At 57.4% G+C, this 45,738-nt stretch carries 52 protein-coding genes, 1 tRNA gene and 1 riboswitch (1 of these 54 cut by a window edge); of the genes, 26 read left to right on the top strand and 27 right to left on the bottom strand.

The genetic code is table 11. From position 1 onward, the window contains the following. The coding region (locus AC5EFR_RS02475) for a mechanosensitive ion channel family protein (RefSeq protein ID WP_493574378.1) at nt 1-792 on the top strand (792 nt) is incomplete at its 5' end. Then, on the top strand, nt 789-1,970 hold the full coding sequence (locus AC5EFR_RS02470; RefSeq protein WP_493574377.1) for a TIGR03862 family flavoprotein: 1,182 nt from the start codon (nt 789-791) through the stop codon (nt 1,968-1,970). The genes AC5EFR_RS02475 and AC5EFR_RS02470, both read left to right, overlap by 4 nt. Here the strand turns inward: AC5EFR_RS02470 and AC5EFR_RS02465 are convergent. From AC5EFR_RS02465 to dgcN, 4 genes are all read right to left on the bottom strand, one after another. Further along, a complete protein-coding gene (locus tag AC5EFR_RS02465; RefSeq protein ID WP_493574376.1) occupies nt 1,967-4,090 on the bottom strand; it encodes a BON domain-containing protein in 2,124 nt (707 codons plus the stop codon). The genes AC5EFR_RS02470 and AC5EFR_RS02465 overlap by 4 nt on opposite strands. A 9-nt stretch (nt 4,091-4,099) precedes the next feature. Continuing rightward, nucleotides 4,100-4,963, bottom strand: a complete 864-nt coding sequence (locus AC5EFR_RS02460) for a D-amino-acid transaminase (RefSeq protein ID WP_493574375.1) — start codon at nt 4,961-4,963, stop codon at nt 4,100-4,102. Nucleotides 4,964-5,059: 96 nt separating this feature from the next. Further along, nucleotides 5,060-6,022 carry an N-acetyl-D-Glu racemase DgcA gene (gene dgcA, locus AC5EFR_RS02455; RefSeq protein ID WP_493574374.1) on the bottom strand — a complete coding sequence of 321 codons (963 nt, stop codon included), beginning with the start codon at nt 6,020-6,022 and terminating at the stop codon, nt 5,060-5,062. Nucleotides 6,023-6,119: 97 nt separating this feature from the next. Next, nucleotides 6,120-7,121 (bottom strand): N-acetyltransferase DgcN, encoded by a 1,002-nt coding sequence (dgcN, locus tag AC5EFR_RS02450; RefSeq protein WP_493574373.1) that lies wholly within the window; start codon nt 7,119-7,121, stop codon nt 6,120-6,122. Nucleotides 7,122-7,364: 243 nt separating this feature from the next. Between dgcN and AC5EFR_RS02445 the strand changes: the two genes are divergently transcribed. Beyond that, a complete protein-coding gene (locus AC5EFR_RS02445) occupies nt 7,365-8,324 on the top strand; it encodes an L-malyl-CoA/beta-methylmalyl-CoA lyase (RefSeq protein ID WP_299929626.1) in 960 nt (319 codons plus the stop codon). Between the two features lie 117 nt (nt 8,325-8,441). On the opposite strand, the gene AC5EFR_RS02440 is transcribed toward AC5EFR_RS02445, so the two are convergent. After that, entirely contained in the window at nt 8,442-8,894 is a 453-nt protein-coding gene (locus AC5EFR_RS02440) for an Lrp/AsnC family transcriptional regulator (protein ID WP_493574372.1), read from the bottom strand. Between the two features lie 72 nt (nt 8,895-8,966). Between AC5EFR_RS02440 and AC5EFR_RS02435 the strand changes: the two genes are divergently transcribed. Further along, nucleotides 8,967-9,560 carry a LysE family translocator gene (locus tag AC5EFR_RS02435; protein WP_493574371.1) on the top strand — a complete coding sequence of 198 codons (594 nt, stop codon included), beginning with the start codon at nt 8,967-8,969 and terminating at the stop codon, nt 9,558-9,560. Nucleotide 9,561: 1 nt separating this feature from the next. Here AC5EFR_RS02435 and AC5EFR_RS02430 read toward each other — a convergent pair whose 3' ends face one another. Then, the gene (locus AC5EFR_RS02430; protein ID WP_493574370.1) at nt 9,562-10,407 is read right to left on the bottom strand and encodes an AraC family transcriptional regulator; all 846 of its coding nucleotides are present in this window, start codon (nt 10,405-10,407) and stop codon (nt 9,562-9,564) included. A 116-nt stretch (nt 10,408-10,523) separates the two neighbouring features. On the opposite strand from AC5EFR_RS02430, the gene AC5EFR_RS02425 reads away from it, so the two are divergent. Continuing rightward, on the top strand, nt 10,524-11,486 hold the full coding sequence (locus AC5EFR_RS02425) for an acetyl-CoA carboxylase carboxyltransferase subunit alpha (RefSeq protein WP_493574369.1): 963 nt from the start codon (nt 10,524-10,526) through the stop codon (nt 11,484-11,486). A gap of 152 nt (nt 11,487-11,638) precedes the next feature. Here AC5EFR_RS02425 and ftrA read toward each other — a convergent pair whose 3' ends face one another. Beyond that, complete coding sequence (gene ftrA, locus AC5EFR_RS02420) at nt 11,639-12,634, bottom strand: transcriptional regulator FtrA (protein WP_493574368.1); 996 nt, start codon at nt 12,632-12,634, stop codon at nt 11,639-11,641. Nucleotides 12,635-12,701: 67 nt separating this feature from the next. Between ftrA and AC5EFR_RS02415 the strand changes: the two genes are divergently transcribed. Further along, nucleotides 12,702-13,100, top strand: a complete 399-nt coding sequence (locus tag AC5EFR_RS02415; protein ID WP_431376086.1) for a nuclear transport factor 2 family protein — start codon at nt 12,702-12,704, stop codon at nt 13,098-13,100. Nucleotides 13,101-13,203: 103 nt separating this feature from the next. Here AC5EFR_RS02415 and cysK read toward each other — a convergent pair whose 3' ends face one another. After that, a complete protein-coding gene (cysK, locus tag AC5EFR_RS02410; RefSeq protein ID WP_493574367.1) occupies nt 13,204-14,274 on the bottom strand; it encodes a cysteine synthase A in 1,071 nt (356 codons plus the stop codon). Nucleotides 14,275-14,437: 163 nt separating this feature from the next. Here cysK and AC5EFR_RS02405 point away from each other — a divergent pair, with 163 nt between their 5' ends. Both AC5EFR_RS02405 and AC5EFR_RS02400 read left to right on the top strand, forming a co-directional pair. Then, complete coding sequence (locus AC5EFR_RS02405) at nt 14,438-15,151, top strand: cytochrome c biogenesis CcdA family protein (protein ID WP_299929647.1); 714 nt, start codon at nt 14,438-14,440, stop codon at nt 15,149-15,151. Between the two features lie 14 nt (nt 15,152-15,165). Then, nucleotides 15,166-15,561: a thioredoxin family protein gene (locus AC5EFR_RS02400; protein WP_299929650.1), complete on the top strand. Its 396-nt coding sequence runs from the start codon at nt 15,166-15,168 to the stop codon at nt 15,559-15,561. Here AC5EFR_RS02400 and AC5EFR_RS02395 read toward each other — a convergent pair. The 5 genes from AC5EFR_RS02395 to AC5EFR_RS02375 all read right to left on the bottom strand — a co-directional run bounded on the left by AC5EFR_RS02395 (nt 15,558) and on the right by AC5EFR_RS02375 (nt 18,503). Beyond that, entirely contained in the window at nt 15,558-16,202 is a 645-nt protein-coding gene (locus tag AC5EFR_RS02395; protein ID WP_299929653.1) for a GntR family transcriptional regulator, read from the bottom strand. The genes AC5EFR_RS02400 and AC5EFR_RS02395 overlap by 4 nt on opposite strands. A 60-nt stretch (nt 16,203-16,262) precedes the next feature. Next, nucleotides 16,263-16,778, bottom strand: coding sequence for a hypothetical protein (locus AC5EFR_RS02390; protein WP_493574366.1), 516 nt, complete (start codon nt 16,776-16,778; stop codon nt 16,263-16,265). A gap of 192 nt (nt 16,779-16,970) precedes the next feature. Continuing rightward, a complete protein-coding gene (locus AC5EFR_RS02385) occupies nt 16,971-17,507 on the bottom strand; it encodes a hypothetical protein (RefSeq protein WP_493574365.1) in 537 nt (178 codons plus the stop codon). Between the two features lie 52 nt (nt 17,508-17,559). Next, entirely contained in the window at nt 17,560-17,808 is a 249-nt protein-coding gene (locus tag AC5EFR_RS02380) for a hypothetical protein (protein ID WP_493574364.1), read from the bottom strand. A gap of 5 nt (nt 17,809-17,813) precedes the next feature. Next, on the bottom strand, nt 17,814-18,503 hold the full coding sequence (locus AC5EFR_RS02375; protein ID WP_493574383.1) for a M48 family metallopeptidase: 690 nt from the start codon (nt 18,501-18,503) through the stop codon (nt 17,814-17,816). A 115-nt stretch (nt 18,504-18,618) separates the two neighbouring features. On the opposite strand from AC5EFR_RS02375, the gene AC5EFR_RS02370 reads away from it, so the two are divergent. Together AC5EFR_RS02370 and AC5EFR_RS02365 are read left to right on the top strand one after the other, a co-directional pair. Further along, a complete protein-coding gene (locus AC5EFR_RS02370; protein ID WP_493574363.1) occupies nt 18,619-18,939 on the top strand; it encodes a TIGR02300 family protein in 321 nt (106 codons plus the stop codon). Nucleotides 18,940-19,030: 91 nt separating this feature from the next. Then, nucleotides 19,031-19,106 (top strand) — tRNA-Ala (locus AC5EFR_RS02365). Nucleotides 19,107-19,466: 360 nt separating this feature from the next. Here the strand turns inward: AC5EFR_RS02365 and AC5EFR_RS02360 are convergent. The 3 genes from AC5EFR_RS02360 to AC5EFR_RS02350 all read right to left on the bottom strand — a co-directional run bounded on the left by AC5EFR_RS02360 (nt 19,467) and on the right by AC5EFR_RS02350 (nt 22,212). Beyond that, nucleotides 19,467-20,468, bottom strand: a complete 1,002-nt coding sequence (locus tag AC5EFR_RS02360) for a serine hydrolase domain-containing protein (RefSeq protein ID WP_493574362.1) — start codon at nt 20,466-20,468, stop codon at nt 19,467-19,469. A gap of 370 nt (nt 20,469-20,838) precedes the next feature. Beyond that, entirely contained in the window at nt 20,839-21,444 is a 606-nt protein-coding gene (locus AC5EFR_RS02355; protein ID WP_493574361.1) for a DJ-1/PfpI family protein, read from the bottom strand. A 30-nt stretch (nt 21,445-21,474) separates the two neighbouring features. Then, on the bottom strand, nt 21,475-22,212 hold the full coding sequence (locus AC5EFR_RS02350; RefSeq protein WP_493574360.1) for a GntR family transcriptional regulator: 738 nt from the start codon (nt 22,210-22,212) through the stop codon (nt 21,475-21,477). A 466-nt stretch (nt 22,213-22,678) separates the two neighbouring features. After that, nucleotides 22,679-22,798, top strand: a riboswitch (TPP riboswitch). Nucleotides 22,799-22,916: 118 nt separating this feature from the next. Here AC5EFR_RS02350 and thiC point away from each other — a divergent pair. The 7 genes from thiC (at nt 22,917) to AC5EFR_RS02315 (ending at nt 28,874) form a co-directional block, all read left to right on the top strand. After that, entirely contained in the window at nt 22,917-24,728 is a 1,812-nt protein-coding gene (thiC, locus tag AC5EFR_RS02345; protein ID WP_493574359.1) for a phosphomethylpyrimidine synthase ThiC, read from the top strand. Beyond that, nucleotides 24,725-25,729: an FAD-dependent oxidoreductase gene (locus AC5EFR_RS02340; RefSeq protein WP_493574358.1), complete on the top strand. Its 1,005-nt coding sequence runs from the start codon at nt 24,725-24,727 to the stop codon at nt 25,727-25,729. Before thiC ends, AC5EFR_RS02340 begins: the two co-directional genes overlap by 4 nt. After that, a complete protein-coding gene (thiS, locus tag AC5EFR_RS02335; protein WP_299925488.1) occupies nt 25,698-25,895 on the top strand; it encodes a sulfur carrier protein ThiS in 198 nt (65 codons plus the stop codon). The genes AC5EFR_RS02340 and thiS overlap by 32 nt, the downstream gene beginning before the upstream one ends. Nucleotides 25,896-25,898: 3 nt before the next feature. Further along, nucleotides 25,899-26,666 (top strand): thiazole synthase, encoded by a 768-nt coding sequence (locus tag AC5EFR_RS02330; protein ID WP_493574357.1) that lies wholly within the window; start codon nt 25,899-25,901, stop codon nt 26,664-26,666. Beyond that, nucleotides 26,666-27,259: a thiamine phosphate synthase gene (locus tag AC5EFR_RS02325; RefSeq protein WP_493574382.1), complete on the top strand. Its 594-nt coding sequence runs from the start codon at nt 26,666-26,668 to the stop codon at nt 27,257-27,259. Before AC5EFR_RS02330 ends, AC5EFR_RS02325 begins: the two co-directional genes overlap by 1 nt. After that, nucleotides 27,256-28,215, top strand: coding sequence for a ThiF family adenylyltransferase (locus AC5EFR_RS02320; RefSeq protein ID WP_493574356.1), 960 nt, complete (start codon nt 27,256-27,258; stop codon nt 28,213-28,215). The genes AC5EFR_RS02325 and AC5EFR_RS02320 overlap by 4 nt, the downstream gene beginning before the upstream one ends. 71 nt (nt 28,216-28,286) lie before the next feature. Continuing rightward, nucleotides 28,287-28,874, top strand: coding sequence for a hypothetical protein (locus AC5EFR_RS02315; RefSeq protein ID WP_493574355.1), 588 nt, complete (start codon nt 28,287-28,289; stop codon nt 28,872-28,874). 8 nt (nt 28,875-28,882) lie between these two features. Here AC5EFR_RS02315 and AC5EFR_RS02310 read toward each other — a convergent pair whose 3' ends face one another. After that, nucleotides 28,883-29,296: a universal stress protein gene (locus AC5EFR_RS02310; protein WP_493574354.1), complete on the bottom strand. Its 414-nt coding sequence runs from the start codon at nt 29,294-29,296 to the stop codon at nt 28,883-28,885. Between the two features lie 262 nt (nt 29,297-29,558). Between AC5EFR_RS02310 and AC5EFR_RS02305 the strand changes: the two genes are divergently transcribed. Continuing rightward, nucleotides 29,559-30,248: a winged helix-turn-helix domain-containing protein gene (locus AC5EFR_RS02305; RefSeq protein ID WP_493574353.1), complete on the top strand. Its 690-nt coding sequence runs from the start codon at nt 29,559-29,561 to the stop codon at nt 30,246-30,248. 9 nt (nt 30,249-30,257) lie between these two features. Here the strand turns inward: AC5EFR_RS02305 and AC5EFR_RS02300 are convergent, their stop codons facing one another. After that, nucleotides 30,258-30,575, bottom strand: a complete 318-nt coding sequence (locus AC5EFR_RS02300) for an antibiotic biosynthesis monooxygenase family protein (RefSeq protein WP_493574352.1) — start codon at nt 30,573-30,575, stop codon at nt 30,258-30,260. A 188-nt stretch (nt 30,576-30,763) separates the two neighbouring features. Between AC5EFR_RS02300 and AC5EFR_RS02295 the strand changes: the two genes are divergently transcribed. The 3 genes from AC5EFR_RS02295 (at nt 30,764) to AC5EFR_RS02285 (ending at nt 33,091) form a co-directional block, all read left to right on the top strand. Continuing rightward, complete coding sequence (locus AC5EFR_RS02295) at nt 30,764-31,471, top strand: DUF484 family protein (protein WP_299931750.1); 708 nt, start codon at nt 30,764-30,766, stop codon at nt 31,469-31,471. Further along, complete coding sequence (locus AC5EFR_RS02290) at nt 31,468-32,412, top strand: tyrosine recombinase XerC (RefSeq protein ID WP_493574351.1); 945 nt, start codon at nt 31,468-31,470, stop codon at nt 32,410-32,412. The genes AC5EFR_RS02295 and AC5EFR_RS02290 overlap by 4 nt, the downstream gene beginning before the upstream one ends. Before the next feature lie 73 nt (nt 32,413-32,485). Beyond that, nucleotides 32,486-33,091: a glutathione S-transferase gene (locus AC5EFR_RS02285; protein WP_493574350.1), complete on the top strand. Its 606-nt coding sequence runs from the start codon at nt 32,486-32,488 to the stop codon at nt 33,089-33,091. 72 nt (nt 33,092-33,163) lie between these two features. On the opposite strand, the gene AC5EFR_RS02280 is transcribed toward AC5EFR_RS02285, so the two are convergent. After that, nucleotides 33,164-33,907: an outer membrane protein gene (locus tag AC5EFR_RS02280; RefSeq protein ID WP_493574349.1), complete on the bottom strand. Its 744-nt coding sequence runs from the start codon at nt 33,905-33,907 to the stop codon at nt 33,164-33,166. Between the two features lie 218 nt (nt 33,908-34,125). Here AC5EFR_RS02280 and petA point away from each other — a divergent pair, with 218 nt between their 5' ends. Genes petA through AC5EFR_RS02265 form a run of 3 tightly spaced genes read left to right on the top strand, consistent with a single transcriptional unit; the run spans nt 34,126 to nt 36,866 of the window. Continuing rightward, the gene (gene petA / locus AC5EFR_RS02275; RefSeq protein WP_299925453.1) at nt 34,126-34,719 is read left to right on the top strand and encodes a ubiquinol-cytochrome c reductase iron-sulfur subunit; all 594 of its coding nucleotides are present in this window, start codon (nt 34,126-34,128) and stop codon (nt 34,717-34,719) included. Between the two features lie 12 nt (nt 34,720-34,731). Beyond that, nucleotides 34,732-36,057, top strand: coding sequence for a cytochrome b (petB, locus tag AC5EFR_RS02270; RefSeq protein ID WP_299925450.1), 1,326 nt, complete (start codon nt 34,732-34,734; stop codon nt 36,055-36,057). A gap of 14 nt (nt 36,058-36,071) precedes the next feature. Beyond that, the gene (locus tag AC5EFR_RS02265) at nt 36,072-36,866 is read left to right on the top strand and encodes a cytochrome c1 (RefSeq protein WP_493574348.1); all 795 of its coding nucleotides are present in this window, start codon (nt 36,072-36,074) and stop codon (nt 36,864-36,866) included. A 266-nt stretch (nt 36,867-37,132) separates the two neighbouring features. Here AC5EFR_RS02265 and msrA read toward each other — a convergent pair whose 3' ends face one another. From msrA to fzlA, 4 genes are all read right to left on the bottom strand, one after another. Then, nucleotides 37,133-37,630, bottom strand: coding sequence for a peptide-methionine (S)-S-oxide reductase MsrA (gene msrA / locus AC5EFR_RS02260; protein WP_493574347.1), 498 nt, complete (start codon nt 37,628-37,630; stop codon nt 37,133-37,135). After that, nucleotides 37,627-38,076, bottom strand: coding sequence for a peptide-methionine (R)-S-oxide reductase MsrB (gene msrB, locus AC5EFR_RS02255; RefSeq protein WP_493574346.1), 450 nt, complete (start codon nt 38,074-38,076; stop codon nt 37,627-37,629). Before msrB ends, msrA begins: the two co-directional genes overlap by 4 nt. A gap of 193 nt (nt 38,077-38,269) precedes the next feature. Continuing rightward, a complete protein-coding gene (queG, locus tag AC5EFR_RS02250) occupies nt 38,270-39,337 on the bottom strand; it encodes a tRNA epoxyqueuosine(34) reductase QueG (protein ID WP_493574345.1) in 1,068 nt (355 codons plus the stop codon). 80 nt (nt 39,338-39,417) lie between these two features. After that, the gene (gene fzlA / locus AC5EFR_RS02245) at nt 39,418-40,083 is read right to left on the bottom strand and encodes an FtsZ-binding protein FzlA (protein WP_493574344.1); all 666 of its coding nucleotides are present in this window, start codon (nt 40,081-40,083) and stop codon (nt 39,418-39,420) included. Nucleotides 40,084-40,252: 169 nt separating this feature from the next. On the opposite strand from fzlA, the gene tmpT reads away from it, so the two are divergent. Beyond that, nucleotides 40,253-40,891 (top strand): thiopurine S-methyltransferase, encoded by a 639-nt coding sequence (tmpT, locus tag AC5EFR_RS02240; RefSeq protein ID WP_493574343.1) that lies wholly within the window; start codon nt 40,253-40,255, stop codon nt 40,889-40,891. Nucleotides 40,892-40,988: 97 nt separating this feature from the next. Here tmpT and AC5EFR_RS02235 read toward each other — a convergent pair whose 3' ends face one another. Continuing rightward, nucleotides 40,989-41,321: a hypothetical protein gene (locus AC5EFR_RS02235; protein ID WP_493574342.1), complete on the bottom strand. Its 333-nt coding sequence runs from the start codon at nt 41,319-41,321 to the stop codon at nt 40,989-40,991. 70 nt (nt 41,322-41,391) lie between these two features. Here AC5EFR_RS02235 and AC5EFR_RS02230 point away from each other — a divergent pair, with 70 nt between their 5' ends. After that, the gene (locus AC5EFR_RS02230; RefSeq protein ID WP_493574341.1) at nt 41,392-42,123 is read left to right on the top strand and encodes a helix-turn-helix transcriptional regulator; all 732 of its coding nucleotides are present in this window, start codon (nt 41,392-41,394) and stop codon (nt 42,121-42,123) included. A 12-nt stretch (nt 42,124-42,135) separates the two neighbouring features. Here the strand turns inward: AC5EFR_RS02230 and AC5EFR_RS02225 are convergent, their stop codons facing one another. The 3 genes from AC5EFR_RS02225 to gltB form a co-directional block, all read right to left on the bottom strand. Then, complete coding sequence (locus AC5EFR_RS02225; protein ID WP_493574340.1) at nt 42,136-42,981, bottom strand: hypothetical protein; 846 nt, start codon at nt 42,979-42,981, stop codon at nt 42,136-42,138. Between the two features lie 15 nt (nt 42,982-42,996). Next, nucleotides 42,997-43,743, bottom strand: coding sequence for a monofunctional biosynthetic peptidoglycan transglycosylase (mtgA, locus tag AC5EFR_RS02220; RefSeq protein WP_493574339.1), 747 nt, complete (start codon nt 43,741-43,743; stop codon nt 42,997-42,999). Nucleotides 43,744-44,193: 450 nt separating this feature from the next. After that, nucleotides 44,194-45,738 carry the end of a glutamate synthase large subunit gene (gene gltB / locus AC5EFR_RS02215; protein ID WP_493574338.1) on the bottom strand. The gene runs 2,991 nt beyond the window's last position, so 1,545 of the gene's 4,536 nt are visible here — the last part of the coding sequence; the start codon falls outside the window, past its right edge — the gene reads right to left on this strand; it ends in the stop codon at nt 44,194-44,196.

The following is a 45,738-nucleotide window of genomic DNA, read 5'->3' as shown; positions in this document are numbered from 1 at the left end:
TTTACCGTTATGGCGGTCATTCGCGGCGTCATTGCTGGCTCAATCCTATTCTGGCTGGGACGCTGGTCCAACGACCAAACCGGCACCTATATCCAGACCCAAGAAGAGCTGCGCCCCGCCGCCCGGCAATTGGCCCGCAAAGCCGCCGAATTGATCATCTACGGCATCGCCTTTGTCCTGTTGATGAGCATCATTGGCATCCCGCTAACGTCGCTCGCGGTTCTATCCGGGGCCATTGGTGTTGGTCTTGGCTTCGGCCTTCAAAAAATCGCTTCGAACTATATTTCCGGCGTGATCCTGTTGCTCGAAGGGCAAGCCACCGTTGGCGATTACGTCGAGCTTGATAATGGCATGGCGGGCACTATCGTTCAAACAACCGCTCGCGCCATGATCTTAGAGAGCTATGACGGCCGTTGGATCGTGGTCCCCAACGAAGATTTCATCACCACCCGCGTGATCAACTTCTCCGACCAAGGCTCCTCCAACCGCTACGAAGTCCCCTTCTCCGTCAGCTACAAAACCGACATCAACAAAATCCCCGACATCATCGAAGCCGCCGTCGCCAAACACCCGCGCGTCCTTGACGACCCCTTTCCACCAGATTGCGAATTTCGCGCCTTTGGCGATAGCGGCGTTGAGTTCGCGGTAGAATTTTGGGTCAACGGCATTGACGACGGCAAAAACAAGTTCAGCTCGGATGTAGGGTTCTTGATCTGGAACGCCCTGCGCGACAATGACATCGAAATCCCTTACCCGCATCGCGTTGTCGAAATCCGCAACCCAGACACATGAAACAGGCCTTGATCATTGGCGGCGGGCCTGCCGGTCTGATGGCCGCCGAAGCCCTTTTGGACGCCGGTCATGCGGTCACTTTGGCCGAGGCCAAACCGTCTCTGGCACGCAAATTTTTGATGGCCGGGAAGTCAGGGTTGAACTTGACCAAGATGGAAACTGCCGATCGGTTTTTGACCAACTATGCCGGGGATGGCGAGGCGCTAAAACCAATACTGGACCAGTTCGGACCGTCGCAGGTCAAGGCCTGGGCCGACGCCTTGGGACAGGAGACCTTTACCGGCTCATCCGGGCGGTTGTTCCCAAAATCAATGAAGGCCTCACCGTTGCTGCGCGCCTGGTTGCGTCGCTTAACGGACAAAGGGTTGCAGGTTCAAACACGCTGGCGCTGGGTCGATTGGCAAGACGGGTGTTTGCGGTTTGAGACACCGGAGGGCGCGGTTGATCAGCACCCCGATGCCGTGGTCCTCGCCTTGGGTGGTGGTAGCTGGGCGCGCCTTGGGTCGGACGGATCATGGGGGGGGCAATTTGTACAAAACGGTCTGGATTTTGTCCCATTTGCCCCGTCGAACGCCGGGTTGGTCATCGACTGGTCCGACCATATGACCCGCCATTTCGGCAGCCCAATCAAGAACGCGATTTTCAAGGCCGGGCACCAAACGCAACGCGGCGAAGCGGTGATTTCTGCGCGTGGATTAGAGGGCGGTGGCATTTATCCCTTGTCGCCCGCGCTGCGCGAAAACTCCGAGCTGGAAATCGACCTCTTCCCGGATCAAAGCATCGAAGCTTTGACGCAAAAGCTCTCAAAGCCGCGCGGGAAGCAAAGCCAATCCAACTTCCTCCGCAAGACTTTACGCCTTGCCCCCCAAACCCTTGCTCTTGTGAGCGAAATGCAACGCCCGCTCCCCCAAGGTCCGGCGACGCTTGCCGGATTGCTCAAGGCCCTGCCGATCCGTCACCAAGGCCTCCGCCCCTTGGACGAGGCGATTTCGACTGTTGGTGGCGTGCCGCTCGACAGTCTGACCAAGAGTCTGATGTTAAAGGACAAAACCGGCATATTTTGCGCTGGAGAAATGATAGATTGGGACGCGCCGACGGGTGGCTATCTGCTCACCGCTTGTTTGGCGACCGGGCTTTGGGCCGGTCAACACGCCGCGCAGTTTTTGAACGAGGCCTAGCGCCAGCTTACCACAAGGCGATCCGGGCCAGTGGCCTCACTTGCTTGGACAGTGGATAGGTGATTTTCTGGCACCCCACGCGCGATCAAAGCCATGCGCATTGCTTCGGCCCGGCGACGGCTCAACTGCTTGTTTAAGATGGGTAATTCCGAACTGCCAACCTCTGCTGAAATCTCGGCCTGCAAATCCCCAAAACGCGCACAGATACGGGCAATTGCAGCATGATGCGCCAAGGGCCAATACGCCAGCACAGAAGGTTCAAACCGGCCCGTGTCGAAACCCACCTCTGGGGCCAAATCCATTTGCGCATTGCACGCCTCAGCAGATGGCGAAAATGACAGCGATGGCAACCAATACCCCGCCGAAAAAATCTGGGCCTGATCAAGGATCGAATGAGTGCGCCGCGTCCCCTCTAGGGGCGGTTTTGCGGTGACAATACTAAGGGCTGCGCCGGTGATGTCTTGCGTCATCAAGGCGGTAAGCGCCTCACTGTTTTGCCCCGGCAGAGCCTTGATAACAAGGCTGAGACCGGCTGTGTCATAGCTGAAAACGAACCCGTCCAGATGCGTCATCCAAGGTTGAACCTGCGCCAATAACGCCTCAACCGGTGCGGCGTCGCCCTCGGGAGATACCGGCGGGGTGCCACGAATAGCCTTGAGGCCAAGTGCCTCGGCCATGGCCGTCACCGATAGTCCGGCAGGCAGCTTGCCTTCGACCGTTGCACCGGTCGCCACATCAAAACTTAGCAAGAACTTCGGCGGGGCCCCGTCATCTTGCAACATCAAATCCAACTCGCCGCCGCCCGCTACGGCGCGATGGGCCAAACGCCGCGCCAGAGGATCGGCGGCTGTGCCGGTGATCTGCACCCCATTTTCGTCAAAAACCAACTGACCGTTTTGCAAATGCCGAAGCCCCGGCAAGGCCTGCCAAAATGGGTCTTCCCAGCCAGTCAAATCCGGAAAGGGCGAGCGAGTTAGGGCAACATCAGCTTTGTCGCCAAAATCCGCGCGCGCCAAAAGCGCCGGCGCCAAATCATCAGGCATTTCGCCCGGTGCCGTTTCCAAAAAACTGCTCGGCACATGCCCGGACAACGTCAGTGTTTGACCATCCCAATCGGCCACCAGCGACAAAGGTGTTGTATCCGCCTCGGGCGTCCAATCGAAGCTAAACGCATAGCCATCAGGAAGGCCTTGCAGGGCGGATTGTTCAATCTCGTCGGCGATGTCCATTGCAATTGGCCCGCCATCAATCGCAACACCACCGGGCGTGACCGATAGCGACCCTTGTGGCAGGGCCGTCAACAGGGTTAGGCCGGTTTCAACTGCCTTTTCAAACCCTTGAACACCATGATCCACGGGCGCGTTCTCAACAGAGCCGCGTACATAACCGCCTAGTTCTGACAAATCAGGCAGCTGGTAATTCGGCGGAATCTTCCCCTGAAAACGCGCCCCCATCAGTGGGTCTTTGGCCACCAACACCCGATAGGGTGTTCCGTCATCCAGCACAGTGATATTGGCGGTCACCTCATAGGCATCTGGCAAGTGCGACAAACGTTGATCAAGCGCCCGCTTGTCAGCGGGGAAGTTCACAGTGCCGCTCAGATTAGTCGTGTGATCAGAGACAAGAAGGTGACCCGCTTTCAGCGCGCTCAGTTCTTGGACCATGGCCCGCACAACGTCCGCCCAATCCCCATCGGGAACCCCGGCCGCAACGGTCAGATCGGCGTTATCAAGCTCTAAAATCTGAGCAATCTCTTGTTTTAACGTGGTATTTGGCACAAATCCGGCCACCGAATACCCGGCATCCGATTTGACCAAATCCAATGTGAAAGGCGCGGCATTGGGCAGGATTGTCCAATCCCCGACAACCTGTTCCACCCCCTCCAACGCGGCAAGGCGCGCCTCGATCTGGCGCGCCTCATCTTCGGTTTCCACGCGACCGGCGGCGGTGATTTCCCGCCCCTTAACCGTTATGCTGACCGGGTGTTTTTCCTGATAGACCGCGCCATCGGCGGCCGCCTTGATCCCGGCGGCCACAAGGGCGTTTTCATCTGGCACCCGAAAGACACCAAGGCCGATCACCGCCAAAACAATTGCGACTATGGCGAAAAAATCCCGCATCGGGCGCGGTTAAATCGCGGCCTTGCGGCTTTCGTCGAGATAGATTTCACGCAAACGCGCTGCGCGCGTGCCGGGCGTACCGTCACCGATGGCTTTGCCGTCGATCTCAACCACCGGCATCACAAAGGTCGAGGCACTAGTGACAAAGGCTTCGTCGGCTTGCTGTGCCTCTTCGATGGTGAAATTGCGCTCTTCCACTTCCATCTGGGCCTCGCGCGCGAACCTCAAAACGGCGGCGCGGGTGATGCCATGCAAGATGTCGTTAGACAACGCGCGGGTCACGATTTTGTTGCCCTTGATGTAATAGGCGTTGTTCGATGTGCCTTCGGTGACGAACCCATCTTCGACAAGCCAGGCATCATCGGCACCGGCCTTTTTCGCCATCATTTTACCCATCGACGGGTAAAGCAACTGGGTCGTTTTGATGTCGCGGCGGCCCCAACGGACATCTTCGATCGAGATGACTTTGATGCCTTTTTTCGCTGCTGGGCTGTCGGCCAAACCGGGCTTGTTCTGGGTGAACAACACAACGGTTGGCTTGACCTCATCGGGGTCCGGGAACACAAAATCACGATCCGCAGCCGCGCCGCGCGTGACCTGTAGATACACCATGCCTTCGTCGATCTCGTTGATCTCGACAAGTTTGCGGTGGATGTCGAGCAGCTCGTCAAAGGCTTCGGGCTTGGGCATGTCCAACTCGGTCAACGAACGTTCCAAACGTTTGGCGTGGCCGTCGAAATCGATCAGCTTGCCGCCAAGTACGCTTGTCACCTCATAAACACCATCCGCCATCAAAAAGGCCCGATCAAAAATCGAAACCTTGGCTTCATTTTCTGGCAAATACTCGCCATTCACGTAAACGGTGCGCGTCATGTCTTTTCTCCAAAACTGTGCAGGTGACGGGTTTGGGATGCACAATACCACCCCAAACGCCGTAAAAACATTTGCCGGATCAGGTCCGGAGCGTGGTTACCCCCAAAGCGCGGGCTCTGGCGGGTGCACCCCATCTGCGTCAAATCGCAAAGGGTTGTCACGGTCTTCGGCTAACAAAAGCGGCCCGTCAAGGTCTGTTACGGCCACACCCTGTGCGATCAAGGTCGCCGGTGCCATCGCAAGGCTTGATCCAACCATGCAGCCCACCATGACATCATAGCCCAGCGCCAGTGCCTCTTTCTTCAACTCAAGCGCCTCGGTCAAACCACCGGTTTTGTCGAGCTTGATGTTCACAACGTCATATTTGCCCTTGAGTTTGGGCAGGCTGGACCGATCATGGCAGCTTTCATCGGCACAAACCGGAACCGGCCGATCCATGCCAATCAAGGCATCATCGTCGCCCGCAGGCAGCGGTTGTTCGACCAAGGCCACCCCAAGACGCACCAAATGCGGGGCAAGATCGGCGTAGACCTCGGCGCTCCAGCCTTCGTTGGCGTCAATGATGATTTTCGCATCCGGAGCGCCACGACGCACAGCCTCAAGACGCGGCATATCATCGGGTGTGCCCAGTTTGATTTTCAATATCGGACGAAAGGCGTGGTCGCGTGCCGCTTGTTCCATGTTGTCAGGCGTGTCGAGCGATAGGGTATAAGCGGTGATTTCCGGGCCGGGCTTTGGGAGTTCGGCCAAGTCCCATGCGGGTTTACCCGCGGCTTTGGCCTCCAAATCCCACAAGGCGCAATCAACGGCATTGCGCGCGGCCCCGGCCGGCAACAGGCTTTGCAGCTGTGCGCGGGTCACATCGACAGGAAGGCTCTCGATCTCGGCCGTGACACTATCAAGCGTTTCGTCATAGCGCGCATAGGGCACACATTCACCGTAGCCGGTTACGCCGTCGCGGGTGATTGCAACGGTTAAAACCTTGGCCTCCGTGCGGGATCCGCGCGAAATGGTAAAGACTTGCGCCAAACGAAACACGTCGTGTGTCACAGTGATCATATTGAAATTCCACCCTGTCTATTTGCCACCCCGCGGGATGGTGGGTGGGGCGACGTGCTTGCACAAGCGTCACCCCACCATTGCTTTTATAGCAAACTTATACAGTCGCGAGCGCGTCGACCAGACGCCCGGCACCATGGCGGTACGGGTCAACCGTTGGCAGGCCCATACGCTCTTCGACTTCCGCCAAATATTTGACCGCGTCCTCTTCACTCAGGTGCTGGGTGTTCACCGAAATGCCGACAACCTGGCAGGCCGGGTTAGACTTGCGCGCCAAAGGCAGGGCCGTATCGCGCAACTCTTCCAAGCTTGGCAAAGAGAACCCCGGCAGGCCGCGCATATGTTCGCGGGTCGGTTCATGGCATAGGATCAACGCATCGGGTTGCCCGCCATGGACAAGTGCCATGGTCACACCCGAATAGGATACGTGGAAAAGCGATCCTTGCCCCTCGATCATATCCCAATGATCATCATCATTGCTCGGCGTGAGGTATTCCACAGACCCGGCCATAAAATCCGCTACAACCGCGTCCAAAGGCACACCGTGGCCGGTGATCAAGATCCCGGTCTGGCCCGTCGCCCGGAAGGTCGATTTCAGGCCGCGCTCTTGCATCACGGCATCCATCGCCAGCGCCGTATACATCTTGCCAACCGAACAATCGGTACCCACCGCCAAACAACGCTTGCCGGTCCGGTTCTCGCCATTGGCAATCGGATAGCCATCGGTCGGAACCCGCACGTCATGCAATGTGCCGCCATGCATTTGCGCCGCCGCGACCAAATCACCTTCGTCACGCAAGAGGTTATGCAGGCCCGACGCAATATCAAACCCCATCTCAAGCGCCTTGATCAGCACTTCTTTCCAAGACTGAGAGATCATGCCGCCGCGATTGGCCACACCAATCACCAGGGTTTTACACCCTGCCGCTTTGGCCTCGGCCAAGGTCATATCGGTTAGCCCAAGGTCGGCCCCGCAACCGGGTAGACGAATTTGCCCCAACGCATTGTCAGGACGCCAATCCCGGATGCCAATGGCAACCTTGGCGGCCAACATGTCCGGCGCATCGCCGAGGAAGAGAAGATATGGTGTTTCGATCATGGCGTGTCCCCTAATTCACAGCTTGTGAAGCTTGGACGTCATATTCCGGGAATTGCTTGCTAGATTGTCGGAGAATTCGACAATATTCGAAGAATCTTCGACATACGAAACGTTTCCGCGAAATTATTCGACACGCCGCAGCGCAGAACGTCGCGGGATATTCTTTTTGCTTGCGCAGCATTGCGCAATTTAATAACCCCTGAGGTAACAAAATCGAAACTTCCTTGCTGAAGGGATTCTGCTATGAGCTTCCGAATTCAACCCGCCGCCCCTGCCCGCCCCAACCGCTGTCAGCTGTTTGGCCCCGGCTCCAACACCAAGCTGTTCCCGAAAATGGCAGCCTCGGCCGCGGATGTGATCAACCTTGATCTCGAAGATTCGGTCGCCCCAAGCGACAAAGACAGCGCCCGCGCCAATATCATCGAAGCGCTCAACACCATTGATTGGGGCACCAAATACATGTCGGTGCGGATCAACGGGCTCGACACGCCTTATTGGTATCGCGACGTGGTCGACGTGTTGGAACAGGCCGGTGACCGTATTGATCAGATCATGATCCCCAAGGTCGGCTGTGCCGCGGATGTCTATGCGGTTGACGCGCTTGTTACCGCGATCGAGGCCGCCAAGGGCCGGACCAAGCCGATCAGCTTTGAGGTTATCATCGAATCCGCAGCTGGCATCGCCCATGTCGAAGAGATCGCCGCCTCTAGCCCACGCTTGCAAGCCATGAGCCTTGGCGCGGCTGACTTTGCTGCCTCGATGGGCATGCAGACAACCGGGATCGGTGGCACGCAGGAAAACTATTACATGCTGCACGGTGACACGCGTCACTTCTCTGACCCGTGGCATTGGGCACAGACCGCGATTGTTGCGGCCTGCCGGACCCATGGCGTTCTGCCGGTTGATGGTCCATTTGGCGATTTCTCGGATGACGAAGGCTATATCGCACAGGCGAAACGCTCGGCCACCTTGGGCATGGTTGGCAAATGGGCCATCCACCCCAAGCAGATCGCTTTGGCAAACACTGTCTTCACCCCATCCGAAGAGGCCGTGAACGAAGCCCGCGAGATTTTGGCGGCCATGGAACAGGCCAAAGCCAACGGCGAAGGGGCCACCGTTTACAAAGGCCGCTTGGTCGACATCGCGTCGATCAAACAGGCCGAGGTGATCGTGGCGCAATCCGAGCTGATTGCCGCGTCCTAAGCAGGGTTTATTCCGAAAAAAATGCGCCCGGTTCTGACAGGAGCCGGGCGTTTTGCTGTTGGAGCGAGGGGCCAACCCTTCGCGCTCCCCGGAGTTTATTTGGCAAGATAAAAGGGATCAGGCCCGTTCGTCTTTTGGTGAGCCCATGACAACAAGGGTTGTGATCGCATTCACTTGGGGTTGAGTGCCGAGCACTTCGTTGTGGAAGTGTTTATAGCTTGGCAGGTCCGCCACTTCGACCCGAAGCAGATATTCAACAATCCCGGTGGTGTTGTGGCATTCGCGCACCTGCGGCGCGGCCAGCATGGCGCGTTCAAAGGCTTGTTGCGCTTCTTTGGTATGTTTGCTCAGCCCAACCGTGACATAGGCAGTGAATCCGATTCCGGTTTTGGTGGGATTTAAAACGGCGCGATAGCCCGAGATCACACCGCGTTTTTCCAAAGACGCCACCCGGCGCAGGCAGGCCGATGGGGACAACCCAACACGATCGGCCAAAGCCAGGTTGCTTTGCCGGCCATCCGCCTGCAGGTGACGCAATATTCGGCGGTCAGTGTCATCTAGTTCGCTCATATATTGCAAATATAACATCAATTGGCGGCACTTTGCAATTTCATCCACCGCTGGACGCGCAATTATTGCGCCATGACTCCTGACGTACTCTTTGCCTTAGCGGCTTTTGCCTTTGCCACCGTGTTCACCCCCGGTCCCAATAACCTGATGCTGATGAGTTCGGGGGCCAATTTTGGCCTGCGCAGCTCAATGCCTCATCTCTCAGGTGTGGCCTTTGGTTTCCCTGTGATGATCCTGCTGGTCGGGCTTGGGGCCATGCGGATGTTTGACATTTGGCCACCAAGCTATACCGTTTTACGCGTGTTTTCCGTGGCCTACATCCTATGGCTGGCTTGGAAGATCGCCAATGCCGCACCGCTAAAAGATGCCGCGAGTGACGCAACCCCTTTGACGTTTTTTCAGGCGGCCGGATTTCAATGGGTCAATCCTAAGGCATGGTCCATGGCACTCGGGGCGATCACCCTTTATGCCACCAGCCGTGATTTCACCGCGATTGTTTGGGTCGCCGGGGCCTATGCGGTCATCGGCACCGGATCGGCGCTAACGTGGACGGTTTTGGGCACTGGGGTGCGCCGCCTTTTGGCCCGTCCAGAACGCCTACGCGTCTTTAACTGGGTGATGGCGGCGCTTTTGGTGGCCTCGATGGCTCCTGTACTGCTTGGCTGATTTACCGCGCCGGGGCCAAAGGCAAGTGGAGTTCGGTCACCAAATCCGCCGGAGCCGTGTCCATGGGGGAATTGAGATATTTTTCATAGCTAGGGGCGTCGGCAGGTTCTTCGCCCGCCTCCGCCAGCCACGGCCCATAGATATAGTCATAGGCGGCCTTTAGCCCAGAATAAGGCCCTTTGAACGTCAACACGGCGTGGCGTCCGGCGGACAATGTGACCTCACTCAGGGTGTCCGGCATGGCAAAATCCTCTCCGACCTCAACCCCGCAATCGGCGCGCAAGTCTGTTTCGGATGTATTGTCGGGATCGTCATAGTAAACGCCAACCATGCCACGCGCCTGAGGCCAAAGGTTGTTGGCCGAAAACGTTGCCGCGACTTGCTCATAGGCGCGCCCGCTTTCGAAATAGGCCCCATTGTGCCGGATTGCGGCCAGACGACGGGCGGGGGTTTCTTTGATTTCAACTGGAAACATTGGTGATTGTCCTTGTCTTACAATTAGGTCCGGGGCGGTGGCCAACCCGGCGGCGCGAAAGGCCGCCGGAGTCATGCCAAAGCGGGTCTTGAACGTCCGGGCAAAGCTTTGCGGGTTGTCATAACCTGCGCGCGCCGCGATTTGATCAATCGGCCAATCGCGCTGTACCAACCAACACGCCGCGCGATGGGCGCGAACACGACGCACCGCTTGGGCACAGGTTTCGCCGGTCACGGCATGAAACACGCGGTGCCAGTGAAACCGTGACATCGCCGCGACATCCGCCAATGCATCCAACGACAAATCTCCGGCGGGATTGTCAAAGATGTATTGGATAACGCGGCGCAGCCGGGCTTCGTAGTTGTGGCACATTGCTTTGCTCCTGTGTTGCCCCCTGATCATGCCGCAAAGCACATGGACAAATCTTGCTGAGTTGCATCCTGACCAAAGCCACGCCATATAGCAGCAGGACCCTTAGGGAGCGACGAATGGCACATTACCTCGACTTCGAAAAACCACTTGCTGAAATTGAAGGCAAAGCGGAGGAGCTACGCGCGATGGCGCGGGGCAATGACGATATGGACATCGAAGAAGAGGCCACGGCACTTGACCGCAAGGCCGATGACCTTCTCAAAGACCTCTATGCCAAGCTCACCCCTTGGCGCAAATGTCAGGTCGCGCGTCATCCTGAACGCCCCCATTGCAAGGATTACATCGACGCCTTGTTCACTGAATTCACGCCTTTGGCCGGGGATCGCAACTTTGCCGATGACCATGCGGTTATGGGCGGCTTGGCCCGTTTCAACGACATGCCGGTTATGGTGATTGGTCAGGAAAAGGGCGACGACACCCAAAGCCGGATCGCCCGTAACTTTGGCATGGCGCGCCCCGAAGGCTACCGCAAAGCGGTGCGTTTAATGGAGATGGCGGGCAAGTTTGGCCTGCCGGTGGTGACCTTGGTCGACACGCCCGGCGCATATCCCGGTCGCGGGGCCGAAGAGCGTGGCCAATCCGAAGCGATTGCCCGTTCAACCGAGAAATGCCTTGAGATCGGCGTGCCGCTGGTTTGCGTTGTGATTGGCGAAGGCGGCTCTGGTGGGGCTGTGGCCTTTGCGGCGGGGAACCGCGTCGCGATGCTTGAACATTCAGTCTATTCGGTGATTACCCCCGAGGGCTGTGCCTCGATCCTATGGAAAGACGCCGAGAAAATGCGCGACGCCGCCGAAGCGCTGCGTTTGACGGCGGCGGACCTCTATCAGCTTGGTGTTGCGGACCGTGTGATCCCCGAACCTCTGGGCGGTGCCCATCGTGACAAAGACGCGTCGATCAAAGCGGTTGGCAATGCAATTGCCGGGATGCTGGGCGAGCTCAAGGATTTGTCGAGCGAACAGCTTATCGCCGCGCGTCGCAAGAAGTTCCTAGAGATCGGGAGCCGTGGTTTGGCGGCGTGACATCGTCACCGACATCCTAGGTTATCATTCAGGCGCGCCTTGGTTTCCGGCGCGCCTTTTCTTTTTGGCCCGTTACTTTGGCCCGTTACTTTGGCCACCGCCGAGATGCGCCTGCGCTTGGTGCTTTGCCGTGTGAAAACAGCGCGCCGTCGCTATACTGCGCCCAAGCGTTCCCTGTATTTTACGGGTGGAACGCCCATCACTTTGCGAAATTCTCGGCGAAATGTTTCGGCAGAGCCAAAACCACACGCCTCCCAAACATCCGTCAGGGGCATGTTGTTATATTCCAGCAACTCCGCCGCGCGGGAGACACGCTCGGCCGTTAGCCACTGGATCGGGGTCGCTCCGGTTTCCTCGTGGAAACGCCGCGCCAGCGACCGCGCGCTTGTCCCTGCGGTTTTGGCCATGCGGGCAATGGGCCAGTTTTCGTCGATGGAAGCTCTTATGCAATCTTGAAGCGTGGCAAGATTCGAACCAATGCGTGCTTTCGGCTCTGGTCTGGGAACAAACTGCCGCTGTCCACCATCCCGTTGCGCAGGCAAAACAAGCCGTCGCGCCACACTTGCCGCCGCTTGCGCGCCAAAGTCTTGCCGGATGATATGAAGCCCGAGGTCCAAGCCCGCCGCCGACCCCGCCGAGGTGTAAATGCCCTGATTCTCGACAAAAAGGACATCCGGGTCGACCGTGATTTTGGGAAACCGCTCGGCCAACATATCCGTGTAGCGCCAATGGGTTGTCGCCGTTTTTCCATCAAGCAACCCGGCCGCAGCCAACACAAAGACACCGGAACAAATGGAGGCAATGCGCGCGCCGCGCGCATGGGCGTCTCGTAGCGCAGTACAAAGCTCGGCTGGCACAGGCATATCAGCCCCCCGCCAGCCCGAAATGACGATCAAACTCGCGTCTTGAAGCAACCCCAAATCGTCTGCGGCGTCGATTGTAATGCCCCCCGTGGCCCGAAGCGGACCGGGCTCAGCCTTCACCGCCGCAAAGCGATACCAATGCTCGAATTCTGGGCGTGGCAAGGCAAACAGCTCGATCGCAATGCCAAATTCAAACGTGCAAAGCCCGTCATAGGCGATGGCGCACACGAGGGGGCGGCGCGCCGTTTCAGGATCATTGGCAGTATTTGACCGATCATTGTCCATTTTGCCAGTATCGCAAATTTTCACGAGATGGCAAGTCTATCTCACTGATGCAAACGGAGACCCGACCATGACGACCCCAAACGACCTGATTGAAGCCGTGAACCTGTACCTTGACGGAATTCATGAATGCGATATCGACAAGCTGGGCATCGTGTTCCACCCGGCATCGAGCTTGTTTGACTCCGACGAGGGCAAGGTCTTTGTGGAACCGATTGAAAGCTTCCTGCAAGATGTCAGCACCCGCACCTCCCCCGCAAGCGTAGGGCAGGAAAAGGAGGCGGACATTCTGTTGATTGACTATTTGTCCCCGATCAACGCCACGGTCAAAATCCGCATTCGCGCCCATCGCAACGTCTTTGTTGACCATCTTGGCTTTGTCAAAGGAGAGGCCGGTTGGCAGATCGTTTCCAAAATCTGGCATCTTGAAAGCGTCGTCGAAGGTGTCGACGACCCGAACGCGTCCTAATCCCAGTCGAACCGGTCCTTTGCACCGGTACGAATGACCAAACGCATCTTGCGGATGGCCGACAATAGGGGGCCCTGGCGACCCCCTATTGGGCCCGTCTTGATCAGCCCACTTGCGCCGCAGGTGTGGATTGCGAGATGGCGATTTCGTCTTCGGACATATCCGCGTCGACGCCATCAAACAGCGGCGTGGACAGGTACCGCTCGCCGGTGTCGGGGAGCATAACGAGGATGTTGGCCCCGGCGGGGGCATCTTTGGCGATCTCCATGGCGGCGGCGAAACTGGCCCCTGCGGAGATGCCGGTAAAGATGCCCTCTTCGGCGGCAAGACGTTTGGACCAAGCAATCCCTTCCGCCCCCGGTGTTTTCACCAAAGTGTCATAGCCCTCATTGTCCAAGGCTTCTTGCAAAACGAAGGGAATGAAATCCGGGGTCCAGCCTTGGATCGGGTGCGGCTCAAAGCTCGGGTGACTTTCCGAAGGTTGATTGGCCTCATTGCGGGTATTCACATAGCCCGATGCAATCAACGCCGCATTCGCCGGTTCGGCCAGCACGATCTTGGTGTCCGGGCTTTCCTTGCGCAGCACACGCGACACGCCGGTCACCGTGCCACCGGTGCCAAAGCCCGTCACAAAATAATCAAGCTTTTCGCCTTTGAAATCCGCCAAAATCTCGCGCGCGGTGGTGTTTTCGTGAATATCGGCATTGTCGGCGGTCTCAAACTGCGAGGCAAGGAACCAGCCGTTCTTTTCGGCCAACTCGATGGCCTTGTTGACCATGCCAAACCCTTTGAGCGCTTTGGGGGTCACCACAACCTTGGCCCCGTAGAACCGCATCAATTGACGACGCTCGACCGAGAACGCCTCGGACATTGTGATCACAAGCGGATACCCTTTGGCGGCACAGACCATGGCAAGGCCAATCCCGGTGTTGCCCGAGGTCGCTTCAACCACGGTTTGACCGGGCTTGAGCCGACCATCCCGTTCGGCGGCTTCGATGATATTCAGGGCAAGCCGATCCTTGACCGATCCGGCGGGGTTAAAGGCCTCGAATTTGACGAAGACATTGACGTGATCCGGCGCGATACGGTTGATTTTGATCGTCGGCGTGTCGCCAACCGTGTCGAGAATGCTGTCATAACGCGTGCCGCGCCCGGATGTGGTTCGAATGCTCATGGCATGGGTCCGATCAATGAAAAAACTGCAGTTGCGGCCTAGCATAGGCCATTGCCGGATCAATGCACCACCCGGCAAAAGTGCAACAAAGCCCACGGCGATGTGACCGGCTGTGCGCAACCGTTGACGTGACACAGCTGCCTGCGTCGGCGATACATGCAGCATGGAATATGTATTTGCTTATGGCGCGGGTCTTTTGACCCTTATCAACCCCTGCGTGGTGCCGGTTTTGCCGATTGTCATCGCCGGTGCTCTGCAATCCGGACGTATGGGGCCGGTGGCGATGGCGGCGGGATTGTCGTTAAGTTTCGTCACGCTAGGCGTTGGTGTGACGGCCTTTGGGCACTTGATTGGGATCGACATTGATACAATTTCCAACGCTGGCGCGGTCCTGATGATCTTGTTTGGGTTGGCATTGCTGGTGCCGCGCGCGGGCGAGGTTTTGGCCGGGGCAACCGCAGGCATGTCGGCCCGCGCCGATGCACAAATGGATGACGTCGACCGTAATTCCTTGCGCGGTCAGTTCCTTGGTGGCCTGCTGCTTGGCGCGGTTTGGAGCCCCTGCATTGGCCCCACGCTGGGCGGTGCCATATCATTGGCGTCGCAAGGCGAAGGCTTGCTGCGGGCCACATTCATCATGTCGGCCTTTGCGCTTGGGGTCTCGACCCTGATTCTTGGCCTGGCCTATGGCACGCGCGGTGCCATTGGCCGCTACAACGCGCAACTGCGCGGGTTGGCCGTGGCCGCACGCCCCATCCTTGGGGGTGTCTTCATCCTGGTCGGCACGGCCCTGCTGCTCAAATGGCACCACTATATCGAAGCTTGGCTAATCGGGGCGCTGCCCGCTTGGCTGATTGACCTATCTGTTTCCCTCTAATCAGGAGTACCCCTATGGACCGTCGTTCTTTTCTAGCTGGCCTTGCTGCCACCCTGCCCTTTGCGGCCTCTGCTGCAACGGATTACACGCCCGGATTGGTGAAAAAGCATCTGGACGCGGGTGATGTTGTCTTCCTCGATTTCAAAGCCAGCTGGTGTTCGACCTGCGCGGCACAGGAACGGGTGATCAAGGCATTGAAAGCGGAGAACCCCAACTACGACGCCAAGATCACCTTTATTGATGTGGACTGGGACGCCTATGGCAAATCTGATCTGGTCAAAAACCTGAACATCCCGCGCCGCTCCACTTTGGTGGCCCTAAAGGGCAACAAAGAACTTGGCCGGATTGTCGCGCAGACATCGACCAAATCAATCAAAGCTTTGATGGATACCGCTCTGGCGGCGGGTTAAGTCGTCAACATCCTAAGGCCCTGCGTCACGTCTGAGCGCACGGCAAGGCGCAGGCCGGGTTCATCCCCGGCCTTCAGCGCCGCAAGGATCAGGCGATGGTATTGTGGCGCTTCGGTGCGCCGCAGCCGCCCATAGAGCGAGCGCATCGTCGGGCCAAGCTGAAGCCAAACGGTTTCACACATGGCCAACATTGCCGGGGCTTGGGCCCGGAGGTAAAGCGTGCGGTGGAACTCTAGGTTCGTTCGGATGTAGCCCACCGCATCCCGGTTTGAGACCACATCAGCGATGCCGCTGTTGATGTTCTGCATCCGCTCAATCAACTGCATATGCGCGCGAGGAAGCGCACGGCTGGCGAGTTCGACCTCGATCAAGGCACGCAGCGCAGCGAGCTCTTCGATACGTTCATTCGAGAGTTCGGGTGTTGAGAGACGACCAGACGTCGACATTTGCAAGGCCCCTTCCGCCACCAGCCTCTGCGCCGCCTCGCGCGCTGGGGTCATCGAGACTTCAAATTCCTTGCCCAACCCACGCAGGGTCAACGCTTGGCCCGGTGCGATCTGGCCATGCATGATACGGGTGCGCAGCCCGCGATAAACACGGTCATGCGCAGAGGCGGTTTCGATAGGTCTGGGGTTTTGCATGTGTGTATGTGATCACAAATGCGACAAAGGTCAACGCCGCGTCGGCCTGCAAGCCTGCGACTATTGTGTTTTTTCTTGGAACGAGTCGATCATATCGTCAACTGCGCTTAGAAATGCGTCCTTTTCGCCGTCGGCCAACGTGTCGATCCGCAAGTGCATCGCGCCCCAACAGCTTGGCACGAAATAACGATACCCGATGTCCATATCCTCGGGCTGTGCGACAAGACCGACTACAACCTCGGCCCCAATCGAATAGCCCAAAACCTCGGTAAACTCGGCATTGCCTTCAAGCTCCGCCTGCCAACGCTCTAATTGCCGATGGGCCTGACAGGTTGTGACGGCGAATTGCTCGGGAAAGGCCCCCATGCGCGCGGTGCCCTTGGTGTATTGGGTGGTAAAACAGGCTTTGTTTGGCTCCGACGTGAAGAAACTGATGTCCGACACCTCGGCCATACCAATCAGAATCGCATTGTTTGGCAAAGTGGCGAGCGAATCGTAGACCTCGCCGGGTTGCGGCACACAGGCCAGCGCTGCGTTGGCCCCAAGCGTGAAGGCCATTGTCAGGATTTTGCTCATGTCACCCTCACCCCGTTGCTCACCCCCCTCAGAGAGGGTCTTCGTACGGTCAGGTGGGCACAGTGGGGCGCGGCGTCAAGCCTTTTGATCAGAAGGGGCGCCGCCCCGCCTCAGACAAGCTGAGACTCGCCGGGATTTATTTGGAAAGAAGAAACCGGGTAGAGGCCGCGAATGGGTATGGAGCGGGCTGGATCAGCGACCCGCGTTGCCGGTTTCCGACTGGTGTCGGGCGGTTTGTATAGCGGTTGTTATGTCATGGAGAAACGCAGCGCGCTCTTTTGGTTCCATAAAGTCGAGACGCATATGCAGGGCACCCCAACAGCTTGGGCGCAAATAGCGGTATTGAGGGGGATTTTGGGTTTGGACAACAAGACCTAGAAACACTTGGGCACCTGTCACGTATCCTAGACCAAGGGTGTTGTCCTCATAGGCCAGCTCGTCTTCCAACTCGGACTGGGTTGCCCCATCTGTGCAGGTCTGGACGTCAAAGGCAGCGGGCATTTTGCCGAAAAGGTTTTCGACGGCACGATAGCGCACACGGTAGCAGGCTTTCTGGGCATCTTCGTCCTCAACGATGTCTACGCTCTGGACCTCGGCAATGCCAATTTGGACCGCGGACGGGCCAAGGGTTTCAAAGCTGTCGTAGTTTTCGCCCGGAAGCGGTGAGCAGGCCAGTGAAGGTGTCGCCAAAAAGAGGCAGAGGGCCGAAAGACGAAGGATGTGATTCATGTGATGACTATTCCGGGACTGATACCGCCAAGAAAACGGACTTGGGCAGCCATTACACGGCGCCAACGAGTTCGCTATTGCGCCATTTTTCGAGGTTCCCAAAGACTTGGATGTCTTGTCGTTGCGCCAGTTTATGGAGAGCGGCGTTGGCAATGGCGACGTCTTCTTCGTCCATTTCAGCATAGACGTCTTTGAGGACGTCCGCGAGCAGGCGCGCGGTTTTGACCTGTCGGCCACCGGGTTTCAACGCGGCGTAGAGATTTGATTCAAGTATTCCCAAATAGTCGGGCTCTGGTTTCATAACACTCACTCAAACTTGTAACGATGCAGGGCCGACCCGTTGTCACGCAGCCAAGTGCGGGCCGGTTTCCAATCGCCGTAAATCCGTTCGACTTGCGCCCAAAAGGCCGGCGAATGGTTCATTTCCGCCAAATGAGCGACTTCGTGGGCGGCGACATAGTCAAGGATTTCGCGATCAGCGAGGATCAAGCGCCAGCTAAACATCAACCCGCCATCATGGGTACAAGACCCCCAGCGCGACCGGGTGTCACGCAAGGTAAGGCGGGCATAGGGGCGGCCCAAACGGTGCGCATATTCATCACAAGCCTCGGCCAGCCGGTCACGCGCCAAGGTCCGAAGCCAGCCCTTGAGCTTGGCCGGAACGCGGGCCGGATCGCCGGGTACATATAAGGCCGCTTCGTCGCGCCGAACCGATCGCCCCTGCCCCGCCTCAATGCGTAGCATCTCCCCTTCGACCGGGATTTCACTTCCCAGGCCCACAACCACATCTGCGGCACGTTGCGACAGATGCCCGCGCAACCACGCCTCTTTTTCCCGCAAAAACGCGACGCCCTGTGATTCGGGCACTTTGTTGGGCAATGTCAGGGTCACGCGGCCATCGAGCTGCGACATGCGCAGGCTTAACCGCCGCGCCCGAGCCGAGCGGCGCACAACAACGTCAATCGGAGGGTTGCCCGGCAGGCGGATCTGTCCCATACGCCCCTTACACTGAATTGCCCGCACAAATGCCCGCAAAGGCTTTGACATGGGCGTGTTGTTATGGCAGTTGGCCAAGATTGTCGACCAGACCACGAGTTGAAGGGGACTACCCATGCCCAAGGAAGAATGGGGCGTCAAGCGCGTTTGCCCGACCACCGGAAAGCGCTTTTACGACCTGAACCGCAACCCAGCGATTAGCCCTTACACTGGCGAGGCCGTCGCCATCGACACCAGTAAGAAATCGCTGATGGCCGCGGATGCCGCCGATCAGGCCAATGCCAAGGCCAAAGAAGAAGAAGAAAACGTTGACCTTCTGGATGATGACGACGTCGATGTAGATATCGACGACGATACTGTCCTGGAAGACGAAGACGATGACACTGTTCCGCTCGAAGAAATTGCTGACGTAGCCAGCGACGACGACGAGTCATAAAAAAGTTTGCGTGGCGGGATTTTTTCGCTTGATCCCGCCCGCAGCATTGCGTAATCACCGCCGCACGGCAACGACGACGCCAAACAATGATGGGGCCTTAGCTCAGCTGGGAGAGCGCCTGCATGGCATGCAGGAGGTCAGCGGTTCGATCCCGCTAGGCTCCACCATCACCCTCTTTTCGTTACGAAATGTTTTGGTCTTATGGCCAACGCTGTGCCACGTTTGGGCGGCATCGACGTCTCGGGACGTGTGGGCGCGGCCCGCCGTTACCTTGGTCAACCGGGCAAGTCTCTGAAAGCCAGCAACGTGCAGATCGCGACCGTTGCAAAGTCAGGCCTTTGGTCACAAAGACAGCCATATCGCTCTGGAATACCGCGCGGCGTATCAAGGTCGGCTGTGCGGGGCAAAATCTGCGTTTTATTCCGATTGACGAGTGACTGGTTTGGTCACCCATTCGACAAATAGACGCATTAAAGGAAGATACGTTGTCCTACCTGAGCGTCGCCGCCCGAAGATGAGAGGCACAGCTAGTGTCCTGACCGCTGTGCATTCCCTGAAATGGCCCGAAAGGCTTCAATGTTTTCGCGTAAGACGCCCGGCCTCAAAAAATCTCTATCGGCAGAATTTACAGCGATAACAACGCCGGTTGGTCGATCAACATAAATATACTGCCCATACACCCCCATGGCAAAAAACTCGCCATCTTGTGCATCCGGCGGCATCCACCAGTGATACCCGTATCCAAACGCGCCTTGCATTGTTTTTGCGGATGCCACTGTGCTTTCGGCGACCCACTCTGCAGGCACGATTTTGGAACCTTGAAACTGGCCGTTCGACCGCATCATTTCGCCGAATCGGGCGTAGTCTCGCGTCGTCAAATTTAGGCCCCCAAGCGCAAAGGCGACATCTAAACCATCCGCCAGATAGTATGCTCCGGGCTCGACACCTAAGGGCTGCAAGATATACTCCGACATCAGGTCTGGTAGAGACCGCCCTGTCGCGTTGCGTAGCGCCATCGCCAGCACATGAGTATCAATAGAAGCATCGCGCCATTCAGCGCCAGGCTGTGCAAACCGTCGATCAACTCCGGCGGCGAATGTATCCATTGAGCCACCCGTCGCAAGCACGCGGCCCAACTTGTTGATATCGCTGAAGTACGATTGATAGTTTTCATTTAAAACGACGCCGGACGACATCTGCAAAACATTTTTGATGCTTGCGCCCTCATAGGCGCTGCCGACCAGTTCTGGGACATAACGCGTTATCTGGTCGTCGATGCTTTGAATATCGCCGCGCGCGATCAACACGCCGAACAAGGCTGACAGATAGGATTTTGCCACAGACCACGATACGCGGTGATCCTCTTGCGACGTTCCAAGATAGTAATCTTCGAAAACGATCTTTCCGTCTTTGAGAACAACGATAGCGGTCGTATCGCGCGACATTCGCCACGCGTCGAAGGCCGGTAGAAACGAAAGCCGTTGCCCTTGGGGCAACGCAGTTCTTGAGGAAGCGGCTGTGATGTCCACAGCGTTGAACGACGCCCGCATGTTGCTGAAATTCTGAACAATCTCGGCTTCGTTAAACAGCGTAAAGACGGAGTGCAAACGGTCAACGGTCCCGAGTTCGGGGGCAGCACAGCCAGATAACGCTGTAGATGTGGCGACCAAAATCGCTATGGTTTTTGGGTCCATTTTGTCCCTCACACAACCACAAAAAACCTCTTTACCTCAGTTGGTTCGAGTGCGGAAGCCGACATCTATTCGCCGTGCGGTATCCGGAGACTTTGCGCTCACAGCCATCATCTGAGAACGCTGGTCGGGATCGTTCGCGCGCCTTTGATGTTGAAGGTCAGAGGCGCGGGATTTTTGGCGGTTGGGGGGCAAGCACCGGCTGTGCTTAGCTGGCAAACGGATCGTCGTGGCGATCCTTGTTCCAGATGTATTCGCCCCATCCCGCAACTTTTTCGGCCGTCGCCTCTCCGTGCATCAGGGCGATGGCTCCGAGGGCCATGTCCATTCCCGCGGACACGCCTGAGGACGTGATAAAGCGACCGTCCTCGACCCATCGGGCTTTGGGGACCCAATCAACCTTTGGGCCTTGTTGCGTGACCCAGTCAAACGCCAGCTTATTGGTTGTGGCTTGATGCCCGTCCAACACCCCAGATCTCGCCAACAACGCGCTGCCGGTACAGACCGACAGAGTGAACTCCGCATGGTTTGAGGCCTTGCCGATCCAGTCAAGAAGCTTGGTGTTGTTGACTTCGGAACGTGTCCCCCGGCCACCAGGAACAAAAAGAATGTCGAAATCCAATGTGGCGTTGAGATCACGCGTCGCATGGGCCGCCAAGGTTTGACCGCTCACAACCGCCCCTGTGGTGTCAGCAATCAATTCCATCTCAAATTGCTCGGGCAGCAATCCAAACATCTCTAGAGGCCCGAACAGATCAAGGAGTTCAAAACCCGGAAAAATGAGCGCGCCTATTTTTCGCCGTTTCCCAACCATTTACCTAAAACTCCCAAGAAAATCGGCAGGTTACTCTACCTCTAACTCAAATCTAAAGTCCTGAGCGTATTCCGCCTTGAGAAAGCCGCGAAACCCGTCATGAAACTGGCGTGTATGTTCGTGTGCCAAACGATCCGCAAGATCGACATCCTGCGCCGCAATCGCCTTGATCAGATCGAAATGCGCCTGGGTGAGCAAGTTGTTCTTGTCCGATTGCCGAATGTAATCAATGTGCAGGTGCAAAATACGACGGCCGTCATCCAGCAAACGTTCATAGGCTTTGGCAAGATAGGGATTGCGCCCTGCCGCGCCAATCGAGGTGTGAAAATCACGGTTGGTGGCGGAAATCAATAAATGATCCTCCGCCTCACAGGCGGCCTCGAATTCAAGCGCCAAGCGGGTCATTTCGGCCAAATCTTCGTCGGTGCGATTCTTAGCCGCGAGGCGGGTGTTGATACGCTGGAGGAAATCGAGCGCTTCGACGTAACGCGGAAATTCCTCAAGCTTGACCGGCGCGACAAGGGTCGAGCGGTTGGACAGCATATCGACCAAACCATCGGCGGACAAACGCACCAAAGCCTCTCGGATTGGAGAGCGGGACATGACGAAACGCTCAGCCAGACTTGTTTCATCCAATGGAACGCCCGGTGCCAGCTGCAGGGTCAAAATCTCCTGGCGCAATGTCTCATAGACGTGTTTGGCCCCGGCCCCACGCGACAATTTTTGCGATTGGCTCGACTTGTTTTTTTCCGGATAAGTATTTCGCATGACCCCCCCAACGACCTCAAACGCCCCTCTCCGCGTTTGATCGTTCGCAAAGCCTATAAGCCTGTCGGCATATTGTCGACCACCAGTTGTAAGAACTGGGGCAGTAGGGCAACCTAAAGCTGACGCTGCGGCCAATTCAAGACCCAAAGCCCGGCTTGGATGACCACCACGTATCAGTTTTCGCGGCTCCTCAAAGACGTGGTCTTCCCGCTCTCGATCGGCATACCAGTGAGTGTGATTGATAAGTCCAGATGCCCCCCGCTAGCGCCAATGCTCCGCGATTCCCATAGCAATTTGAAGTGGCAGATACGCGCTTCAGAGTGATTAACGACTTGCGAAACAACAGAAATTTCAACTCTACCCAAACCACAGCCTCATTTAACTCCCCAAAGTCCCAGCCGCTCGTGCGGCCTGCACTTGGCCCTCGCAAAGATGCTTGACCAAACGACCAAGGCTCCGCTAAGCAAGCGTTACGCAGGGGAGTTTCGCCAAAGAAACTGAGAGGCGGATCAGGGGAAACCCGGTGCCGCGACCCTTTGAACCTGACCCAGTTGATACTGGCGTAGGAAGCTAAGCGCGCACCGATTTGGGGTAGCTCCCCGGTATTTGTGCGTTGCTGAACAAGGGGGCCAGTACACCTCCTGTTTCCCAAGCCCCCATTCATCTGGTGTCTTTTTGAGTGGATCGCTTGAGGAGCACCGAACATGAACGTCCCAAATCCAAAAATCACCACGGGTGAATTGCCCGCCTCGCGCAAAATCTATGTTAACGGCGAAATGCACCCGGACATCCGCGTGCCCATGCGCGAGATTTCAACCCATCCCACAGCGGGTGAACCGCCGCTTCCGGTTTACGATAGTTCGGGCCCCTATACCGACCCCAGCGTTTTAACCGACATCAAACAAGGTCTGCCGCAGCTGCGTCGCGATTGGGTTTTGGCCCGTGGGGATGTCGAAGAATACGAAGGCCGCGAAATCACCGCCGCCGATAACGGCTTTGTCGAAGGCGACCGCCTGACCCCGGAATTTCCGGTGAAACCACGGCCGTTGCGTGGCAAGGATGGTGCCGCGCCGACGCAATTGGCCTATGCCCGTGCCGGGATCATCACGCCGGAAATGGAATATATCGCCATCCGCGAAAACCAGCTGCGCGAGGTCTCGCCCTGCCATCGCGACGGCAATGATTTTGGCGCAAATATCCCCGATTATGTGACGCCTGAATTTGTACGTTCGGAAATCGAAGCAGGCCGCGCCATCATCCCCGCCAACATCAACCATACTGAACTTGAACCAATGATCATTGGTCGCAACTTCTTGGTCAAGATCAACGCAAATATGGGCACTTCGGCGGTCTCGTCGAGCATGGAAGAAGAGGTCGACAAGCTCGTCTGGTCGATCCGCTGGGGCGCGGACACGGTGATGGACCTGTCGACCGGGCGCAACATCCATAACACCCGCGAATGGATCGTGCGCAATAGCCCGGTGCCGATTGGTACGGTGCCGATTTATCAAGCGCTGGAAAAGGTCAACGGCATTGCCGAAGACCTCACTTGGGACGTGTTCCGCGATACGTTGATCGAACAGGCGGAACAGGGTGTCGATTACTTCACCATCCACGCGGGCGTGCGTCTTCATATGGTGCCGATGACCGCAACACGCGTCACCGGGATCGTATCACGCGGCGGGTCGATCATGGCCAAGTGGTGCTTGCATCACCACCGCGAAAGCTTCCTCTATGAGCATTTCGAAGAGATTTGCGAGATTTGCCGCAAATACGACGTGTCGTTTTCCTTGGGTGACGGGTTGCGCCCTGGGTCGATTGCCGATGCCAATGACGAGGCGCAATTTGCCGAGCTAGAGACACTGGGCGAGCTGACCAAAATCGCATGGAAATATGACTGTCAGGTGATGATCGAAGGGCCGGGCCATGTTGCCATGCACAAGATCAAAGAGAACATGGATAAGCAGCTGGAATGCTGCCACGAAGCGCCGTTCTACACGCTTGGGCCCCTGACCACCGACATCGCGCCGGGTTATGACCACATCACAAGCGGCATAGGCGCGGCGATGATCGGTTGGTTTGGCTGTGCGATGCTGTGTTATGTGACGCCCAAGGAACACCTTGGCCTGCCCGATCGCGACGACGTCAAAACCGGGGTGATCACCTATAAGATCGCCGCCCATGCCGCCGATTTGGCCAAAGGTCTTCCCGGTGCCCAGCGCCGTGATGACGCGCTTAGCCGGGCGCGGTTTGAGTTCCGTTGGGAAGATCAGTTCAACCTGTCGCTTGACCCGGACACGGCCCGCGAATTCCACGACCAAACCCTGCCCAAAGAAGCACACAAGGTTGCGCATTTCTGCTCCATGTGTGGGCCGAAGTTCTGTTCGATGCGGATTTCTCATGACATCCGCGCCGAAGCCCAAAAAGAGGGCATGGAAGCCATGGCCGCCAAGTTCCGCGAAGGTGGTGAGCTTTATGTGCCTGTCGCCGAGACCGAATTGGAACCGGGCGAATGATCACCATTGCCGGGGCCGGAGTTTCCGGCCTCGCTTGCGCCTATGAACTGGCAAAACGGGGGGCGGCGGTTTCGGTTTTTGAAACCGGATCGGCGCCGTCCGACAACCCTTGTTCATGGTTCGCAGGCGGCATGTTGGCCCCATGGTGCGAAGGCGAAAGCGCCGAGGCCGAGGTTGTGCGCCTTGGCATCGGGGCGTTGGCGTGGTGGCGAGAGATCACTCCGGTGACTGAGCGCGGCACGCTTGTTGTCGCGCCAAGCCGGGATCGGGCCGAGCTATCGCGCTTTGCGCGGCGCACCGAAAACCATGTGATGCTAAGCCGTGATGAGATCACCACCAAGGAACCGGCGCTTGCCGGGCGTTTCACCCAAGCCTTGTTTTTCAAGGATGAGGCCAATCTTGATCCGCGCCGCGCCCTGATTGACCTCACCAAGGCCATTCAGGATTTGGGCGTCGACATCCGATACAACACCCCCGCCCCGGATCATGTCGATGTCGATTGTCGGGGAATGGCGGCGAAATTGCCCGGCCTGCGCCCGGTGCGCGGCGAGATGGTTGTGGTCAAAGCCCCGGACGTCGATCTCACCCGCACGGTGCGATTTTTACATCCGCGCATTCCGGTCTATGTGGTGCCGCGCGGCGACGGGATATACATGATCGGCGCGACAATGGTCGAAAGCTCCTCGTCGCGCGACATCACTGTGCGATCCTTGCTCGAACTGCTTGGTGCCGCCTTTGCGCTTCATCCCGGTTTTGGCGAAGCGTCAGTGATCGAGACCGGTGTCGGACTGCGCCCCGCCTTTGACGACAATATGCCCAAGCTGACCCAAGTCAGGGCCACAAGCCAAACCGCACCCCCCATCACAACCCCCATCACAACCCATGTGAATGGCTTTTATCGCCATGGGTTTTTGCTTGCGCCCGCTATGGCGCAACAGCTTGCGGCGCAATTCTTTCAGGAGAGCTTTGATGTTGATCACAGTGAACTCGAAATCAGTTGAGGTGAACGCCTCAGGTCTTGCCGAGGCGCTGCAAGAGCTGGGCTATACCTCGCCCGCCATTGCCACCGCGTTGAACGGTCAATTTGTATCCCGCGACGCGCGCGCCGGTATCACGCTAACCCAAGGCGATGCGCTTGAGGTTCTTGCACCGATGCAGGGGGGATAGAGCATGCAGTTTTATGGAACTGAGATTTCATCGCGCCTGTTGTTGGGCACGGCGCAATACCCCTCGCCCAAGGTACTCACCGATGCGATCCGGGCGTGTGGCACCGAGATCGTGACCGTGTCCTTGCGCCGGGAAAGCGCGGGCGGAAGCGGCGATGGGTTTTGGCAAGCGTTGCGCGACACCGGCTGTCATATCCTGCCCAACACCGCCGGGTGTCATACGGCGCAAGAGGCGGTGACAACCGCCCAGATGGCACGCGACGTGTTTGGCACCAATTGGATCAAGCTTGAGGTGATCGGCCATTCCGACACGCTGCAACCCGATGTCTTTGCCTTGGTCGAGGCGGCGCGGGTCTTGGCGCAAGACGGATTTCAGGTCTTTCCCTACACCACCGATGATCTGGTGGTGGGTGAGAAATTGCTGGATGCCGGTTGTGAACTGCTGATGCCATGGGGGGCGCCAATTGGGTCGGGTCAAGGGCTGCGTAACCCGGATGCGCTGCGGGCGATGCGGGCGCATTTCCCCGATACGCCTTTGATCGTAGACGCCGGCATTGGCCGCCCGTCTGATGCCTGTTTGGCGATGGAGTTCGGCATGGATGCGGTTTTGCTCAACACCGCGGTGGCAAAGGCCGGTGACCCGGTGGGCATGGCCGTCGCAATGACCGGCGCGATCAAAGCCGGACGTGCCGGATTTGTCGCCGATCCAATGGACCCGCGCGACATGGCGGTGCCCTCAACCCCAATCCTTGGCATGGCGGAACTGGCATGATGGAACGTTTTTATCTTTTGGTCGGCCATGTGTCCGAACTCGAACTTCTCGTACCGCTTGGGGTGAAGCTCGTACAGCTTCGGATCAAGGATGCGCCAGAGGCCGAAATCCGCCGGCAAATCACCCGTGCCCGCGATTTTTGCGCCGTTCACAAGGCGCAACTGGTGGTCAATGATTACTGGCAAGCCGCGCTCGATCTGCGCTGTGACTTTGTTCATTTGGGTCAAGAAGACATGGACACCGCCGATTTTGCCGCGCTGCGCCGGGCCGGGGTGCGTTTTGGCCTGTCGACCCATGATGAAACCGAATTGGAGCGCGCGCTTTCCCTTGACCCGGCCTATGTCGCCCTTGGCCCGGTGTATCCAACCCTGTTGAAGAAAATGAAATGGGGGCCGCAGGGGCTTGACCGGGTATCGGATTGGAAAAAAGCCGTTGGGCAAACGCCGCTGGTCGCTATTGGTGGCCTGACCCCGGAACGTGTTCCCGGCGTCTTGGCCGCTGGTGCGGATAGCGTCGCGGTTGTGACCGACATCCAACACGCCGATAATTCAGAGGCGCGCACCCGCGAATGGATCAAGGTCTGTGCGACATGAGCCGCTATGCCCGTCAGGAAGTGATCCTAGGGGTCAAAGCGCAAGCCAGCCTCGCCAAGGCCCATGTTCTGGTGGTGGGGGCCGGGGGGCTTGGGTCACCGGTGTTGCAATACCTTGTCGGGGCTGGGGTGGGTGAAATCACCATCATGGATCATGACACGGTTGAGGAAAGCAACCTGCACCGCCAACCACTTTATGACATGGGGGATGTTGGCCGCCCCAAGGCCTTGGCCGCCTGCGAACATCTAAACGCCGCCAATCCACACCCCCGCCTGCATCCCCATCTGTGCAAGCTAACGCCGTCAACTGCGATATCGGCCATCGCCCCCGTCGATTTGGTCATTGATGCCGCCGATAGCTTTGCGGTGTCCTATATCCTGTCCGACCTATGCCTCACCTCTCAAACTCCACTGATTAGCGCGTCGGTCCTTGGCACATCCGGATATGTCGGGGCCTTTTGCGGCCCCGCGCCAAGCCTGCGCGCGGTGTTCCCCGACCTGCCAGACAGCGCCGGGAGTTGCGCACGCAACGGTGTACTTGGCCCGGTTGTCGGCATGATCGCCACCACCCAGGCGCAAATGGCCCTAGCGATTTTGACCGACCAAACCCCGTCACCGATGGGCCGCTTGGTGACGATGGATGCCCAGACGTTTACCTTTGGCGGGTTTTCCTTCCTTGGCGCTCCGGAACCCGACCAAACATTGCCCTTTGTTGATGCAACGACCTTGGCGGATCAGGACCAACTCATCGACCTGCGCGGCCCAGAAGAATGCCCCGCGCCGTTTCATCCTATCGCCCAACGTATTGCGCCCTCAGACATTGCCAAAGCACCTTTGGACAAAAACCACCGTGTTGTGCTGGCCTGCCAATCCGGGTTGCGGGCTTGGCAAGCCGGTCAGCGACTCAAGACGCTTGGCTTTGAAAATGTGGCGCTGTTTGCCCAAGCCGCCGCCTAAGTCGAAAGCATTACGCAAAACGCCAGAGGCCTGCTAAACTCGCGTCAATTCATTTTCAAACGGGTTTTGCTATGCATCTCATCAAAGGCATGTGCCTCGCTTTATTACCGCTCCCGGTCATGGCCGACACTTGCCACGACCAATTGGCCGACATTCTGGCCAATCCCCTCTATTCCGACATCCCCTATGAGGCCCAAGCCGTCGGAAGCATCGGTGGGATGGAGACAATCACCCATCAGCAATTTCTATCCGACACCCATTCCCTGATCAAAACCATCGCGCCGACCGGACTACCGGACACGCTGTTTTACCAAGGTGGAACCTATCACCCGGACGGCGGGGGCGGATGGAAACTGCTCTATGAAACGGATTTGGCCGCGTACGAAAAAGGGTTAGAAGACACCCGCCAAGGTCGCTCACAAGCGATTTTGAAGGCCGAGTGCAACGACATTGACGTCGACGGGTCGCCCCACATCGAAATCAGCGGCACCATTGATGTGGTGCCGCCGTTTCAAAGCGAAATGCAGGTCGCCTATGTTGTCAATCCCGAGACCGGATTGCCGGTTCGATTTAGCTATGCCTACACGATGAACGGTATGCAGGCCGAAAGCCGTTTTGAATACAAGGCCTTGCCGGGGTTGAAACTTCCGACCCCATAGCGGCCCGTTTAGCGCAGAACGTGAACCCCACAGGCGGCGTGGCGCACAACTTGGCTTGCGGTCGAGCCAAGCAACAAATCCTGCATGCCCGGACGGTGGGACGCGATGACGATCAAGTCAACGTCATTGTCTTCGGCCCAATCCAGAATGGTGCGCCCGGAATGCCCGTCGACGACCAAGCCCTGAGCGCCGTCAACACTGTCGGCAAGCCCGGCAACCTCGTCCTCGATCGCTTTGCGGACCTGACGCGTATAATCAGCGGGGAGATAGCTCACCGCGTAGCCGGGGATTTGCTCCATCACATGCAAAAAGGTAATTTTGGCCCCCTCTTCCGCCAAGGCTTGCGCAATGTCGGTGGCCCCTTTGATTTTGGCTTCGTTTCCATCGACGAAAGCCACAGGAACGAGAATATTCTTATACATCTGATCGTCCTCCTTTTACAGAAGAATGCCCTGTCTTGGCGACCTGCGCCTTGATACAGGTCAGAGCCTCGGGCCGATCAAATTCGCAATTGCGCCACAATTCTTCCACATTCCAAATCTACCCATAGTTCCAGCGGCAGAATGTTGTCACCCCGATCCATCTCGCAGCCAGAAGGCGCTGATCTGGATCCCGAACGCCATGTGTGTGGTCCCATTAGGGCCACAACGGCCCAAGGGACCTCTGGAAACGGGAGGAAGTTACATGCGCTACCTAATCGCTGAGACAAGCTGGAATATGATGAGTCTGGCCCAGGACATTCTGGGCACCGGAACCCTTTTGACCCGAACAGACCGGCCAGAGGATCTTGTTCACTATCTTACTGTTGGGTCTGCGGACCTGCTTTTGCTCGAAGCCGATCAGCTGAACCGAAGCAACCTCACCCTACGCGGATTACGAAGCGCCGCCGGGCAAATACCGATTGTGCTTCTGGCCTCAGATGCCACATCTCTGCAACGGGCCGAGTGGTTGGCCGATGGTGCGGATACCATTGTTGATCCAGCCAGTTCACCGGCCGAAATTTGCAGCCACCTTATGGCAATTGCCCGACGCGCCCTTGGCTATCCGCTCCCGGTTCTGGATTTTGGGCCCCTGCGGCTTCGCCTCGACAAGCGGGTGGCCCATATTCGCGACTGTCCGGTCAAACTCAGCCCGAAAATCTACGAAATGTTGGAATACATCGCCTTGCGCCCCGGTCAGCTCATCACGCGCGACGCATTGTTGACCCATCTATACGGGCTAGACAAGGAACCCGAAACGCGGGTTTTCGATGTCTACGCCTGCAACATACGGTCCTGCCTCAAGGCAACTCAGGGCATTGTTGAGCTGGAAACAGTCCGAGGTGTGGGGTTCCGCCTAACGTTGAGCGAAACCCCGGCTCCGGTCGCCGCCTAAGATTTGGCCCTAGAACGTGTGCGCAACATCATAGAGCACCGGTTCGAATGTTCGGCACAGGTCCGAGATGTGGCGATTGCGGTCGCGCATTTCGTCACTGCGCAGCATCGCCTGAAAATCCTCGCGGCGCTGCCACTGCGAATAATTGGCGATGCGCGTTTGTGCGTCGTTCACATGCAACCCGGCCGCAATAAACCCCGGCTGTTTCGAAATAAAATTGGCGTAGGCGTCCTGTAACGCATCCATAAGGTCCTGACAGGTGCCCGGACTGGTCTCAAAGGTTGTGATGACGGTTTGGGCATCGGCGTTGGCTGAAATATTTGGCATGGCTCTCTCCCTATCTCTCTATAGTGACACGGAATTTGCATCTGTCCAGCATTCTGAGCGCGTCACAAAGGGGCAGAAATCCTTGACACAATGGGGGTGACAAGGCCAAACAAGGCATAACACGCGCCAAGATCGCCACAACGCGACACCCGCGCTATCCGAGCAATGAAAACACAGGCCATACAATTATGAGTAGCACGCAGCGAATCGAGGATTCCCTCCGCGAAAACATCATTTCACGTCCGGATATGATTCTGGACGACAAGGATTTGATGCACGCGTTGATTGCTGCCAATGAACGCGCGATGGGTGGCAACATCATCGACCTGCGTGGCATTGCCATGGAACGGCTCGAATCACGTTTGGATCGTTTGGAAGATACGCATCGGTCGGTGATTGCGGCGGCCTATGAAAACCTCGCCGGAACCAACCAAATCCACCGCGCGGTGTTGCGCATGTTGGACCCGGTAGAGTTTGAACCTTTCCTCAAGGATTTGGGCACCGAAGTGGCCCAGATTTTGCGCGTGGATGTGATCAAGCTGGTGCTCGAAACGGCGGCGTCAGACGGCGAAAACGTCGTCAAACGTGTTGGTGATGTATTGTCGGTTGCGGAACCCGGCTTTGTGGAAACCTTTGTAGCCGCAGGTCGCGAAGCGCCATTGAAACAGGTCACCCTGCGCCAGCTAAATCAAGGCGACGCGCGCATTTACGGCGACAAGGCCGAATGGATTAGGTCCGAAGCCTGCCTGCGTTTGGATTTCGGCCCCGGTCGGTTGCCCGGCCTCTTGGTCATGGGCTCCGAGGATCCGCATATGTTCACGCCGCAACAGGGCACCGATCTTTTGGCCTTTTTCACCGGCGTGTTCGAGAGAACCATGCGCCGCTGGTTGTCGTGAGCGGCCAAAGCTCACTGCTGATCTCTGATGCAGCGCGGGATGCGTTGAACACATGGTTGGACACTGCCCGCGCTCTAAAAGGCGCGGCGGACAACACCATTACCGCCTATCAAACCGACGTTCTTGACTTCATTGCCTTTCTGACGACGCATCACGCCGAACCACAGGGGCTTGCTCCTTTGGCGCGTGTGACCACCTCCGATATGCGCAGTTGGATGGCGCATTTGCGTGGCCATGGCACGGCTTCGCGGTCGATGGCGCGCAAACTTTCGGCGGTCAAAAGCTTCTATCGCTGGTTGGCGGAACGCGAAGGGTTTGAGCCCACGGCTGTTTTACTTGCCCGCGCCCCCAAATTTCAAAAGAAGCTGCCACGCCCCTTGGCCAAGGATGCCGCCCGCGCCATGATTGACACGGTGGCGGTGCAATCCCGCGAAGATTGGATCGGTGCCCGCGATAGCGCTGTGATCACCTTGCTCTATGGCTGTGGCTTGCGAATATCCGAGGCCTTGGGCCTAAAGGGGCGCGACCTCCCCATCGGCGAAACCCTGAGAATTATCGGTAAGGGCGGCAAAGAGCGCATTGTTCCGGTGCTTCCCGTCGCCCGCGACGCGGTTCAGACCTATCTGAAACACTGCCCCTTTGACATTGGGCCCGACGACGCCGTCTTTCGTGGTGCGCGCGGCGGCCCGTTGAACCCGCGTTTGATTAGCAAGGTCACCGAACAGGCGCGGTTGCAATTGGGGCTACCGGCAACCGCAACCCCGCACGCCATGCGCCACAGCTTTGCCACCCATCTTTTGGCCGCAGGCGGCGATTTGCGCGCCATTCAGGAATTGTTGGGCCATGCCTCGCTCTCAACCACCCAAGCCTATACCGCCGTCGATCAGGTTCATCTGATGAAGGTCTATGAGGCGACGCATCCCAAGGCGAAATCCGGCTAGACGTTGCATAACGGTGCCAAACCCCTAACTTGCGTTGCAGATCCGTCTTTTCAGGCCAAAGGGACCCATTGATATGCAACTCTTCCACTCCCCCGCGTCACCTTTTGTACGCAAAGTCAGCGTCTTACTCCGTGAAACCGATCAATTGGACGCGGTTGAACACGTTGACGTTCACACCACCCCGATGGCCACGGACGGGGAGTTAAAAACCGCCAACCCATTGGGCAAAATCCCCGCTTTGATCCGCCCGGATGCGCCAACGCTTTATGATAGCCGGGTGATTTGCCGATTTTTGGATGCGCGGGCCGAGGCGGGCCTATATCCCGAGGATCGGTTGTGGGACACGCTGACCCTTGAGGCAACCGCGGATGGGATCATGGAATGCGCGGTGTCGATGGTCTATGAAAAGCGCTTTCGCGATGAGGCCTTGGTGTCTCAAGACTGGATCAACAGCCAGTGGGACAAGATCAGCCGCGCCTTGGATGCGCTCAACGCCCGCTGGATGAGCCACCTTTATGGGCCGCTTGATATGGGGCAAATCGCGGTTGGCTGTGCGCTTGGCTATCTGGATCTCCGTCACCCCGACCGGGATTGGCGCGCGGGTCGTGATGGTCTTGCCGCTTGGGAAAAGGGCTTTGCCGAACGCCCGTCGATGCAAGACACCCAGCCCAAAGGATAATCGCGTAAAAGGCCAATCGCATAAAAAAGGGCGGGAAGACCCGCCCTTTGACCTACCCGTTTTGAAACCGGGTTAGAAACTATAGGACACACCAATGTTCAACGCATTGGTTTTGATGTCCGTTTTAAAGCTACCGCCCCCATCCAGATCAATGTCATTGCTGGAATAGGTGAACTGGTATTCGCCAAAGATCGAATATTTTTCGTTGAGTGCATAAGAGGCACCGGCGGTCATCCGCAACGCGGGGCCGGTGACCTGATAGCCAAAGGTTGTTGAGCCGGACGCGTCATGTTTGGCATCGACATGCGGAATAGCAACACCCAAACCGCCGCTCACATAGGGGGTCAAGGCACCCCACTTTTCTTTCCAGCGGCGCGACACATTCAAGGTGACGATGTTTAAGCCATCGGTTAATTCCAGACGAGAAAAGCCAAGCTTTTCGCGGTCTTTCTCGACGGCATAGACTTTGTTGTGGCTGAATTCGATACCATATCCGATTCGGTCGTTCCGCCACCACGTTGCGCGCATACCGTAATAGGGCGGCATCTGGTTGGATTTGCCTTCCCAGCCCAGCAATTCGTTAAAGCTCTCGCCCGGTTGGGCGACGGAAGACGCAACATCCCCGATCAAAGCGGCCTCTGATCGTGAATCGTCAACGACGATGGTGTCAGGGTCGTCTCCGCCCTCGGGGATATCACCGCTTGCCCGGCTATGAGGGGCCGTTTGCCATCCCGTATAAAAAGACAGCTCCACCTCAGCCAAAACAGAGGAGGTGGAAGCACCGACCAAGGCTGCTGATAGAATCAAATACCGCATTTTTGCGTCTCCAAACTCTTCGTCTTGGGCATATGCCTGCCTCACCTGTCATGCAACCGCGACACATCCGCGCTTATTGCAAACTCAGCTCTTTGTGTTCTTTACGCCTCAAGGACGTATCGCTAAACAACGCCCCGGAAACGCCGCCTTTCAAAGCGGCTCTTTTTGTGTTGCGGTCGATTCTCTCGGCCCCGAGCAATAGCAATGGAGCAAACCTCGTGTCACACGCAGACGATCACGAAGGCACCCGCAGGGACTTTCTCTACTACGCCACAGCCGGCGCAGGAGCAGTCACCGCAGGTGCCGCCGCATGGCCCCTGGTCAACCAAATGAACCCTTCGGCAGATGTATTGGCCTTGGCAAGCATTCGCGTCGACGTCTCTGGCGTCGAGCCGGGCACACAGCTGACGGTGAAATGGCTGGGCAAACCAGTGTTTATTCGCCACCGCACGGGTGCTGAAATTCAAGAAGCCGCTGAGCAAGACGCCGAATTGGCGGCCGATCCGTTGATCGACACCAACGCGCGCAACGCCAACTTGGCCGATGCCGCCGCGCTTGCAACGGATGCAAACCGGACCATGCCATCACCCGAAGGCGAAGCCCCCGGTGCTTGGATCGTTCAGATGGGTGTTTGCACGCATTTGGGCTGTGTTCCACTGGGCGACGGCGCGGGCGAATACAAAGGGTGGTTCTGCCCTTGCCACGGGTCGCACTACGACCTTTCTGGCCGTATTCGCAAAGGCCCAGCGCCGGAAAACCTTCCAATTCCGCCGGCCGTATGGGCCGACGACAGCACAATCAAACTGGGATAAGGAAGCGCGCACATGTCCGGAATTCCGCACGATCATTACGAACCCAAAACGGGTTTCGAAAAATGGATTCACGAGCGCCTGCCTGTTGTAGGTCTCGTGTATGACACCATCATGATCCCCACCCCCAAGAACCTGAACTGGTGGTGGATTTGGGGTATCGTTTTGGCCTACTGCCTGGTGCACATGATTGTCACTGGCATCATCCTTGCGATGCACTACACGCCGCATGTTGATCTGGCTTTTGCCTCGGTCGAACATATCACCCGTAACGTGAATGGCGGCTTTATGCTCCGTTACCTGCACGCTAACGGCGCGGCTTTGTTCTTCTTTGCTGTTTACATCCACATCTTCCGTGGCCTGTATTACGGGTCTTACAAAGCCCCCCGTGAAATCACATGGATCATCGGCATGCTGATCTTCCTGATGATGATGGGTGCCGGCTTTATGGGCTACGTTCTGCCTTGGGGTCAGATGTCCTTCTGGGGTGCAACCGTTATCACTGGCCTGTTCGGCGCGATCCCATTTGTGGGCGAAGCGATCCAAACTTGGCTGCTGGGCGGGCCTGCTGTGGACAACGCCACACTGAACCGCTTCTTCTCGCTGCACTATCTCCTGCCGTTTGTGATTGCCGCGCTGGTTGTCGTCCACATCTGGGCCTTCCACACCACAGGCAACAACAACCCAACCGGTGTTGATGTCCGCACAGACAGCAAAGAGTCGGTCAAGAAAGACACGCTTCCGTTCTGGCCATACTTTGTCATCAAAGACCTGTTCGCGCTGGTCGTTGTTCTGGCGATCTTCTTTGCGGTTGTTGGCTTTATGCCAAACTATCTGGGTCACCCAGACAACTACATCGAAGCCAACCCGCTTGTGACACCTGCACACATCGTTCCAGAATGGTTCTTCTTGCCCTTCTACGCGATCCTGCGTGCCTTCACCTCTGAGGTTTGGGTTGTTCAGTTCGCATCCTTCATCACCGGTGGCATCATCGACGCCAAATTCTTTGGTGTTATCGCGATGTTCGCTGCGATTGCTGTGATGGCGCTGGCCCCATGGCTCGACACGTCTTCGGTTCGTTCGGCTCGTTTCCGTCCGATGCTGAAGTGGTGGTTCTGGCTTCTGGTTGTCGACTTTGTCGTTCTGATGTGGCTGGGTGCAATGCCCGCAGAAGAACCCTATGCGACCTTCTCATTGATCGCTTCGGCCTACTGGTTTGCCTATTTCTTGGTGATCCTGCCGCTGATGGGTGTCATCGAAAAGCCGCTGGCCCCACCTGCGACCATCGAAGAAGATTTCAACAACATGTACGGCAAATCCGCCGATACCCCGGCTGAGTAAGAGGATCGCTAGAGATGTTTAAGAAACTCACCCTCTCGGCCCTCACGGCCCTGGTCCTTGGCTCCGGTGGAGCCATGGCCGCAGGCGACGCGGGTCACATCGAGGATTTCGATTTCTCGTTTGAAGGCGCCTTTGGCACCTACGATCAGCACCAGCTGCAACGCGGTCTTCAAATCTACACTGAAGTCTGCGCGTCGTGCCACGGTTTGCAATACGTTCCTTTCCGGACTTTGGGCGACCCCGGTGGCCCAACGTTCTCTGAGGACGAAGTGCGCGCCTATGCTGAGCAAAACTTTGAAATCTACGACGAAGAGCTCGAAGATTTCCGCCCAGCAAAACCTGCTGACCACTTCCCTGCCAACACCTCGGCTGGTGCACCTGACCTGACCTTGATGGCCAAGGCGCGTGCTGGTTTCCACGGCCCTTACGGTCTTGGTATCAACCAGTTCTTCAAAGGTATTGGTGGCCCTGAGTATATCGCTTCGCTTCTGACCGGTTACACCGGCGAAGAAAAAGAAGAAGCGGGCTCCACGCTCTATGAAAACACCGCCTTCCCAGGTGGCTGGATTTCAATGGCACCGCCACTTTATGGTGAAGACGTGGAATATGCCGATGGTCATTCCAACAGTTTGCACCACGAAGCGCAGGATATTGCCGCTTTCTTGATGTGGGCAGCTGAGCCTAAAATGATGGCCCGCAAACAGGCTGGCTTCACCGCCGTTCTGTTCCTGTCGGTCCTCGCGGTTCTGCTTTACCTGACCAACAAACGCCTTTGGAAGCCCGTTAAATACGGCCGCAAAGACGACTAAACCTTGGTTGAAAATCAAACGAAAGCCCCGCCAATCTGGCGGGGCTTTTTTGTAATTGGGTCCGTGGCAAACGGCCGGCGCGCCCCAATCCGGCCTGTGTAAAAGCCTCTCCGCCTGCGTCTTCACCAAGCAGCCGTCTTTTTCACCACACCATCATCGTCCAATCAACAAAGCCCCGACCGTCAATGCGGGGGGCGATGCAATGCGACTCACACTCTTTCAACAAATCCGCAGGCTCAACACGGGCCCAAAACCGGCACGATCCATCATCCGCGTTTCGGCAATACCCAATCGGGGCGCGCAAAGTGGCAGGTATAGCCGTTTGGCAACCGCTGCAGGTAATCCTGATGCTCGGGTTCGGCCTCCCAGAAATCGCCCACCGGTTCGACTTCGGTCACCACCTTGCCGGGCCAAAGCCCGCTGGCATCGACATCGGCAATGGTGTTCAGCGCCTCGGCGCGTTGATCATCCGTCACGAAATAGATCGCTGAACGGTATGACATGCCGACATCATTGCCCTGCCGGTTCACTGTCGTCGGATCGTGGATTTGGAAAAACACCTCCAACAGCTTGCGATAGCTGGTCTTGGCCGGGTCAAACCAAATCTCGATCCCTTCGGCGTGGGTGCCGTGGTTGCGATAGGTGGCGTTTTCGACATCACCACCGGTATAGCCAACCCGCGTCTTTTCCACACCGGGGAGCTTGCGGATCAAATCCTGCATGCCCCAGAAACAACCACCGGCCAGAACCGCGCGTTCGCTCATGTCACATCCTCCACTTGGGCAAGGTATTGGCCATAGCCTTCACCTTCCATGTCCTCTTTGGCGATAAACCGAAGCGCGGCCGAATTGATGCAATAGCGCATCCCGCCCTGATCCATCGGCCCATCGGGAAAGACATGCCCCAGATGGCTATCGCCATGGCGCGAGCGAACTTCGGTGCGGATCATTCCGGCGCTGGTGTCGCGCAGCTCGACGATATTGTCCGGCTCAATCGGTTTGACAAAACTGGGCCAACCACAGCCGCTCTCGTATTTGGCGGCCGAGGCAAAAAGAGGCTCGCCCGATACAATATCCACATAAATACCGGTCTTTTTGTTGTCCAAATAGGCACCCGTGCCGGGACGTTCGGTGCCATTTTGCTGTGTGATGCGGAATTGTTCCGGCGTCAGTGTCTCAATCACCTCGGCCCGTTTCTCATATTTTGTCATGCGCGTCCTCCTACCCCCTAAATAAAGGGCGTCATGCCTCGGATGCAAACCCTTGCGTCACTTCGCTCACGAAGGCTTGAGAAAGACTCGCAAAATTCGCTCGGGTCACCTATGTAAACGGCGGGTGACAGCCCTATTTCTCCCAAGAACTAGGCTATTACCTGGGGCGTCGGGATGGCAGCCTGGCGCCCCTCTAGCTGCCTGCCGATACCGGTCGATCCAACTCGGCCACCGCCCAAACCGCCGCCTCGGCGACGGTGTCATCCTCATCCTCGCAGAGGCCCTGCGCCACAGCGCGCAATGTCGGGTCATTCGAATTGCCGATGGCGTATAACACGTTGCGCACAAACCGATCTCGTCCAATCCGCTTGATCGGTGACCCGGCGAAATACGCCCGGAACCCAGCATCATCTAGCACCGCCAACTCAGACAGCTTTGGGGCCAATAATTCGTCACGGGCATGGTATTTCATCTCCGAGGCCACCTGCGCAAACTTGTTCCACGGGCAAGCGGCCAGGCAATCGTCGCAGCCATAGATGTGATTGCCCAATCCCTTGCGCAGCCCCAGATCCACCGGTCCTTTGTGCTCGATCGTCAGGTAGGAAATACAGCGCCGCGCATCGACCTGATAAGGTGCCGGAAAGGCATCTGTCGGGCAAACATCCAAACAGGCGCGGCATTGACCACAGCGATCTACCCCCGCCTCATCCGGCTCAAACTCCAGAGTCGTAAAGATCGCCCCAAGGAAAAACCACGATCCCAACTTGCGACTGACCAGATTGCTGTGCTTGCCCTGCCAGCCCAACCCAGCAGCCATGCCAAGCGGCTTTTCCATCACCGGGGCGGTATCGACAAAGACCTTGATCTGCGCCTCTTGCCCCTGCTTTGCTGCCGCCTCGATCAACCAGCGCCCCAACCGCTTCAACCGCTTCTTGGCGACGTCATGATAATCCTTGTTCTGGGCATAAACGCTGATCGCCCCACGATCGCGCTGCTCCAAAACCGCGCGTGGATCGACATCGGGGCCATAGTTCTCTGCCAACATGATGACCGATTTCGCCTCGGGCCAAAGCGCATCTGGTGCCCCGCGCCAATGCACCCGCTCCGCCATCCAGCCCATCTGCCCATGCCGCCCATCGTCCAAATAGGCCTGCAACCGCTCCATAACCTGCGGCACTGCATCGGGGCGACAGACCCGGCAATCGGCAAATCCAACCGCCTCGGCCTCTGCAACCAACGCCGCCTTGAGATCATGCTCCATGGTTTCTTCTTTCCCCAAATATCCCGGGGAGAATTGGCCCGCATGCGCCAAGAGGGGCCGTGCCCCTCCCTAACGCCACATCAAAAATCAAGATCGGCATAATGCGCAGGCGGCGGGAAACCCGGCACCTGATCCTGCAAAATCGCCCGAAAGGCCGGGCGCGACTTGATCTTGGCATACCAATCCTTGACCACGTCGGAGCGGTTCCAATCCACATCCGAAATATAGTCAAGCGACGACAAATGCGCGGCGGCGGCAAAATCCGCCAAGGTCATGGAATCCCCCGCCAACCAACGGCGATGATCCAAAAGCCAGGACATATAATCGAGGTGATATTTGATCGCCTTGGCCCCGGCTTTGACATTGCCACTATCGGGGAACCCGGCCTTCATAATCTTCTTGTTCACCCGCTCATAGAGAAGCTTCGACGTCACCTCATTGTGAAACTTATCGTCAAACCAGCTCACAATCCGACGCACCTCGTAACGTGCATCCGCCGATTTCGGCATCAGGCTCGGCTCAGGGTATTTTTCCTCAACCCATTCGCAAATCGCCGCGCTCTCGGCCATGGTCTTGCCGTCGATCTTGAGAACCGGCACCTTGGCCGCCGGATTGCGGCGCAGAAAATCGGCATCCTGCTCCCAGTAGCGCTCTTCAACCAACTCGCATTCAATCTTCTTTTCCGCCAGCGACAAGCGTACCTTGCGGCAAAACGGAGAGAGCGGAACGTGATAGAGCTTGGCCATGTGCGACACTTATCCTGATACGGGAAACACTGCCCTAATATCCGCGAAACCGCATGGGTTTCAACTCCCCTGATAAGGGGAATCCAACTTCGGCATTTTGGCGCTTGACCTAAATCACACTTCAAGTTCTACAAATCATCGCGTTGATCATTACGCAAACGAGGCACCTATGGAAAAATCATTCTGGCAAGCGCGCTGGCAAGAAGGCCGAATTGGCTTTCACGAACCGGCGGCAAACCCCCTGCTCACCACTCATTTTAACAGCCTCAACCTGCGCCCCGGCGACACGGTATTTGTCCCGCTCTGCGGCAAAAGCCTCGATCTCGATTGGCTTTTGTCCCGCGACCTGCATGTCATTGGCATCGAACTTCATCAAGACGCGGTCAATGAGGTCTTTGATCGTCTCGACCTCATCCCCGAGAGACAAAACATCGGCGCGCTCACACGGGCATCTGCCAACAACATCACCCTCTTTTGCGGGGATATTTTTGACCTCACCGCCGACCTCCTCGGCCCTGTCAATGCCATCTATGACCGGGCCGCCATCGTTGCCCTGCCCCCGGAAACGCGGCCCCAATACGCGGCGCATATCACCGAAATCACCCAATCCGCGCCCCAGCTTCTGATAAGCTTTGACTACGACCAAACCCTATCGGGTGGCCCGCCCTTCTCTGTCCCTCAGCCAGAGCTGTTAAACCACTACGCCGCGACCTACACGTTGACCAAACTGGCACAACACACGCTGGATGGCCCGCTCGGCCAACGCACCCAAGGCCTCGAAGAAACCTGGCTCCTGACCCGAAAATAGGGCGATCTCCCAAAGGCCGGGCGCATCCAAATTCCGTGCACGGAATTTGCAAAATCCATGGATGGATTTTAGACGCGCCCGCCTTGCGCGGCTCTCTTTAACCTGCCCCGCGCACATGGCTTTCAAGCGAGGTCATAACCTCCATCGCCGCCATGTCCGCCTCCGCCGTGCTCATATCCATCACCGCAAAAAACGCAGCGCAAACAGGCGATTGCATTTCCTTGCGCGTGACCTCTTCGTAGTCCTGTGCACTGCGAAACTGTACGATATCCAAATAACTCCCATCCGGCTTGCGCACCAATTCTCGGCGTAAAACGCCCGGTTCCAAATCCACAAACTCCCGTTGAAACACCGCTGACGCCGCAAGCAAATCTGCTTCGGTTTTACCTTGGGCCAAGCGGATCGGGGCAAAAACTGTGACGTTTTCCATCTGTCATCTCCTATTTCTGTGACGATCATCAGATATTGCTAAATACGTCATTTTATGACCTATTTGTTTTATGCCCCGTAGCTCTGCCTTAACCCGATTGGAGCGGCTGGATCGTCTGACCGCCACCCTGAAACAGGATCGCCCGCACACCATTGCCGATCTGGCAAAGGAACACGGCGTCAGCACCCGAACGCTCACCCGTGATTTGCAAATTCTGCGCGACCAAGGTCTCCCGATTGAGGCCGATCGTGGCCGCGGTGGCGGTGTGCGCCTTGATCGTCACTGGGGCGTTGGGCGGCTCAACCTGTCTTACCCCGAAGCGGTGGATTTGCTCATTTCCCTTGCCGTGGCCGAACAAATGCAATCGCCGCTTTTTCTGGCCAAGCTCGGGTCGGTCCGCCGCCAGCTGATCGCCTCGTTTTCCCCTGACAAACGGGCGCGGGTGGCGCGGTTGAAATCCCGTATCCTGATCGGCACATCGGCCTCACCCCATGTGCAATCCACACAGGCAAGCGCCCCGCCCCGCGCCGTTCAGCGCCTGCATCAGGCCTTTCTCGATCAATCCGCGCTCACAATCCGCTATCAACGCGAAGACACAACACCCTCAACCCGCACAATCGAACCGCACTACCTGCTGCTCAACTACCCGATCTGGTACGTTCTCGCCTATGATCACCTGCGCCAATCGCCGCGCACCTTTCGATGCGACCGGATCATTTCGGCGACTGGAACCGAAGACCGTTTCAAATTGCTCCCTCAGGACCGCTTCAAAGACACGATCGAGGCGAACACCCTTATTTAGCCGCGCGGTTGGTTAAATGATTGCGCTGTCCAGACAGGACCGCAGACCAACCTGAATCTCTGATCCGGGGCCCCAATCGGAATTGCTCTCGTAAAGATACCGCAGCCCCGCCATCACTGCGCGCCGTTGGACCGTCGGACATTCACGAGCCGTCCGAACAATCTGCCCAAAGCTATCAAGGGTAAAGTCGCGCACATCGCCCCCGCGCACCGCATCCAAAACTACAATTGCCAAACAAGGGGCATATCCCACAGCCTTAGGCATATGCGCGGTCGATTCCACCGCCTCTGCCGGATACCAGGTCTTGTCCTCTGCCGGATAGGCCACATCGGCACTCGCCAACATCTTTTGCAAAGCGGCCTTATGCCTTCGCCAGTCATCGCACCAAACAACCCCGGTAACGGCATCAACTTCCTCCGCCGTCATCGCCTTCGCCACCGCAATCAGTTGCGCTTCAACCTCGGGCAAATCCCGCGACAAACGCGCCTCTGCAGTGGGCATCGGTTCAAACACCTGCCCGCCATACCGGGCAACCCAACCCAGCGCCTGCATGATGGCCGCGCGCACCATCACCGGGGCCGCGTGATAAAATTCTCGGTTTTCGTCCCAAAGCCAATCCAGCCCCTGCGCCTTGTCCGATCCTAAAACCGCACCGGCCAAAAGCTTTAGCGACGCCACAAGACAACCGTCGGGATCATCCTCCGCCGCAACCGCGTCACCCCACACATCGTCGTTGAACTCGGCATCCCATTGCCCAGACACACGAGATAGATCATCAAGATCCAATATCGCGCTCTGGCCCATGCTTTGAGCGGCGGCGTTTAAATCATACAAAACCTGAAACCGTCGAAATTCCAAACCAACCCCTTACCTTCACTCAAAACAATCGGCGCGCCCATCCCGTTTGATCGTCGCCGCACCGTCCTGAATAACCCGCGCGCGCTTGCTCACAAATGTCGAGGGGCGCGAGGCGCTGCGCTTTTTCGGGCTTGGCAAAACGGCCGCCAACAACGCCGCTTGACGCGCGCTCAACCGATCCGGGGCCACGCCAAAATAATGCTGCGCCGCCGCCTCAACCCCAAACACACCCTGATCAAATTCGGCCACATTCAGGTAAACTTCCAAAATCCGCCGCTTGCTCCACACCGCTTCCACCATCGGCGTCATCACCCCTTCCAGCGCCTTGCGCACATAGCTGCGCTCCTGCCAGAAATAGACGTTCTTCACCACCTGCTGGGAAATCGTGCTGCCCCCACGCTGCGCGCCTTCGGCAATCGCCGCCCGGATCGCATCCATGTCAAACCCCCAGTGGTTGCAAAAATTCGCGTCCTCCGCCGCAACAACCGACCGCAACATCACCGGCGCGACCTCATCCACATCAACCCAATGCTGATCAACATGGCCCAAACGCTTGCCCTCGGACCACATCGTATGGGTCGTTGGCGGGTTCAGCCCGGCGTAAATCACCACGGCCAACATCATAATGCCCATACCAACCACTCCTGCCCAAATCACCTTGCGCATCAACCACCGGATCGGCCGAAACCGCGTCGCCGGTTTCCCTTTACGCGCCTTGCCCGTCTTTTTGCCGCCTTTGGGGGATGTCTTCTTTGCTGCCATGATCACGTTCTATACCGCCCACACACCAGACTCAAAACCTGAAAAACACGGCACCCCACAGACGCGGGGTGCCCACTCCCGGACAGATAAAACCAGGGGCATCCGGGCAACGTTGTCAAACATGACTGGGTCACTCATCACCCACACTTTTGCAATACGTTAACCTTGCCCAGCAATCCTGCCAGAGGCGTGCCGGATTTGTGGCAAAATCAAGGTAATTTACCCGGCGTAACGCAAAACCCCGCCGAACAAAGTCAGCGGGGCTTGATTTCTAGCGCCAAATGGGACGGTGGGCGGGGCGCCTTTGCATCGCAAATAGCGCCGCACCCGTCTACAGCGTGTTCAGTTTGATCGGTTTCAAGCATTCACTCAGCAGCGCGAGACGGCGTTTGCAAAGCACAACGCGTTCGCTCTGCTAGGTGAATTCATTTGAACTGAACAGGCTCCAACTTACTCCGCAGGAACGGCCAATTGATCCTCAATCCCAAGCGGGTGCTTGATCTTGTCCAACATCTCCTTCGGGCAAACCTGCACGAAATTGGCCTTCTCCAGATCCCAGTTCTGCAAGATTTCCTCACCCTTGCGGCTCCGGGTCTCGGCCACATGGCGCTCGATCAATCCCAAAAGCTGGGCTTCCCACTCCGGCGTCACCACCGGACAGGTTACCAAACCTTCCATGTTCATCAGATCACCGGCCACACCTTCGGGGTCATAAAGATACGCCATGCCGCCGGTCATCCCCGCGCCAAAGTTCGCCCCGATCGAGCCAAGGATCACCGCAACACCACCGGTCATATATTCACAACCGTTGCTGCCACAGCCCTCAATCACCACGCTCGCACCCGAGTTCCGAACCGCAAAACGCTCACCGGCGCGGCCCGCTGCAAACAGGTAACCGTCTGTCGCACCGTACAAAACCGTGTTGCCGATGATGGTATTTTCCGACGCGGTCAGCGGCGACACCAGTGGTGGACGCACAACAACCGTGCCCCCCGAAAGGCCCTTGCCAACATAGTCGTTCGCATCACCCGACACTTCGATCTTCAGCCCCGGCGCCGCAAAGGCCCCAAGCGACTGACCCGCCGAGCCGGTCAGCTTGACGTGCAAATGATCGGGCTGCAACGCGTTGCGCATGCCGAACTTCTGAACAATGTGGCTCGATGTGCGCGTGCCCACGGTCCGATGGGTGTTCATCACCGCATAAGACAGCTGCATCTTCTCACCATCCTCAAGGAAGCGGGCCGCATCGCGCACGATCTCCGCATCCAGCGTATCAGGCACCTCGTTACGACCACGATCCCGGTCATACACAATGTCATCCGAGCCATCGACACGGATCAACAACGGATTCAAATCCAGATCATCCAGATGCTCGGACCCACGCGACACCTGAGACAACAGATCAGCACGGCCAATCACCTCGTCCAAGGTTTTCGCACCGATTGAGGCCAAAATCTCACGCACTTCTTGCGCGTAGAAGGTGATCAGGTTCACAACCTTATCCGCCGAACCGGTGAACTTGTCGCGCAGGTCTTGATCCTGCGTACAAACCCCAACCGGGCAGGTGTTGGACTGACACTGACGAACCATGATACAGCCCATCGCGATCAGCGCCGCGGTGCCGATGCCGTATTCCTCGGCCCCCAACATCGCCGCCATGACAATGTCACGCCCGGTGCGCAAACCGCCATCGGTCCGCAATGTCACCCGGTCGCGCAGCTTGTTCATTGCCAGAACCTGATGCGCTTCGGTCAGACCCATTTCCCATGGCAAACCGGCGTGTTTGATCGAGGTCGCAGGCGAGGCACCTGTGCCGCCATTGTGACCCGAAATCAGGATCACATCGGCCTCGGCCTTGGCCACACCGGCGGCAATTGTGCCAACGCCCGAAGACGCCACCAATTTCACCGTCACCTTACAGCGCGGGTTGATCTGCTTAAGGTCATAGATCAGCTGCGCAAGGTCTTCGATCGAATAGATGTCGTGATGCGGAGG

The sequence above is a fragment of the Pelagimonas sp. genome (genome assembly GCF_058892305.1).
This window is presented reverse-complemented; position numbering and strand designations above follow the sequence as displayed.

Excerpts from the sequence above, each read along its gene's own strand:
- AC5EFR_RS02465 (WP_493574376.1), bottom strand. The coding sequence starts at position 4,090 with ATGCGGGATTTTTTCGCCATAGTCGCAATTGTTTTGGCGGTGATCGGC.
- AC5EFR_RS02460 (WP_493574375.1), bottom strand. The coding sequence starts at position 4,963 with ATGACGCGCACCGTTTACGTGAATGGCGAGTATTTGCCAGAAAATGAA.
- AC5EFR_RS02435 (WP_493574371.1), top strand. The coding sequence starts at position 8,967 with ATGACTCCTGACGTACTCTTTGCCTTAGCGGCTTTTGCCTTTGCCACC.
- AC5EFR_RS02405 (WP_299929647.1), top strand. The coding sequence starts at position 14,438 with ATGGAATATGTATTTGCTTATGGCGCGGGTCTTTTGACCCTTATCAAC.
- AC5EFR_RS02340 (WP_493574358.1), top strand. The coding sequence starts at position 24,725 with ATGATCACCATTGCCGGGGCCGGAGTTTCCGGCCTCGCTTGCGCCTAT.
- AC5EFR_RS02265 (WP_493574348.1), top strand. The coding sequence starts at position 36,072 with ATGTTTAAGAAACTCACCCTCTCGGCCCTCACGGCCCTGGTCCTTGGC.
- dgcA (WP_493574374.1), bottom strand. The coding sequence starts at position 6,022 with ATGATCACTGTGACACACGACGTGTTTCGTTTGGCGCAAGTCTTTACC.
- AC5EFR_RS02440 (WP_493574372.1), bottom strand. The coding sequence starts at position 8,894 with ATGAGCGAACTAGATGACACTGACCGCCGAATATTGCGTCACCTGCAG.
- AC5EFR_RS02430 (WP_493574370.1), bottom strand. The coding sequence starts at position 10,407 with ATGTGCCACAACTACGAAGCCCGGCTGCGCCGCGTTATCCAATACATC.
- AC5EFR_RS02285 (WP_493574350.1), top strand. The coding sequence starts at position 32,486 with ATGCAACTCTTCCACTCCCCCGCGTCACCTTTTGTACGCAAAGTCAGC.
- AC5EFR_RS02315 (WP_493574355.1), top strand. The coding sequence starts at position 28,287 with ATGCATCTCATCAAAGGCATGTGCCTCGCTTTATTACCGCTCCCGGTC.
- thiC (WP_493574359.1), top strand. The coding sequence starts at position 22,917 with ATGAACGTCCCAAATCCAAAAATCACCACGGGTGAATTGCCCGCCTCG.
- ftrA (WP_493574368.1), bottom strand. The coding sequence starts at position 12,634 with ATGGACAATGATCGGTCAAATACTGCCAATGATCCTGAAACGGCGCGC.
- AC5EFR_RS02330 (WP_493574357.1), top strand. The coding sequence starts at position 25,899 with ATGCAGTTTTATGGAACTGAGATTTCATCGCGCCTGTTGTTGGGCACG.
- msrA (WP_493574347.1), bottom strand. The coding sequence starts at position 37,630 with ATGAGCGAACGCGCGGTTCTGGCCGGTGGTTGTTTCTGGGGCATGCAG.
- AC5EFR_RS02375 (WP_493574383.1), bottom strand. The coding sequence starts at position 18,503 with ATGGGACAGATCCGCCTGCCGGGCAACCCTCCGATTGACGTTGTTGTG.
- msrB (WP_493574346.1), bottom strand. The coding sequence starts at position 38,076 with ATGACAAAATATGAGAAACGGGCCGAGGTGATTGAGACACTGACGCCG.
- AC5EFR_RS02325 (WP_493574382.1), top strand. The coding sequence starts at position 26,666 with ATGGAACGTTTTTATCTTTTGGTCGGCCATGTGTCCGAACTCGAACTT.
- AC5EFR_RS02425 (WP_493574369.1), top strand. The coding sequence starts at position 10,524 with ATGGCACATTACCTCGACTTCGAAAAACCACTTGCTGAAATTGAAGGC.
- AC5EFR_RS02310 (WP_493574354.1), bottom strand. The coding sequence starts at position 29,296 with ATGTATAAGAATATTCTCGTTCCTGTGGCTTTCGTCGATGGAAACGAA.
- fzlA (WP_493574344.1), bottom strand. The coding sequence starts at position 40,083 with ATGGCCAAGCTCTATCACGTTCCGCTCTCTCCGTTTTGCCGCAAGGTA.
- AC5EFR_RS02300 (WP_493574352.1), bottom strand. The coding sequence starts at position 30,575 with ATGCCAAATATTTCAGCCAACGCCGATGCCCAAACCGTCATCACAACC.
- tmpT (WP_493574343.1), top strand. The coding sequence starts at position 40,253 with ATGGAAAAATCATTCTGGCAAGCGCGCTGGCAAGAAGGCCGAATTGGC.
- thiS (WP_299925488.1), top strand. The coding sequence starts at position 25,698 with ATGTTGATCACAGTGAACTCGAAATCAGTTGAGGTGAACGCCTCAGGT.
- AC5EFR_RS02380 (WP_493574364.1), bottom strand. The coding sequence starts at position 17,808 with ATGAAACCAGAGCCCGACTATTTGGGAATACTTGAATCAAATCTCTAC.
- AC5EFR_RS02230 (WP_493574341.1), top strand. The coding sequence starts at position 41,392 with ATGCCCCGTAGCTCTGCCTTAACCCGATTGGAGCGGCTGGATCGTCTG.
- AC5EFR_RS02415 (WP_431376086.1), top strand. The coding sequence starts at position 12,702 with ATGACGACCCCAAACGACCTGATTGAAGCCGTGAACCTGTACCTTGAC.
- AC5EFR_RS02295 (WP_299931750.1), top strand. The coding sequence starts at position 30,764 with ATGAGTAGCACGCAGCGAATCGAGGATTCCCTCCGCGAAAACATCATT.
- dgcN (WP_493574373.1), bottom strand. The coding sequence starts at position 7,121 with ATGATCGAAACACCATATCTTCTCTTCCTCGGCGATGCGCCGGACATG.
- AC5EFR_RS02395 (WP_299929653.1), bottom strand. The coding sequence starts at position 16,202 with ATGCAAAACCCCAGACCTATCGAAACCGCCTCTGCGCATGACCGTGTT.
- AC5EFR_RS02370 (WP_493574363.1), top strand. The coding sequence starts at position 18,619 with ATGCCCAAGGAAGAATGGGGCGTCAAGCGCGTTTGCCCGACCACCGGA.
- AC5EFR_RS02280 (WP_493574349.1), bottom strand. The coding sequence starts at position 33,907 with ATGCGGTATTTGATTCTATCAGCAGCCTTGGTCGGTGCTTCCACCTCC.
- petB (WP_299925450.1), top strand. The coding sequence starts at position 34,732 with ATGTCCGGAATTCCGCACGATCATTACGAACCCAAAACGGGTTTCGAA.
- cysK (WP_493574367.1), bottom strand. The coding sequence starts at position 14,274 with ATGAGCATTCGAACCACATCCGGGCGCGGCACGCGTTATGACAGCATT.
- mtgA (WP_493574339.1), bottom strand. The coding sequence starts at position 43,743 with ATGGCAGCAAAGAAGACATCCCCCAAAGGCGGCAAAAAGACGGGCAAG.
- AC5EFR_RS02235 (WP_493574342.1), bottom strand. The coding sequence starts at position 41,321 with ATGGAAAACGTCACAGTTTTTGCCCCGATCCGCTTGGCCCAAGGTAAA.
- AC5EFR_RS02445 (WP_299929626.1), top strand. The coding sequence starts at position 7,365 with ATGAGCTTCCGAATTCAACCCGCCGCCCCTGCCCGCCCCAACCGCTGT.
- AC5EFR_RS02355 (WP_493574361.1), bottom strand. The coding sequence starts at position 21,444 with ATGGTTGGGAAACGGCGAAAAATAGGCGCGCTCATTTTTCCGGGTTTT.
- AC5EFR_RS02470 (WP_493574377.1), top strand. The coding sequence starts at position 789 with ATGAAACAGGCCTTGATCATTGGCGGCGGGCCTGCCGGTCTGATGGCC.
- AC5EFR_RS02350 (WP_493574360.1), bottom strand. The coding sequence starts at position 22,212 with ATGCGAAATACTTATCCGGAAAAAAACAAGTCGAGCCAATCGCAAAAA.
- AC5EFR_RS02400 (WP_299929650.1), top strand. The coding sequence starts at position 15,166 with ATGGACCGTCGTTCTTTTCTAGCTGGCCTTGCTGCCACCCTGCCCTTT.
- AC5EFR_RS02385 (WP_493574365.1), bottom strand. The coding sequence starts at position 17,507 with ATGAATCACATCCTTCGTCTTTCGGCCCTCTGCCTCTTTTTGGCGACA.
- AC5EFR_RS02305 (WP_493574353.1), top strand. The coding sequence starts at position 29,559 with ATGCGCTACCTAATCGCTGAGACAAGCTGGAATATGATGAGTCTGGCC.
- AC5EFR_RS02390 (WP_493574366.1), bottom strand. The coding sequence starts at position 16,778 with ATGAGCAAAATCCTGACAATGGCCTTCACGCTTGGGGCCAACGCAGCG.
- AC5EFR_RS02320 (WP_493574356.1), top strand. The coding sequence starts at position 27,256 with ATGAGCCGCTATGCCCGTCAGGAAGTGATCCTAGGGGTCAAAGCGCAA.
- queG (WP_493574345.1), bottom strand. The coding sequence starts at position 39,337 with ATGGAGCATGATCTCAAGGCGGCGTTGGTTGCAGAGGCCGAGGCGGTT.